This window comes from Leifsonia sp. 563, assembly GCF_040545055.1.
In the GTDB taxonomy this organism is placed as follows: Bacteria; Actinomycetota; Actinomycetes; order Actinomycetales; family Microbacteriaceae; genus Leifsonia.
In genome coordinates this window covers 112,428-168,175 of record NZ_JBEPLE010000001.1, presented here as the reverse complement: position 1 = coordinate 168,175, position 55,748 = coordinate 112,428, and the positions used below count along the sequence as shown (strand labels likewise).

Here is a 55,748-nt window from a genome sequence, read left to right as displayed (position 1 = left end):
GCTTCTGGACCATGCGGCGTCTCGCCCGCGAGTCCCGCGCCTAACCGCTCGCGCCGCTCCACCCCCACCGTCGAGTCCGCAAACTTTGCACGCGACGCGCCGTGAGGGCGTCAAGTTTGTGCGGACTCGACGGTGGGGGATGCGGTGTCAGGAGGTGGGGAGGGTCAGTTCGGCGAGGAGGAGCTCGTCGGCGCCGTCCGTCCACGTTGTGGTACGGGCGATGCGGAAGCCGGCGGCCTCCACGGTGTCGGCGAGGTGCTCGACGGAGTCGAACGGGGCGTGGTCGATGAACGCCTGCGGTGGGGCGGAGCGGTGCTTCGACGGATCGAAGGTGAGGAACGTCGCCGTGACGGCATGCCCGCCGGGGCGGAGGACCCGCGTCCACTCGGCGATGGCGGCGACGGGATGCGGGAACAGCTGGAGTCCGGTGACGCACGTCACGAGGTCGAACGTGCCGTCGCCGAGCGGCAGGCGGGTCGCATCCGCCTCGAGGAGGTCGGCGTCCGGGAGGTGGCGGCGGGCCTCGGCGATCATCCGCGGGGAGAGGTCCACACCGGTGGCGCTTCCCGTGAAGCCGCGGTCGCGGAGGGCGCGGAGCACCAGGCCGGTGCCGGTCGCGACGTCGAGCACCGCCTCCACCCCGGTCAGGTCGACGAAGCCGGCGACGGCAGCGGCGAGGTTGCGGTGCATGGCGCTCTCGTCGTACGTGGGCGCGCGGTCGTCGAAGCGTTCGCGCACGGCCCGGAGGTGTTCGTCATCCGTCACGGCGGCCAGCGTACCGAGGTCCGGAGCGACGAGGGAGGGCCGCGAAAGAATTAGCGACGGCCGGCTCACCCGAAAAAGCCGACCGCCGCGCACCGGGAACGCAGTACAGCTGCCCGCCCCCTGCGGTTCAGCCTGCCATCCGTTGCTTAGTGCACACAGTAAAGGGCTTTCCTGTGTTGTCAACCGGTCTGCAGCTATGAATTCCGGATGTTCATCTCCAGTTCACGCACCGTGCGCGCGACGGCCTCGGGTGCCTCCCACGCGGTGAAGTGGCCGCCGCGCTCCAGGCGCTCGAACGAGCGGATGTCGGTGTAGCTCTTCTCGGCGAGCGACCGCGGGTAGGCGGCTTCGTGCCGCTGGATAACGATCGCGGCCGGAACCTCGATCAGCGGGTGCAGGTCGTCGTCGTCCGGCGACTCGCGGTAGGGGCGGAAGCTCGTGCCGATGGAGCGGGTGACCCAGTACAGGGCGACGTTGGTGAGCACGTCATCCACCTCGAAGTGTTCCAGCCCGTCGCCGTCGCTCCATGCAGCCACCTTCTCGGCGATCCAGGCGAGCAGACCGCTGGGGGAGTCGAGGAGCGCGGCGGCGAGCGTGTCGGGACGCGTGCCCTGGAGGTGCGCGTACCCGGACTCCTCGGGTCGGGCGACCGACCGCAGGAATTCGGTCTCCTCCTCCGTCAGTTCGACGCCCGGCCGGGAACGCCCAGAGAAGGAGGCATGCGTGGCGACGATTCCGGCGACCGACTCGGGATGCGTCCCCGCCAGCCAGTCGCTCACGCCCGCGCCGACATCCTCTCCGTAGGTCAGATAGCGGTCGTATCCCAGCTCGGAGGTCATCAGCGTGTTCCACCGGCGAGCCACGCCCTGGGCGGAGAAGGGCTCGGGCAGCGCCGCCGAGTAGCCGTACCCGGGCAGTGACGGGACGACGACGTCGCGGTCTTCCGCGAGCAGATCGGCGAGGTCGAGCATCGAGGCGAACGAGTACGGCCAACCGTGGGTGAGGACGATCGGGAGGCCGGACGCGCGGCGCGCCGGGAGGCGCACGACGTGAACGTCGGAGCCCTCGACGTGCACTATCCGCTGCTCGTATTCGCTGACCCGCCGCTCGAAGGCGCGCCAGTCGTACCCCGTTCGCCACCGGTCGACCAGCGCCGCCAGCACGCGCGGCGGAATGCCGTTCGACCACTCCGGGCCCGGCGTCGGCTCGGGCAGGATGGTCGCCTCCAGCCGGCGCCGGAGGTCGTCGAGCACGGTCTGCGGCACCTCGATGCGGAACTCCATGGGCCGAACGTAGTCGCTGCCACCGACAGCGCCACCGGCACCGGCGACGGGATGGTCGCAACCCCCGGCGGAGCGTCGGCGGCCGGGCGTAATGTGGATGCATGGGCCGCAACCGCGACGACATCCGTCGCGCGCCTCGGGAGTCCGACCCGCTCGTCGAGGCCGCGCGTTACCGCCTGCGACGAGACGCGGAGGCGCGCGGAGAGCCGGTGGAGGAAGCCAACCCCGGCCAGCCCACGATGGAACAGCGCGCGCAGATCGTGGAGACCTCCATCCAGCAGGCGATGCGCCGCGGCGACTTCGACAACCTGCCCGGCGCGGGCAAGCCGCTGCCCGGGCTCACCGGGACGCACGACCCGGACTGGTGGATCCGCCGCAAGATCGAGCGCGAGCAGCTGACCGGACTCGGGCCGCCGGCGCTGCTGCTGCGCACCGAGGACGCGGAGCTCGACGCCAAACTCGACCGGCTCGCGTCGGAGAGCGCCGTGCGGGAGCACCTCGAGAGCTTCAACCGGCGCGTGATCGAGGCTCGCAGGCAGCTGCAGGGCGGCCCGCCCGTGATTACGCGCACCCGCGATGTCGAGGAGGAGGTCGCCCGGTGGCGGCAGCGACGCGACGAGCGCATCCGCGAGGCCGATGCGAGGCGGCGGGCCGAGCAGGAGGCGTATGCGGCGCTCAGCTGGCGCGAGCGGCGACGGCTGCGGCGCGGGCGCTGAGGCCCGCATCCACTCCCTGCCGTTGACGCAACACGCCGTCGACGGCGACACCCCGACGGCGTGTTGCGTCAGCGGGATAGGTGGGAGCGACGGGGCTATTACTCGGTTAGGTGCTGGTGCGGGTTGGTGAAGTGGATGCTGTCCGCCGTCACCCCGACGAGCCCGAGTGTGACGCGCAGCAGCTGGGGAGGCAGGCCGTCCGCCGGGGGAGGTGTGGCCGCGCCGAGGGTCAGGGTCTTACCGTCGGGGCCGGTCGCGGTCACCGAGTCGAGGTAGACCTGCACATTGCCGCGGAGCGCCATCTGGTCGGCGGTGGTCGCGAGCTTGGGGCCGGTCTCCTTGCGGACGGTCAGGCTGAAGCCGTCGATGGTGATGCTGTCGGCCGAGATCTTGAGCACCGGGACGCGGCTGCCATCGGCGAGCGGGACCGTGACGACGCTGATGCCCTTGAGCCCGGAGAACGACAGCGAGCTGCTGCCGAGTTGCGCGGGCGGCTGGGTGAAGACGGGAGCGGTCGCGTCCGGTCCCGCGGGAGTGGCCGGGGCCGTTGGAGTCGTCGGCGTCGGGGTGGGGGAGCTGGGCGCGGTCGGCGCGCCCGGAGCGCCCGGGATCGGCAGCGTGGGGACGCCCGGGATGCCGGTGCCGGTCGGCGTGGGCGTCGGGGTCGGCGTCGGCGAACTGCACGGCATGATGATCGGGATGCACAGCGCGGCGGGAGCCGCGGTCGGCACGCGTGCGGCGCCGAGGCCCGCGAGGGCGGCGGCGATGCACGCGACGAGGGCACCCGCGACGATGCCGGAGCGGCCCCGCCTCATGCGATCGTGCCTTCGGTGGATGAAGCGGCGGGCGAAGCGGCCGGCGATTCAGCGGCCGAAGAGGCGGCACGCGCGTCGTCGTCCCCCTCGGCGCCCGCCGCATCCACCTCGGCCTTCTTCGGCATCCACGCCACCGTCAGGATGCCGCCGATGCTGCTCAGCAGCATCCCGATGAAGAACCCGCCGAGGTTGACGCCGACCAGCGAGTAGACGGCGACCGCCAGCGCGATCACGCCGTAGAAGATGCCGTGCGCGGGCATCGCGATCACCAGGATGCCCAGCAGCACCAGCAGGATCGGAATGATCGTCGCCTGCAGCCCCTCGATGCCGAGCTGCACGTGGATCTTGCCGATGTCGAGCTGCCCCGAGAAGAACATCTCGACGCCGCCGATCGCGGTCAGCAGACCGCCGACGAAGGGGCGGCGGCGGCGCCACGCGCGGAAGCGCGCGCGGGCGCTCGGCGCGGTCGTCTCCTCGCCGGCCGCGATCGGGCCGTTCGCGTGCGCGCGGGCCACGATCAGAAGCATCCCTTCGAGCCGTCGGTCAGCTCGACGTGCATGCCGCTGAGGGTGAAGACGGAGGCCTGGGTGCTCCACGCGGTCTGCTGGAGGTTCGTGATCGTGACCGTGTCCGCATCCTGCGCGAAGTCGCCTGCAGAGCCCTTTGCCGTGGTGTTCACGGTGGAGGCGTCGACGCCGATGCGGATGTTGTGGAACTCGGAGTCGCCCTTGAGGTCGGTCATGCCGATCTGAAGGTCGGAGGCCGAGGCCGGGTTCCCGCCGCCGCCGGCGGTGATCAGCATCCCGACCTTGCCGAGCGGGGTGTCGGTGACGACGGCCTGGCAGAGGTCGGAGAGCGTGGCGGACTTGATGTTCGCGATGGCGACCTGGTGCTCCTTGCCCGCGGTGTCGGGCGCGACGCCGGCGTACTGCGAGAATCCGGTGCCGTCGAGCTTGGTGGCGCTGATCTGGAACTGGCTGCCGGAGACGGCGAAGGAGACGGGGACGGCGCCCTGGGCGACGCCGGTCATCAGCACGGTGGAGACGAGGGCGACAGGGACGGCGGCGAGCGCGATCCGTCCGGCGTGCGACCCGGCGAGCTTTCGGAACTTCATCGATCCTCCTGTTCGGGGGACTTGACAGCGTCGGCGCAGTCAGGTCCAGATGCGAGCTTAGACGTTATTGACAGGCTGTCAATAGGTGATCCGGCACCTCAGCGTTCGGGAGGCGGCCGATAGTCTCGAAGCATGGACACCGACCGGCGCACACGGCTCACGCCGGACGAGCGTCGGGGGCAGCTCGTCGCGCTCGGGGTGGCGTTCCTCGCCGACAACCCGCTGGACCAGCTCTCCATCGAGGAGCTGTCGGCGCGCGCGGGCGTCTCGCGCGGGCTGCTGTTCCACTACTTCGGGTCGAAGCAGGGGCTCCATCGGGAGGTCGTGCGGACGGCCCGCGACAGCATGCTGCACGCCACGGAGCCGGTCGCCGGCCTCGCGCCGCTGGACCGCCTCCACGACACGCTGGAGCGCATCGTCGCCTTCGTGCGCGAGCACAGCGGGACGTTCTACTCGCTGGTGCGCGGCGTCGCCTCGGGAGATACAGAGGTGCGCCAGGTCGTGGAGGAGGCCCGCGGGGAGCAGGCGGATCGCGTGATCGCGGTGTTCCTCGAACTGGGCGTGCCGGATACCGTCCTACTGCGCATCGCGCTGCGATCGTGGATCGCGTTCGCCGAGGAGACGCTCGTCGAGAGCGCGATCGGCACCGACCTGCCGTCGGAGGAGATCGTCGGCTTCCTCGAGCGAAGTGCCCGCGGAGTGGTGGATGCGCTGGGCTAGATGCCCTCTTCCTCGACGTCGTCTTCGGTCAGCACGCCGTCATCCTCCGGCTCGTCGCCGTGCTCGTCGTAGACCGGCTCGGCCTCGCGCGCCTGGCCTCCGGTGGGGCCGTCGTTGCCGTCGCCCGGTCCCGGCCAGATCGTCTCGCCGGCGACCGCGTCGTTCGTGACGAGCTCGTCGGCGAAGTCGGCCTCGGCTTCGGGGTCATTGAGCGCGTAGTCGACGTCGCCGTCGGCCGGATCGGCCCAGCCGGGCGTCTCGCCCGCATCCGTCTCGCCGACCTCGACGCCCTCGACGCCGTCTTCCGGAATCCGATCCATCGCCTCGTCCCTTCCGCTCTCCAGCCCTGTCGCCCCCGACGCTACACCCCGTCCAAAGCCGACAGCTCCTGAGTTTTTCCGCCCGATCGTGACGATTCGGGCGAAAAACTCAGGAGCTGTCGGATAGAGCTCGCGTTACTTGGCGGTGGGGAAGGTGATGGTCTTGCCCGAGCCGGCGTCCTTCACGGCTGCCTGCGTGAACGCGGCGAACTGCGAGGCGTCGGTGAAGCCGCCCTGGTAGCGCTCGCCGTTGACGAAGACGGTCGGGGTTCCGAAACCGCCGGTCGTCGGGTTCTTCAGCTGCGAGTTGGTCGTCGCGTCCTTCGTCATCGCGGTGACGAAGTCGGCGTACGTCTGGTTGTTCACGCAGTCGGTGACGGCCTTGGAGCTGACGCCCGCATCCTTGAAGATGCTGAGGATCTCGGCGTTCGTGAGCCCGGTGCCGGTCTGCTCGTCCGGCTGCTTCGCGAAGAGCGCGGAGTTGACGTCCCAGAACTTGTTCGGCTGCGAGTTGGCGACGCACGATGCGGCAGCGCCGGCGCGCGTCGAGTAGTTCTTGTTCTGGACGCTGTCGAGGATCGCGACGGGGTGGATCTCGACCGTCGCCGAGCCGTCCGCCATCCACTGCTTGATCTGGTCGTCGTTCGTGGTCTCGAACTGGTCGCAGTAGGGGCACTGGTAGTCGAGCCAGATCTGGATGTGCGCGGTCTTGCCGTCGAGCTCCATCTTGTTCGGCGTCGGCTGGCCGCCCGACGGGATCGCCGGCGTGGTCACGGCCTTGCTCGACGATTCGAGCAGGATGCCGCCGCTGGCCATGTTCTTCGGGTTCGCGGCTCCGGCGCCCCCGGTTCCCACCGTGGTGAAGATGACGACGCCGATGATGGCGAGCACGGCGATGACGCCGGCGATGACCGATCCCTGAACGATGATCTTGCGCCGTTTGGCCTTCTTGGCGGCCTCTTCGCGCATCCTCCTGGCGGTTTCGCGCGCCTCCTCACGGCGGTCGCGTTTGGTAGGACCAGTCGTCCCTCTGCCAGTTGCCATTCAGCTCATCCCATCGAACAGTGGACAGTTCTCACATGATCGTAGGGGGACTTTGCTTTGAAGGCGCTGTACCGGGTGCTCTACCGTGGACGCATGCAGTCGACAGACCGAGCCAGCTGATGCCGTCGGACTCCGAAGGGCACGGAACCGGCGCGGAGCCGAACGAGGGCCGCGACACCGCGGGCGCCGACTACGCGGAGCGCCTTCGTCGCCTGGACACCAGCTGGTGGCGCCGAACGCTGAACGTACAGGCGCCGTACCGCTGGAACATCCGCCGGCTGCACCTCGGACGGGTGCTGGATGTGGGGAGCGGCCTCGGCCGCAACCTTGCGCACCTCGGCAACAACGGCGTCGGCGTCGACCACAACGCGGAGTCGGTGGCGATCGCGCGGGCGCGCGGGCTGACCTCGTTCACGAGTGACGAGTTCCCCTCCACCGAGTACGCGGTGCCCGGTGCGTTCGACTCGCTGTTGCTCGCCCACGTCGTGGAGCACGTCGACCCGGACTTCGCGGTCGAGCTGGTGCAGACGTACCTGCCGTACGTGAAGCCGGGCGGTCACGTCCTCTTCATCACGCCGCAGGAGCGCGGCTACGCGAGTGACGCCACCCATGTCGCGTTCACCGACTTCGACGGCCTCCACCGCCTCGCCGACCGTCTGGGCCTCACAGTCGAGCGGGAGTACTCGTTCCCGCTGCCGCGTTTCGCGGGCAAGGCGTTCACCTACAACGAGTTCGTCGTGCTCACCCGCCTGCCGGGCTGACGCATCCACCCCCTGTTCGCGGGCTATACCGAGGAGTTCTCACTTCTTTAGCCTTCAGGTGTCGCCCGGTTCTCGGGCGATCGACCCGAAGGAGTGGATGTGGCGCGCGTAGGAGCGAAGGGATGGGCGGCGATCGGACTCGGCGCGGCCCTGGTCCTCGGAGTGGGGATCGCGGCGAACGCGGCCAATCATCCCGCGGCGGAGGACGCCGCCGCGACGTCGTCCACCTCGTCGGCATCCGCATCCCCGTCCGCGACGCCGAGCCCGACGCCGAGCGTCGAGGTGCGTACCGAAACGGCGGACGAGGCCATCCCGTTCGCCGCCACGAACGCCGACGACCCCGGGCACGACGTCGGCTGGTCGGCCGTCACCACCGCCGGCGCCAACGGCGTGAAGACGAAGACCTATCGGGTCACGTACGTCGATGGGGTGGAGACCTCCCGCGAGCTGGTCTCCGAAACAGTGACGACGGCGCCCGTGGACCAGGTCACCAGCGTCGGCAGCAGGCAGCCCGCCCCGCCGCCTCCTCCCGCGCCTGCTCCTGCTCCTGCTCCCGCGCCCGGTGGAGGCTGTGATCCCAACTACACCGGAGCCTGCGTGCCGATCGCCTCGGACGTGGACTGTGCGGGCGGCAGTGGAAACGGCCCCGCCTACGTGCAGGGACCGGTGACCGTGGTGGGTTCCGACATCTACGACCTCGACCGCGACGGCGACGGCACCGGCTGCGACGGCTGACGCCCCCCGCAACCGGTCTGGTTGACGCAACACGCCGTGCGGGCGAGTGCGCGCACGGCGTGTTGCGTCAACTCGATGCGGCCGGCGCCCGACCGAGCTCCACGTCCTCCACGCGTGAGCGCGGCATCGCGAGGCCGGCGACGATCGTCAGAACGGCGGCGATCGCGACCGCGACGAAGACGGCGGTCGACGCCTGCTGGATGGTCGCCGCGGCGTGCGCGCCGCCGGCGGACGCCCCGATGATCGCGTTGGCGATGGCACCGAACACGGCAACGCCGACCGCGCTGCCGATGGAGCGCGCGAACATGTTGCTCCCGGTCACCACGCCGCGCTCGTTCCAGGCCACGCTCGACTGGGCGGCGATCAGGGTCGGGGTGGCGATGAGGCCCATCCCGAGACCGACGACGAAGCAGCTGACCGCGACGAACAGGACGGACGGGGTCAGCGAGGTGAGCGCGAGCGAGATCGCACCGACGATGGCGATGCTCATCCCGAGCAGTGCCGTGTTGCGGAACCCGATGCGCAGATAGAAGCGGCCGGAGAGGCTGGCCGCGATCGGCCAGCCGAGAGTCAGGGCGGCGACGGCGAGGCCGGACACGATGGGGGCGACGCCGATGGTGCCCTCGAGGTAGGTGGGCACGTACGACGTGAGGGCGATGAGGATGGCGCCGACGCCGAGCGAGATCAGGGTCGTGGTGACGAGCAGCCTCCGCGAGAACACCCAGAGCGGAAGCACGGGTTCCGCTGCTCTCCGCTCGACGAGGACGAACGCGACCAGCAGGACGCCGCCCAGCGCGAACGAGCCGATGCTCCACACCGAGTCCCACGCCCACGCCTGTCCGCCCTCGAGCACCGCGAGGATGATCAGCGTCATCCCGCCGGTCAGCAGCGCGGCTCCCGCGTAGTCGATGCGGTGCTTCCGCGGCTCGATGCTCTCGTGGAAGCTGCGGATGAGCATCCACGCGGCCAGGATGCAGAGCGGGATGTTGACGAAGAAGATCCAGCGCCACGACAGGAACTGCGAGAACACGCCGCCGAGCGTTGGCCCGACGACCGAGGAGATGGCCCACACGCTCGCCAGGTAGCCCTGCGTCTTGGCGCGCTCGGCGACGGTGTAGATGTCGCCGGCGATCGTCATGGACATCGGCTGGATGGCGCCGGCGCCCAGCCCCTGGAGGGCGCGGAACGCGATCAGCGCGGGCATGCTCCACGCGAACCCGCAGAGCACCGACCCAACCAGGAACAGCGCGATGCCGATGAGCACGATGGGCTTGCGGCCGACGGTGTCGGAGAGCTTCGCATAGACGGGGACGGACACCGCCTGCGCGAGCAGGTAGACGGAGAACAGCCACGGGAACTGCGCGAACCCGCCGAGGTCCTGGACGATCGAGGGCACCGCCGTCGCGAGGATCGTCGAGTCGATGGCCACGAGCCCGGTCGTCAGCATGAGGGCGATCAGGATGGGGCCGCGCTCGGACCGGAATCCGACGCTCGCTCGGGTGGGTTCGTTCATAGAGGTCAACAACGCGGAGGAGCCGGTCGCATTCCCTGCTTGACGTGAAAGAGCATGGGCGGCACAATCTGAAACATGTCTTTCATAACTGGGTCGGAAGGGAACGCCGACGCCGACCGCGCGCGTCCCGAACGGCGCACGACGGTCACCGACCCGCGGGCGCTGCGCGCGCTCGCGCATCCCCTCCGTCTGGCGCTGCTCGACCACCTGATGTCGTTCGGGCCACGCACCGCCAGCGAGTGCGCCGCCGTCGTCGGCTCCACGGCATCCAACTGCAGCTACCACCTCCGGGCGCTGGCCAAAGTCGGGCTGGTGGAGCCGGTGGATGCGGAGGACGGCCGCGAGCGCCCCTACCGGTCGTCGTCGACCGGACTGACCTTCGGCCGCACCGAGGACCCCGAGTTCGCGATCGGCGCGGACACCGTCGAGCGCGCTCTCGCCGATCGGCAGGTCGACGACGAGGCGGCCCTCGTCCACCGCGCCATCGCTCAGCGCGACGAGCAGCCGATCGAGTGGCGCGAGGCGAGCCTGCTGACGGGGTACGCCCTGAAACTGACGCCGGCGGAGCTACGCGAGCTGATGCAGGGGCTGGATGCGCTCATCCGCCCCTACATCGCCCTCACACGAGTGGATGCGCCCGAGGGCAGCGATGTCGTCGCGCTGCACCTGAACGCCTTCCGGCACCCGGACGCGATCGCGGCGGCGCGGGCGGCGGGCGCCTCGGCCGAGCAGCACGACACGGACTCCGAGGGAGGCGCGTCGTGACCGCCACAGCGACCCGCGAGCGTTCGCCGCTGCTCCGCCGCGACTTCGCCCTCGTCTGGACGGCGGGACTGGTCTCCGACACCGGCGACTGGCTGCTCATGATCGCGCTGCCGCTGTTCGCCCTGTCGGCGACCGGGTCGGCGCTCGGCGCATCCACCGTCTTCCTGGTCGAGCTGGTCCCGATGCTCCTCGTCGGCAGCTTTCTCGGCGTGCTGGTCGACCGGTGGGATCACCGCCGCACGATCATCATCGTCGCCCTGTTGCAGGGACTGCTCCTGCTTCCGCTCCTCGCGGCGAGCGCCGACCGGATGGGCATCGTCTACGCGGTCGCCGCCGTCGAGGCGGTGCTCGGCGCGATCATCAACCCCGCGCGGCAGGCGATGATCCCGCAGCTGGTCGGCGCCGACCAGCTGGCTCGCGGCAACGCCCTGATCGCCGTGAGCGACAGCCTCGCGCGGCTCGTCGGCTCCCCGCTCGGCGGTCTCTCGTTCGCGCTGTGGGGGCTGCCGGGTGTCGTGATCGCGGATGCGGCGTCGTACCTCATCACCGCGGGGCTCGTCCTGTTCGTGCGCCCGCAGCGGCGGAAGGCCGATGCCGCACGGGCAGCGGACGGCGAGCCTGCGGCGGTCGCCGAGCGGCGCATCCTGCACGAGTGGGTCGAGGGGCTCGCGCTGATCGCACGCTCCGCCACGCTGCGTACGCTCGCGGGCATCGCCGCGCTCGCCGGCGTCGCCCAGGGTCTCTTCCTCGTGCTGTTCCTCGTCTACGTGACGCAGAACCTCGGCGCAGGCGACACCGGCGCGGGCATCATCCGCGGCGTCCAGGCGATCGGCGGGGTGCTCGGCGGTCTGGTGACCGGCGCCCTGGCGCGACGGCTGGCCCCGCGCTGGATGATCGGCGTCGGCTACCTGGTGTTCGGGACGCTCTCGCTCGTCACCTGGAACCTCGCTCCGTTCACCACCGCCCTGTGGGTCTACGCCGGGCTGTTCATCGCGATGGGCATCCCCGGGGTGACGACGGCGACCGGTGAGATCACGCTCGTCCAGACGACCGTCCCCGCGCGCGCCCTCGGGAGGGTGATCGCCGCGGTCACGACCCTCGACGGTGCCGCCCAGGCGGTCGGGCTGCTCATCGGCGGCCTCCTCGCCGACTCGGGCGGCATCATCCCGGTGCTCGACGTGCAGGCGTCGCTCTACCTGCTCTGCGGGTTGATCGGAGTCGTGGCGTTGCGCGACAGGCGCGGGCTCGCCGGAAGCGACGTGGCTGGCGAGAGGACCCGTCTTACGTAACGGCCCGCGCGGACGCTAGGGTGCTGCCACCGTGGTCCCTCGGAGGTGGATGATGTCGTACCGCACCCTCTCGCGCATCCCGCTGTTCCGCCGCACCGTCGGCGCCGTGGCGCTCGCCGCGGCCCTGACCGGGGGACTGACCGCGTGCGACCTGTTCGCGCCGCAGGACACCCTCGACATCGAGGAGGCCAGCGTCGGATCGAGCGCCACCGTCGGGGATGTGTTCGTCGGCAACGCCGTGCTGGTCACCAGCGACGACGGCGCGACGGCGAACCTGGTCGTCACGCTGGTGAACCAGGGGAACGACACCCAGCAGGTCGAGATCGCGCCGAGCGGCGGGCAGAGCATCACCGTGTCCCTCGACCCGCGCGACACCCAGCAGCTCGGCGACCCGCCGGACGACGAGAGCCTGGTGAGCGACCTGAATTCGGCTCCCGGCTCGCTCACGACCGTGACGGTCACGAGCGGGGGAGACTCGGTCGGCCTGCAGGTGCCGGTCGTGACGGGCGCGCTCCCGCCGTACGGCACGCTCACCCCGGCGCCCTGATCGCGCTCGTCGATCGCGCTGGTGTCGCACTCGTCGGTCGCACGTCGCGACGCGCCGGGTGCGCCTGGAGGCCGGCACCGGTATTCCGGCACATGATATTGACGCGAAACCCGCCCGGGTTCCCGCTGTTTCCGGGGATGTGAACGTAGGGTGTCGGTGTGTGGCGACTGGACAGGAAGACCGAGGATGACGACGCGATGTCGGGCATCCCAGACGATGACGCCCTGAACCCGCGCACGACGACGGCTCCGCACACGCTCAGTCTGGGCGACCCGGCCCTGGTCGCCGGCAACATCGCCGACCCGGTGTGGAAGCGCTGGCGCGACGAGATCGCGGCGGTCGGCGGGGTCTCCCCGCTGCTCCACTTCGAGGACAGCCCGCGAACGCGCATCGAGCTGAGCACGACGCATCCCGGCGGCCTGCCGCAGTTCATCACCGGGCAGAGCACGCTGCTCTCCAGCCTCATCCGCGACGAGCTGGCGCTCCGCACCGCGCGCGCGGCCGCGAACGCGATCACCGCGAAGGGCATCGAGCTGCGCTCCGTGCGCGGCATCGAGTCGGTGCACCTGGCGATCGGCCTGGCGCAGTGGCGGCACGGCTCCGAGGAGTACATGGCGCCGATCCTGCTGCGCCCGCTCGCCATCCGCCGTTACGGCCGCGACTTCGAGCTGAAGCTGAAGGGCCACACCTTCCTCAACCCCGAGCTCGCGCGCGCCCTCAACGAGCAGTTCCAGATCACGCTGGATGCGGACGCCTTCGTCGCGCTCGCCGTCAGCAACGGCGTGTTCAAGCCGCAGCCGGTGATCGACCGCCTGCGCGGCCTGACATCGCACCTGCCGTGGTTCAACGTCCAGCCGCGGCTGGTCGCCTCGTCGTTCGCCGACGTCGCCCCGGCGCTGAGCGAAGAGGCGCGCGACCTCGACACCGTCCTGCTGGATGCGCTGGCCGGCAACCCGACCGCGCGCACGACGGTCGAGAGCGCCTTCAACCCGGTGGAGCCCATCCGCCAGGACGAGCGTCCGCCTGCCACCGACACCCTCCTGCTCGACGCCGACGAGGCGCAGGAGAACGTGGTGGCCCAGATCGCCGCGGGCAACTCGCTCGTCGTCAAGACGCTGCCCGGCACCGGCGGCACCCAGACGATCGTCAACGCGATCGGCGCCCTGGTGGGCCAGCACAAGCGTGTGCTCGTGGTGAGCCCGCGGCGGTCGAGCCTCGACGACATCGCCCAGCGGCTGACGAAGGCCGGTCTGCCCGGTCTCGCGGTGACGCCGCGCACGCTCCGCCGCGACCTCATCCAGTCGATCGCCCGCAACGAGAAGGCCACCCAGCCGAAGGTCACCGACGTCGACGAGGCGCTGGTGCGGCTCCGCAAGGTGCTCGTCGACTACCGCGCCGCGCTGACCCGCCGCGACCCCGTGCTTCGCGTGTCCGTTCTGGATGCGCTGCGCGAGCTCTCACGCCTCTCCCTTCTTCCCGCCCCGCCCTCGACGACGGCCCGTCTCGGCCGCCGGGCGATCGAGGGGCTCGCCCGCGACCGCGCCGCGTCGGCGGACGCGCTGATCCGCGCCGCCCGCCTCGGCGAGTTCCGGTACGGACCCAACGACTCTCCCTGGTACGGCGCCTCCTTCACGACGACGGAGGAGGGGAAGGCCGCGCACGAGCTGGCCAAGAAGCTCAACCGCGCCGAGCTGCCGCGCCTCATCGACCGCGCCCAGGCCCTCATCGGCCAGACGCGGATGCGCCCATTCGCCTCGATCGCCGAGCTCGGCGTCTACCTGCGGCTCCTGCTCGACATCCGCGAGACGCTCGACAAGTTCACGCCCTCCGTCTACGACCGTTCGCTGACCGAGCTGATCGCGGCCACCGCATCCCGTCGCGAGTCGCCGTCGATGTCGAGCGCCAACCGCCGCCGCCTGCGCAAGCACGCCCTGGAGTACGTCCGACCCGGCGTGCACGTCACCGACCTCAACGAGAGCCTGCGGCGCATCCAGCAGCAGCGCATCCTCTGGAACCGGTTCGCCGTCGCCGGCGTCGTGCCCGAGGTCCCGGTCGGGATCGCGGACGTGCAGGTCGCCTACCAGCGCGTGGCGGAAGACCTGGCGCGCCTCGACATCCCGCTCCGCCGCACGGGAACGCCGCAGTCGCTCGCAGCCCTCCCCGTGGAGGAGCTGACCCGCCAGATCGCCGGGCTCGCCGCCGAGTCCGAGGTGCTCGCCAACCTGCAGGAGCGCACTGCGCTGCTCACCCAGCTGCGGGAGCAGGAGCTCGACCCGCTGATCTCCGACCTGTCGATCCGGCACGTTCCCGAGACGCAGGTGAGCGCCGAGCTGGAGCTCGCGTGGTGGCAGTCGGTGCTGGAGTCGCTGCTCGCCTCCGACCGCGCCCTGCTCAACGCCAACACCGGGGTTCTCGATCGGCTCGAGGCCGACTTCCGGCTGGTGGACGAGGCGCACGCCTCCGCGACCGGCAAGCAGCTGGCATGGATGCTCGCCGAGACCTGGAAGATCGGCATCGTCGACTGGCCGGACGAGGCCGCAGCGCTGAAGCGCCTGCTGAAGAGCACGACGCCCACGGCGACCACGCTCAACGAGGCGGCGCCGCACCTCGCGCGCCCGCTCGCGCCGGTCTGGCTGATCTCGCCCTACGAGGTGCCGTCGATCGGCCGCGAGGTCGGTTTCGACGCCGTGCTGCTGGTGGATGCGGGCGCGTCGAGCCTCGCCGAGAACGTCCCCGTCATCCGTCGCGCTAAGCAGGTCGTCGCGTTCGGCGACCCGGTGACGCAGACGCCGTCGCGCTTCGACATCGGCGTGCACGAGTACGGCACGACCGTCGAGGACGTCGACGTGGATGCGCTCCACGCCGACTCCGCGCTCGCGCGTCTCTCCGAGCTGCTCCCGGTCTACACGCTCAGCCGCAGTTACCGCGCCGGCGGCGAAGACCTCGCCGAGCTGGTCAACCGCCGCTTCTACGGCGGGATGATCGACTCGATGCCCTGGGCCGGCACCTACCTCGGCCACGGCAGCCTGTCGCTGCACTACGTCAGCGGCGGTCAGGGCATGCCGGACACCGACACGGGAGCCGTCGAGTCGACCGACGCCGAGGTCGCGAAGGTCGTCGAGCTGGTGCTCGCGCATGCGACCGAGCGCCCGCGCGAGTCCCTCATGGTCATCACCGCGAGCGAGCGGCACGCCGTGCGCGTCAACCAGGCCGTGCTCGCGGCGTTCGCCAAGCGCTCGGAGCTGGCCGACTTCATCCTCGGCGACCGGGCGGAGCCGTTCACCGTCGTCACCCTCGACCAGTCGGTCGGGCAGAGCCGCGACCGCGTCATCTTCTCCATCGGCTACGGCCGCACCCCGCACGGGCGGCTGCTGTCGAACTTCGGCGCCCTCGCCGAGCCGGGTGGCGACCGCCTGCTCGCTGTCGGCATGACCCGCGGTCGCCGCGGAATGGACATCGTCTCCTGCTTCCGGCCGGAGGACATCGACGAGACGCGGATGCGGCACGGCATCGCGGCGCTGGCCCAGGTGCTGGGGGAGGCGGACCAGATCCAGGCCGCCGCTCCGGAGTACCTGAGCCCGGACGCCGACCCGATGGTGCTCGACCTCGCCAAGCGCCTGGCCCGTCGCGGCCTCGACGTGCACCTCGGCTACCGCGGCAAGCTGACCCTCGTCGCCTCGCACGGCGGCCGCGCGGTCGCGGTCGAGACCGACCAGGACGTGTCGAAGGGAAGCCTCCGCGAGTCGCTGCGCCTCCGCCCGGACGTGCTGCGCCGCCTCGGCTGGCACTACCTGCGCGTGCACAGCTTCGAGCTGTTCGCCGACCCGGACGCCGTCGCCGGCCGCATCGCCAAGCTCATCGGCAAGTCGGAGCCGGACGCCGAGACGGCCCCGATCACGCTGCCGCCGCTCGCATAGGGCGCGTCCGTTCTAGGCTGGACGGGATGAGCGAGACACCCGGAAGGCGGCGGCACCGCCGCGTGCAGCGCCCAGGCGCGCCCGGAACCGACCCCGCGCCGCGCGTCGACCCGCGGGAGGGCCCGGTGCTCCCGCCGGCAGCACCCGACTCCGACAACGCCCCCAGTTGGTCGTCGAACGACGAGCAACTGCGCCGCGACGTCCCCCCGCACTGGTAGCCCGCCGCATCCCCTCTCGCCCTCTCGCCTTCTCGCCGAGGTGCACGTAGTTGCGCACCTGCGCGGCGTGTCGCCCGTAACAACGTGCACCTCAGCGGATGACGGCTCGGGGAGACGGCGCGGCCGCGAGCGTTCGAAATCCTCGAAGTGCACGTTGTTGTGGGGTCGCGCGGCGTGTCGACCGCAACAACGTGCACTTCAGCGGTGAAGGCTCCGCGGAACGAAGAGGGAGGGGTTAGGTGAGGGGGTCGGCGTGCTTGCCCGAGGGCTGCGGCGGCGACTGCTGCGCCTGCAGCAGGTCGCGGATCTCGGTGAGGAGGTCGAGCTCCGTGATGGGGGCCTCCGGCTCGACGACGCCCTTCTTGCGCAGGCGCTCTGCGCGCTGCTTGACCTGGTTCAGCGGGTAGACGAAGACGAAGTAGACGACCACGGCGACGATGAGGAAGTTGATCACCGCACCGAGGACCGCGCCGAACTTGATGTCGGAGTTGTTGAGGGTCACGATCATCGCGTTGTCCAGATCGCTTGCCTTGAAGAACGCGCTGATGAGTGGATTGATCAGGTTGTTCACGATGGCGGTGACGACGCCCGTGAACGCGGCGCCGATGACGACCGCGACCGCCAGGTCGATCACATTTCCGCGGAGGATGAACTCCTTGAACCCTTTGAGCATGACCGGAACGAACCCTTCTACGCGGCGGAGCCCGACGACGGAGTCGACGGGGTCGAGGAGGTGGAGGAGCTGGACGAGGTGGAGCCGGAGGAGGACGAGCCGGAGGAGGACGAGCCGGACGAGGAAGACGACGAGCCCGACGAAGACGACGACGAACCCGAGTCAGACTTCTTCGCTCCGCCGCGCGAGTCGGTCCGGTAGAAGCCGGAGCCGTTGAACGTCACGCCGACGGTCCCGAACACCTTGCGGAGCGATCCGCCGCAGTTCGGGCACACCGTGAGGGCGTCGTCGGTGAAGGCCTGCTGGATGTCGAAGGCGTGGCCGCAGTCGCGGCACGAGTAGGAGTAGGTCGGCATTCTTCTTCCGCTGCGCTCGCTGTCGGGGTCGGGGGTCAGGTGAACTGGACGATGCGGGTCGGCGTGACAGCGCCGTCCACCGGCTGGTCGTGACGCTCGCGCGGCACCTCGTCCACCAGTTCGCCGTCGAACAGGACGGCGTACACCGGGGGACATTTTTCCATGCTGCCCAGCGTCTTGTCGAAGTATCCGCGACCCCAGCCCATCCGCATCCCGGTCGCATCGACCGCGGCCGCCGGCACCAGGATGAGGTCGACGTCGTTGATCGCGATCGGCCCGAGCAGCTCGCCGACCGCCTCGGGCAGGCCGAACAGGCCTTCCGTCTCGGTCTCGCCGTCGCCTGTGGTCCAGTCGAGCAGGCCGTCCTCGCGCGAGATCGGCAGCAGGACGCGCAGGCCCTGCGTGTGCGCCCAGTTGAGGAAGGGGCGCGTGTCCGGCTCCACCGGAGTGGAGAGGTACGCCGCCACGGAGCGGGCGGAGAGGTCGGTCGCGAGGTCGACGAGGTTGCGGGTCAGGCCCGCCGTCGCGGTCTGACGCTCGGTCGTCGTGAGGTTCTGCCGGCGCTCGCGGAGCTCCGCACGCAGGGCGCGCTTGCGATGAGCGGCAGTGTCCGAGTCCATACGGCAATCCTAGGAGATGCCATCCTGTGCACCGCCGAAATGCGGATACTGTAGGCGGCATGGCAAATCACGACCGCGTTACGAAAGCAGTGATCCCCGCAGCCGGCCTCGGAACCCGCTTCCTCCCGGCGACGAAAGCGATGCCCAAGGAGATGCTGCCGGTCGTGGACAAGCCCGCCATCCAGTACGTCGTCGAGGAGGCCGTTGATGCGGGCCTGCACGACGTCCTGATGGTCACCGGCCGCAACAAGAACGCCCTCGAGAACCACTTCGACCGCAACGCCGAGCTGGAGGAGACCCTCACCAAGAAGGGCGACACCGACCGGCTCGAGAAGGTCAACTACTCCACCGCCCTCGCCGACATGCACTACGTGCGCCAGGGCGACCCGAAGGGCCTCGGCCACGCCGTCCTGCGGGCCAAGATGCACGTCGGCCGCGAGCCGTTCGCTGTGCTGCTTGGTGACGACATCATCGACGCGCGCGACGACCTGCTGAGCCGGATGCTGACCGTGCAGTCGCAGCGCCACGCCAGCGTCGTCGCCCTCCTCGAGGTCGACCCCGACTCCATCCACCTCTACGGCGCCGCCGCCGTCGAGAAGACCGACGAGGAGGACGTGGTCCGTATCACCGGCCTCGTCGAGAAGCCGGATAAGGAGCACGCCCCCTCGAACTACGCCGTCATCGGCCGCTACGTGCTGCGCCCGGAGGTCTTCGACGTCCTGGAGCGCACCGAGCCGGGTCGCGGCGGAGAGATCCAACTGACCGACGCGCTGCAGTCCATGGCGGAGGCGCCCGACTGGACCGGCGGCGTCTACGGCGTCGTCTTCCGCGGCCGCCGTTACGACACCGGCGACCGCCTCGACTACATCAAGGCGATCGTCCGGCTCGCCGTCGACCGTGAGGACCTCGGTCCCGAGCTGCGTCCGTGGCTCCGCGAGTTCGCCGCGGAGCTCGCGGACGAGCCCGTGGACTTCGTCGAGGAGATGCCCGTCGACCCGACCGGGCCCATCCAGACGCTCTCCGACCGGTCCCGCTGACGGCCGGCCGAAGGAGGACTCCGTTGGCGCTCGTCGTCCCCACCCTCACCGAGGGTCGCGTGGGGTTGCGTCCCATCCGCCTGCGCGACGCGCGGCCGTTGGAGCGTTCGCTGCTCGACAACCGCAGCTGGCTGCGGCAGTGGGAGGCGACGAGCCCGTACGCGCCCGGGTCGTTCGACACCCGGGCGAGCATCCGGTCCCTGCTGGCGAACGCGCGCGCCGGGCACGGCCTGCCGTTCATCGTCGAGTGGGACGGGCGCCTCGCCGGGCAGCTGAACGTCTCGTCCATCGCGTACGGCTCCCTGTCGAGCGCGACGATCGGCTACTGGATCGCCGAGGAGTTCGCCGGCCGCAACATCACCCCGACCGCGGTGGCGCTGGCGACCGACTACTGCTTCTACCAGCTGGGGCTGCACCGGATGGAGATCTGCATCCGGCCCGAGAACGGCCCGAGCCTGCGCGTGGTCGAGAAGCTCGGCTTCCGTTACGAGGGGCTGCGGCGCCGCTACATCCACATCAACGGCGACTGGCGCGACCACTTCTGCTTCGCGCTGGTGTCCGAGGAGCTGACCCAGGGCGTGCTGCGTCGCTGGCTCGACCACAACGTCCCGGAGGACGCCGCGATCATTCCCGCAGAGGACCGCGCGGCGGCGGCCATCCCGCTGCCGATCGCCCGGCATTACTGAGCCGGTTCTCATCCCCGGTCCGTTCAGCCGTGTGCTTCCGGTGGAAATGTGCTGAAAGCGCGCTGGATCGGGTGACACACCCCCGCGGGTGACCGAGGCACGGCCGTCGCTGCCCCTACCGTAGAGGACATGAACGGGGATGTGATGGGCGGTGGGGTCGTCGTCGCGCTCGCGGCCGCTTTGTGGCTCGCCTATCTGGTCCCGGTGTGGTTGCGCCGCCGCGAGTACCTCGCCACGGAGCGGAACGCCGTACGGCTGCAGCAGACGCTGCGCATCCTTGCCGAGACCAGCGAACTCCCCGACGAGGTGCGCCTCGAGGCCACCGCCCGGACGGTCGCCGAGCAGCAGCGCATCCTCCGCAAGTCGGAGCAGAAGACCCTCGCCGCCGCTCGCGCGGAGGCCGCCGCCCACGCGCGCCGCGAGCAGGCGCTCGCGGAGGAGCGCCGCCGCGCGGCAGAGGAGGCGGAGCGGGCCGCCGCGGAGGCGATCGCCCTGGAGCGTGCCGCCCGCGCGGCCGCCGCGCAGCGCGCTCGTGTGCTCGCCACATCCACTTCTCGGCCTGCCCTGTCGCCGCAGCGCCGCCGCCGTCTCCGCCGGGCGCGCGGGCTCTCGACCCTCGTGCTCGTCGCCGGACTGATCGGGCTCGTCTCCGGCACGGTTCTGCTCTTCGAGACCGGAGCGTGGCTGCTCGCCGCCGCCTCGGTCGGCGCGGTCGCGCTGTCCGGGTGGATGCTCGGCCGCCTCGCGCGTCCGGAGCGCGCCACCGGGGTCGCCCAGCCCCTGGTTCGCACGTCCGTCGTCGCGCCGGAGCTCTATGACGACGCTCAGCACGATGACGTCCCGGTGCAGGAGCGCCTGCGTCAGAGCTGGACGCCGCGCCCGCTCCCGAAGCCGCTGCACCTGTCGCCCGGCACCGTCGCGGCCGCCGCGATGGCGTCGGTGGATGCCGCCGCGGAGCTGCGCCGTGCGGCTGCTCGTGCCGAGTTCGAGCGGAAGGCGGCCGAGGTCGCACCGCCCGCGCCGGTGGCCGCGCCCGTCCCTCTGCGGGCCGTGGAGCGGCCGGTCGCGGAGTCGACGGCCCCGCCCGCTGTCGCGTCCGCAGTGGCCCCGGTAGCGGCCTCCGTGGCGGCTTCCGCGCCCGCTGCGGCGACCGTCCCGAGCCGCTACGCGAGCATGGGGATCCTCGACGAGGCGGACACCGGAAGCATGGACCTGGACGCCGTCCTGCGTCGTCGCCGAGCGGCCAGTTGAGCCGTGCTCGATTTCGACGGGACCCGCGAGGGGTGCTATTGTTTCTAAGCAGTTCCCCGGGGCTATGGCGCAGTTGGTAGCGCGCTTCGTTCGCATCGAAGAGGTCAGGAGTTCGAATCTCCTTAGCTCCACCAGAACCGGAAAGGCCGCCCAGTCGGGCGGCCTTTTTGTTTGCCCGCATTCGCCCCCATCCTTGTTTGTTGGTACAGTCGTGCTAGCAAAGAGGGATGCGGGGGCGAGATGATTCTGCTGGCGATCGTGGCATGCGAGATCGGGTTCTGGGTGGCCATCGTCGGCGGCCTGATCGCCCGCTACCCGGCGGGGAAGCCCCGCGTGGGCGCCGCGCTTCTCATCTCCGCTCCACTCATCGATGTCGTGCTGCTGGTGCTGGTCGCCGCCGACCTGATCGGAGGAGCCGCGGCATCCTGGCACCACGGCCTCGCCGCCCTCTACATCGGCATCTCGGTCGCCTACGGGCACCGGATGATCTCCTGGGCCGACGCGAAGTTCGCGCAGCGCTTCCGTGGTGCCGAGCCGCGTCCGAAGCCGACGGGGTGGGCGTACACGGTCGCCTGCTGGAAGGATGCCGCGCGAACGCTGCTCGCATGCGCCGTCGCCGCGGCGATCCTCTGTGCCCTGATCCTCGCGGTCGGCGCTCCCGAGCGCACCGCGGAGCTGCTCGGGTTCTTCCCCCTCCTCGGAGTGATCCTCGGCATCGACGTGCTCTGGGCGGTCAGCTACACGATCTGGCCCAAGAAGACCGCGCAGCCGGCTGCGTCGGGCAGCTGACGATGCCCCGGCTGATCGACCACGAGGAGCGCGACCGCGAGATCGCCGAGGCGGCTCTGCGCGTGCTGGCGCGCGACGGCCTGGCGGGGCTGTCGGTGCGCAATGTGGCGGCCGAAGCGGGCATCGCCACCGCATCCCTCCGACGGGCCTTCCCCGAGCAGGATGCGCTGCGCCGCTTCTGCCTCGAGCACATCCGGCAGAACGCGACACGTCGCATCGAACGGGTTCGCGGCGAGGGCAGGATGGCCGTGCTCGCCGTCCTGGAGGAGCTGCTGCCCCTCGACGAGGAGCGGCGGATCGAGTTGACCGCACACCTGCAGCTCGGGGCGCTGGCGCTCAGCAGCGGGCAGCTCCGACCGGTCCTTCTGGGTTTCAACTCCGCCATCCGCGAGGTGTGCGTCCGCCTGATCGCGGAACTCGAACGGGCGGGGGAGCTTCGGGCGGGAGCGGATGCGCCGGCCGAGGCCGACCGGCTGCACGCCTTGGTCGACGGCGTCGCTCTCCACGTGCTCTGGGAGGACGGACCGGAGGAGCGCAGGCAGGCTGTCGGCGTGTTGGCGGCGCACCTGGACGGGCTCCGTTGAGATGCGCGTGCTGCCGGACTAAACGACCAGCAGGATCGCGAGCACGACCATGAGCACTGCGATCCCGCCGTCCAGGATGCGCCAGGCGATCGGCTTCGCGAACACGGGAGCGGCGAACCGCGCGCCGAAGCCGAGCAGACCGAACCAGAGCAGGCTGGCGGTCGCGGCGCCCGCGCCGAAGATCCAGCGGCCCGGGTCGCCGTGCGAGGCCGAGAGCGAGCCCAGAAGCAGGACGGTGTCGAGATAGACGTGCGGGTTGAGCCACGTGATCGCGAGGCAGGTGCCGACGGCCGCGGCGAGGGATCCGGCCACGGCGCCGGAGGCGGTCAGCGACTCCGGCTTGAGCGCCCGGCGCGCGGCGAAGACGGCGTAGCCGAGAAGGAAGGCGAAGCCGGCCCAGCGGACGATCTCGAGCGCGAGCGGCGCGTTCTTCACCAGGACCCCGATGCCGGCCACGCCCGCCGCGATCAGCAGGGCGTCGCTGATCACGCAGATGAGGACGATCGGCAGGACGTGCTCGCGGCGCAGGCCCTGGCGGAGGACGAAGGCGTTCTGCGCGCCGATGGCCACGATGAGGGATGCGGCCGAGCCGAGGCCGGTGAAGAACGTTGCGAGCACGCCTCGACGCTAGGGCTGTGCGTTGACTAAGTACAGCTCAGGTTTGTGATGATGCATTAGCATCCCTTCATATGGCAAACGTGGAGCACCTGCGGACCCTCGCCGCCGTGGTGGACGGCGGGACCTTCGAGGCGGCCGCCGCTGCGCTCCACATCACCCCCTCGGCGGTCAGCCAGCGCATCAAGGCGCTCGAGGAGCAGAGCGGGCGCGTGCTGGTGCGTCGCAGCAAGCCGGTCGCGCCGACCGAGGCGGGCAGCGTCCTGCTTCGCCTGGCCCGCCAGCTGACCCTGCTGGAGGCGGAGGCCGCGGCCGAGCTGGCGGGCGATGACGACGAGGCGACCGCCACGCCGCTCCCGCTCGTGGTCAACGCCGACTCCCTCGCCACCTGGGTCCTCCCCGCGCTCGCCCGGCTCGACGGCGTCGCGTACGAGCTGGCCATCGACGACCAGGAGCACACCCTCGACCGCCTGCGTGACGGGACGGCGCTGGCGGCGATCGGATCCGACCCGGAGCCCGTGCAAGGGTGCACGTCCCGGGCGCTCGGCTCGATGGTCTACCGCGCCGCGGCGAGCCCGGCGTTCGTCGCGCGCTGGTGCGCCGATGGCTGGAGTCCGGAGGCGGCCGCCGTCGCACCGATGCTGGTGTTCGACCGCAAGGACGCCCTGCAGGACCGCTACCTCGACGCGTTCGCGCCCGGTGCCCGACCGCCGCGCCACTACATCCCGGCGTCCACCCAGTTCGTCGAGGCGGCGGTGCACGGGCTGGGCTGGGGGATGCTGCCCGATCTGCAGGCGGATGCGCTCGTCGCCTCGGGTGCGCTGGTCGTGCTCGACGAGGAGCGAACGGCCGAGGTGCCGTTGTACTGGCACCAGTGGTCGCTGCGGTCGGCCGCGCTCGACGCCGTCGCCGCCGCGATCGGAGAGGAGGCGCGCCGCGTCCTCCGGCCTACAGGGTCGACAGCACGAGGTCGAGCGCGTCAGCGAAACGATCGGCGCTCTCGCGCGTGATGCACAGCGGCGGCTTGATCTTGAGCACGTTCTTGTAGTCGCCGGTCGGCTGCACGATGCAGCCCTCCGCCAGCATGCGGTCGCACACCAGCGCCGCCTCCGCGGTCGCGGGCTGCAGCGTCTCGCGGTCGAGGACAAGCTCCATGCCGAGATAGAGGCCCATGCCGTGGACGGCGCCGACGAGCGGATGACGCTCGCCCAGTTCACGCAGACGCGCGGCAAGGTGGTCGCCGACCGTTGCGGCGTTCTGCTGGAGGCCCTCGTCGCGCATGACGTCGAGCACCGTCAGGCCGACCACCGACGAGACGGGGCTGCCGCCGGCGGAGGAGAAGAAGCTGCCCTCCGCCGCGAACGACTCCGCGATCTCGCGCCGGGTGATGACGGCTCCGAGCGGCTGCCCGTTGCCCATCGCCTTCGCGATCGCGATGACGTCCGGCACGACCCCCTGCTGCTCGGAGCCCCAGAAATAGTGCCCGAGCCGGCCGTAGCCGACCTGGACTTCGTCGGCGATGCAAACGCCGCCGCGCGCGCGGATGCGCTCGTAGACCCCGGCCAGGTAGCCGTCGGGGAGCATGAGGCCGCCCGCATTTCCGAACACCGGCTCGGCGATGTAGCCCGCGACCTCGGTGCCGGTCGCCTCCAGCTCCGCGAGGTCGGCATCGAGGTCAGCCAGGTAGGCGGCCGCGGAGTCGGACCCGCGGTGGCGCCCGCGCAGCGAGTTGGGCGCGGCCACGAGCTTCACCCAATCGGGCCGGGTCTCCAGGGCGCGCGGGTTGTCGCCGAGGGACGACGAGACGCCGTCGGAGCCGATGGTCCAGCCGTGGTAGGCCTCGGTCACCGCCAGGATCGTCCGGCGGCCGGTGTGGATCTGGGCCAGGCGGAGCGCGAGGTCGACCGCCTCGCTGCCGCTGTTCACCAGGAAGACGGTCTCGAGCCCCTCTGGCGCGATCTCCGCCAGGCGCTCGGTGAAGCGGGACAGCTCGTCGTAGTGGAACCGCGAGTTCGTGTTCAGCCGCGCCCACTGGTCTCGGACCGCGTCGACCAGCCGCGGGTGCCCGTGGCCGATCTGCGTGACGTTGTTGACCATGTCGATGTAGCTCTGGGCCAGTGTATCGACGAGGTGGTGCCGCCAGCCGCGTTCGATCAGCGGTGGATGCGCGAAGTAGTGCTCCTGAACCTGCGCGAAGGTCGCGTCCCGTCGAGCCAGGGACGCCTCCGGATCGGGTTCCGCCACCGTGAGATCGACGCCGAACAGCGCCGACGGGTCGGGGGAGACGGCCGTCCAGGACGAGAACGGGAGCGTCGGCGTGACGAGTGACGGCGGGCGGTGGCCGCGAAGCGTGCTGAGCTGCACCGTGAGGCGGATGGCCGTGCCGATCGGCGCGCCGGCCGTAACCGTCGCGGTCGTGAGTGGGCGGGTGAGTCCCTCCAGCCACAGGTCGGCATCTTCTCCGCGCAGCAGCCAGGAGCCGCCCACGAGAGCCAGCTCGCCCGCGAATGGGGCGGTCACCTCGACACCGGTGGGCGCATCCAGTGTCACGGCGAGGGCGACGGTCGCGGAGGGCAGGGCGCGATCGGTCCGGGCGCGGGTCAGCCGCGCTTCGCCGTACCGGGTGACGGCGTGCCCGTGCTCGCGGCACACGCGGGCGAGGACCGCGTCCTCGGCATCCACCGCCAGCCAGGCTCCCGCATCGAGGTCGCGGGCGGTGACGGAGAGGTCGGCGAGGTTCTCGGGAGTGGTGGTGAGTGCGACCAAGCGGCCGAGTCCGGTCGGCGCCCCGGTGACCGCGGACCGGGCGAGCCGGGCGCGGATCAGCGTCTCCAGCTCCGCCGCATCCAGTCGTCGGGCCACGTCGAACGCGACCCACTCGTGCGCACGGTTCTCGGCGGCGTAGACGTTGTCGGCCTCCAGCGCGACCTGCTGTTCGCCGCTGACCACGAGCACGGCGCCGCGGAGGACGACCAGCGGCCACAGCGCGGCGAGGTCGGCGTCGTCGAGCGGCGACTCGGCATGGAACGCCTCGATGACGTCCAGTACGGCGAGCGGCTCGTCCGGAAGGTGGTGCAGGGCGCTCGTGACGGTCGCGGCCAGTTCGGCCACGAGCCAGCCGTCGGACACGTCGCCGAAGTCGATCACGCCGGGTCCGTCGTCGCCGAACACGATGTTGTCGTCGGTCACGTCGCCGTGGACCGCCTGGACGCGCAGCCGGTCGCGGACCGGCTGCAGCCGGGCGAGGGCGGCGTCGGTCGCCTCCCGCACGACGGAGCGCTTCGCAGGCTGGGCGACGTGCTCGATCAGCAGGTCGACCACCTCGCCGCTGACGCGCGCATCCCACTGCGTCGTCCGGTCGAGGCCCGGGTGGCGGAGCGCCGAGAGCCCGGCGGCGACGCGGCCGGCGAGGGTGCCGAGAGTGCGCAGCTGCTCGCGCGTCGGACGGCCGACGTCGGTGAGCGGGTCGCCGTCCAGGTAGCGCAGCACGCGGGCGAGCAGGGTCGTGCCCCGGACGTCGACCTCGATCAGTTCGTCCCCGCCGGTGGTCTCGAGGACCTCCGGGATGCGGATGCCCGACCCCGCGAGCGCGCGGAGGGCCGCGTTCTGAGCCCGCAGTTCGTCGGCGGAGAACACCGGGTTGGCGAGCTTCAGCACGTACCGGTCGGTGCCGGTGTCGATGCGGAAGTTGCGATCCTGGTTGCTGCCGAGCTCGGTGATGCGGCCGTCGAGGCCGAAGTGCGCCGCCGCGATCGCCGCCGCGTCGTCGGCCGTGACATCCGGGCGCGGGAGAGCGGGCTGGGTGAGGAAGTCGAAGTTCGGCAACGGGGCTCCAGAGCTCGGGCGGGGCGGATCTGACGTCAGTCTATTGAGGGGGTATGGACGCCATGTCGACCGTGGACCGAGGTTGTGGACAGGCTGCCGATTGTGGATAACCACCGGTATCAATTCGGCTCCCGTCCAGCGAACGTTCGGGGGTGTCCGCGTAGCCTGGTGCCCGTGAAATCCTGGAGGACCGCGCTCGCGGCATTCGTCATCGACGTGGCCCTCGTGACCCTCTTCGTGCTCATCGGGCGCCGCAGCCACGGGGAGGCGAACTCCGTCCTCGGGATCCTCGACACCCTCTGGCCGTTCCTCGTCGGCCTGGTCGTCGGCTGGCTGGTGACGTGGGCCTGGTACCGCCCGCTCGCGATCATCTGGCCGGGCATCCCCGTCTGGCTGATGACGGTCGCTGTGGGGATGCTCATCCGCACATCCGCGGGCCAGGGCGTCCAGCCGTCGTTCATCGCCGTGGCTGCCGTCGTGCTCGGCGTGTTCCTCGTCGGCTGGCGCCTGATCGCGCTGCCGTTCGCGCGGCGGCGCCGGACCCTCGCCGCCGCGCAGCAGGTCGCTGTCGACCGCGCCGTGCGCTAGAGCCCCTTCTTAGCGCGCCTTTTGAGCGCGCCTCTCCTCAGCCGACCAGGTGCAGCTCCCTGCTGGAGTTGTTCAGCCGGTGCGGGCCGTCTTCCGCCGCGACGACGATGTCCTCGATCCGGACGCCGAATCGGCCGGGCAGGTAGATGCCCGGCTCGATGGAGAAGCACATCCCCGCCTCGATGGGATGCTGCTCGCCCTCGACCATGTACGGCGGTTCGTGCGTGGTCACGCCGATGCCGTGCCCGACCCGGTGGATGAAGAACTCGCCGTATCCCGCCTCGCGGATCACCCGACGGGCGGCCCGGTCGACCTCCTCGCACGGGACGCCGACGGCCACCGCCTCGAAGGCCGTCTGCTGCGCCAACGCGACCACGTCGAACACCTCGCGCTCCTCGTCCGTGGGCTCGCCGACGTGGACGGCCCGGGTCGTGTCGGAGCCGTAGCCGTCAAGCAGGCCGCCGAAGTCGAGGACGACCATGTCGCCCTCGACGATGGTCCGGGAGCCCGGCTCGTGATGGGGATCGGCGCCGTTCGGACCGGAGGCGACGATCGTGAAGTCGACCTGCGCATGACCGTGCTCGCGCAGCAGCCGGTCGAGGTCGGCCGCCACCTGCAGTTCGGTGCGCCCGGCGAACGGAACGCGCAGGATGTCCTCGAAGGTCGCGTCGGCCGCGGCCCCGGCGGCGGCGAGCCGGTCGACCTCGTCGCCGGTCTTGACCGCCCGCAGCATCGGCAAGGCGTTGGAGATGGCTGCGAAGCGCACGTCCGGCAGCTTCTCCTGGAGGCCGAGCAGGTGCATCGCCCAGGTCGCGTCGGAGATCGCGTATCGGCCGTCCGGCCGGAGCAGTGCGGCCGCCGGGACGTACTCGTCCTGACCGTCGGACCAGTCGGTCAGCCGGATCGCCCCAGCCGCGCGGGTCTCGGCGGCACCGCCGTGCTCGAGCGCAGGCACGAGCATCGTCGGCTCGCCGTCGGCCGGGATGACGAGCAGGGTGATCCGTTCGGTCGTGGCGACGGGAAGGTAGTCGGCGAAGTAGGCGAGGTCGGGGCCGGGCGCGATCACCAGGCCGTCGAATCCCGCCGCGCGGGCCTGGGTCGCGCCGCGCTCCAGGCGCTCCGCGAAGTGGCGCGCTGTGATCTCCTGCATGTGCGTCTCCTCTCCCGGTGCCGTCGTGCCCGGTTCAGTCTTCGATCGGCCCGAGCCAGGCGTTCGCGACGGTGTTGTGCGCCGACTCGGCGTCGGAGGGATGGAAGATCCCGGCGAGAACATCGCGGTACAGGCGCCCCAGCTCGTTGCCGGCGAAGAAGGTGGAGCCTCCCGAGACGCGGATGGCCTGATCCACGACCCGCCGCGCGGTCTCGGTGGCCCGGACCTTCAGTCCGACCAGCTTCGGGAACCACAGCCGGCCGTGGTCGGCGAGGGTGTCGACGTCGCCGGCCAGCGCATCCAGCTGCGGGAGCAGAGCATCCTGCTCGATCGCGGCTTCGGCGACGCGCCACCGGATGTCCGGGTCGTTCGCGTAGCTGCGCCCGTCGTTCTTGAGGCTCGTGCGGCGGTGGGCCGCCTCGACCGCGAGATCGAGAGCCCGTGATCCGATGCCCGTGTAGACCGCGGCGAGCAGGATCTCGAAGTTCGCGAAGATGGCGAACACGAGCGGGTCGGGATTCGGACCGGGGTCGAGGCGCCGCACGACGCGGTCGGCAGAGGCCCGAGCGCCGTCGAGCACCGTCGTGTTGCTCTGCGTCGCACGCATGCCGAGCGTGTCCCAGTCTTCCCGGATCTCGAAGCCGCCTCCGGTGCGCTCGATGAAGCCGTACACGATCTTGGGGGCGTCGTCGCTCGTGCTGTCGAGGCCCATCGTGCCCAGTCGGGTCCAGGCGGGGGAGAGGGACGTGAATATCTTCCTGCCGTGGAACCGATACGACCCGTCGGATTCCGGGCGCGCCTCCGTCGTCGAGCCGAACAGCACCAGGTCGTTGCCCGCCTCGCTGAGACCGAAGGCGAAGACTTCGCCCTGACCGGCCTCCCGGAGCACGAACTCCAGAGAGTCGTCGCCACGGTCGCGAAGTGTCTTGGCGATGCCCGTCCAGACCAGGTGCATGTTCACGGCGAGGGCGGTCGCGGGCGCGGCCCCGGCCAGCCGCGCCTGCAGGCGCGCGGTCTGCTGCAGGCTGAGCCCCAGGCCGCCGAACTCGGTCGGCACGAGGGCGCGGAGGTAACCTTCGTCGGCCAGTTCGGCGAAGTCTTCTGTGAAGAACCGGTTGTCGCGGTCGTAGCCGGCGGCTCGCTCCCGGATGCGGGAGAGGAGGTCGTCGGACAGCAGAGTGGTGTCGGGGGAGGTGTCGTGCTCGGTCACGTTCCTCACCCTAGGCGAGCGCGACCGAGCACGGCAGGCCTCCGGCTCTTCTGTGGAAAGCCGGAGGCTGTGGAGGATTACTGGGCGGTGTAGCCGCCGTCGACCAGGTGGTAGCTGCCGGTGATGAAGCTCGCGGCATCCGAGGCGAGGAACGCGACGAGCGCGGCGACCTCCTCCGGCTCGCCCAGGCGGCCGAGCGCGTGCTTGCCCTCGAGGAACTTCAGGGCGTCCCCATCCAGATTCGATGCGACGAGCGGGGTGCGGATGAAGCCGGGGCCGACCGCGACGACGCGCACCTTCTGCCCGGCGTACTCGATCGCGGCGTTCTGCGTGAGGCCCAGCAGGGCGTGCTTCGCGGTGACGTACGCGGAGGAGTTCGCGAATCCGACGCTGCCCAGGATGGACGCCATGTTCACGATGGCGCCGCCGCCGTTGGCCGCGATGGCGTCGAGCTGGGGCTGCATCCCGTAGAAGACGGCGTTGAGGTTGACCTCGATGACCTTCCTCCAGGAGTCGACCGGGTACTCGCCGACGGGCGCGGACGCTCCGCCGATCCCGGCGTTGTTGACGGCGATGCGGAGCGGGGCGAGCTCGTTCGCCGCGGCGACGCTGGCGGTCGCGAACTCCGGGTCTGTCACGTCGCCGGCGAGCGCGCGAGCGGTGCCTCCGGCCGCAGTGATCTCGTCGACGACGGCGTTCGCGTGCTCCTCGTTCAGGTCGGTCACGAGGACCGAAGCGCCACTCGCCGCGAGGGCGAGCGCGATGGCGCGGCCGATGCCCGAGCCGCCTCCGGTCACGATCGCGGACCGGTCGGCGACGTCGTACTGAGCCATGAAAATCTCCTTTCGTTATCCGACAACTGTCGGATAACTCCATTGTACGATCGTCCGGTGGATGCACGCCAGCAGAAGACGCTCGCCCGGCTCAGCGCCACCATCCTCGACCTCGCCAGTCGCGGGCCGGTGAGCGAGGTCACGGTGTCGGCGCTCGCCGCGGCGGCCGGCGTCCACCGCTCGACGGTGTACGAGTACGCGCCGTCACCCGCCGCCCTGCTGGAGAGCGTGCTGCGGTCGGAGCTGGATGCGCTGCGCGCCGAGTACCTCGTCGACGTCGAACCGTCGGATGCCGGAGCCGCCGTCGTCGGCGTCACCCGCGCGGTGCTGCGGCACGTTGACGACCACGACATCATCTACCGGCGCGGGCTGGGGACCGAGAGCGGCGCGGCAAGTCTGCACGCCATGCTCAGCGAGCACTTCCAGGCGTCGATCGACCTGCTCCTCGACCAGCACAGCCTCGTCGTCCCGGCGGACGACGACGGGGAACGCCGAGCGATCGCGCGCTACCTCGCCGACGGCACCATCGGGGCGATCGACGTCTGGCTCGCGCGCCCGCGGCCGCGCGACGTGGATGCGTTCCTCGCTCTCGTCGGGCGGCTCACGCCCGCGTGGTGGCCGGGAAGCGGCGGATCGCAACCCCCGGACACCGCATCCCGCCCGGCATAGGCTGAGGGCATGGAACAGCGCATCCTCGGTGGAACAGGACGGGAGGTGTCGGTCGTCGGGCTCGGCACCTGGCAGCTCGGAGCGGACTGGGGAGACGTGTCGGAAGACGACGCCCTCGGCGTGCTCGAAGCGGCGGCGGAGTCCGGCGTCACCTTCTTCGACACGGCCGACGTCTACGGCGACGGCCGCAGCGAGCAGATCATCGGGCGGTTCGTGACCGAGCACCCAGAACTGCCGCTCACCGTCGCGACCAAGATGGGGCGGCGCGAAGCGCAGGATCCGGCCAACTTCACCCTGCCGAAGTTCCGCGAGTGGACGGACCGCTCGCGCCGCAACCTCGGCGTCGACCGGCTGGACCTGGTGCAGCTGCACTGCCCTCCCACTCCCGTCTTCTCGACGGACGCGGTGTACGACGCGCTCGACACGCTGGTGGAGGAGGGCGCCATCGAGAACTACGGCGTCAGCGTGGAGACCGTGGACGAGGCGCTCGCGGCGATCGCCCGGCCTGGCACGGCGACGGTGCAGATCATCCTGAACGCCTTCCGCCTCAAGCCGCTCGACCGGGTGCTCCCGGCGGCGCGTGAGGCCGGCGTCGGCATCATCGCGCGGGTGCCGCTCGCCTCCGGGCTGCTGACCGGCCGGTACACCGAGCAGACGACGTTCGCGGCGGACGACCACCGCACCTACAACCGCCACGGCGAGGCGTTCGACGTGGGCGAGACCTTCTCGGGCGTGGATTTCGACGAGGGCGTGAAGGCCGCGCGCGAGTTCGCGGAGCTGGTGCCCGAGGGCGCGACGCCCGCGCAGGCGGCCATCGCGTGGATCATCGCGCAGGACGGCGTCACCACCGTCATCCCCGGCGCCCGTTCGCCCGAGCAGGCACGCGCGAACGCGGCCGCGGCCGGTGTGCGCCTCCCCTCCGGCTTCGACGAGGCCGTGCACCGCATCTACGACACCCACTTCCGCGCCTCCGTCCACCCCCGCTGGTAGCTCCGCCTCCCCGCCTCCTCCCCCTCGCCGAGGTGCACCTTGTGGCGGCTATTCCGACGGAATAGCGACCACTACGTGCACCTCGACGATCATTCACCGGGTGCGGAGCAGGTGACGGACCCGCGAAGCGAGGGTGTGCGGCTCGTGGAGGTCCGCCGCGGTCACCCGCACCATGCGCCAACCCAGGTCTTCTACGCGTTCCCGGCGGCCGATGTCCTTCATCCAGGTCGCCCGATCCACGCGGTGGACATCGCCCTCGTACTCGAGCGCGATTCGGGATGCCGGGTAGGCCAGATCTGCACGAGCGACGAAGCGGCCGTCGTCGTCGCAGATATCGACGTTGAGGAGTGGCTCGGGCAAGCCGGCCTCGTGCAACGCGAGGCGCAAACGCGTCTCGCCCGGCGACTCGGAGCCGACGCGAATCTTCTCGAAGGCCGATCGCGCGCGGGCGATGCCTCGCCGACCCGACGCGGCAGTGATCGCTGCGCGCAGGGCGTTCTTGTCGGTCAGTGGATGACGTCCGCCGATCAAGAAGTCGCCGGCGACGACGAGGGCGGACACCGACAGAAGGGAAGCGAGATCGATCCAGGTCTGCTCCGGTGTCGTCGCGGGCAAGCCTCCGACCACGCGCACATCCCAGCAGCGCAGCTTGTGTCCGATGAACCCGCGAATCGACGGCGGTCGTCCGGGGTCGGGCACGCTGACGTGGATGCCTGGCGGGAGTTCCGCCGGTACGGGGATGTCGTACAGCCGGGCCGCCGTCGTGTGGCTGAACGCGAAATCCCGCTCGCGGTGCAGAGCGTATGCGCGTAGGCGGGCTTCGAGACCGTCCGCACGGAGGGGGATGCGGACCCCGCGAATCGGCGTGATCAGGTCGCCGGCGCGCATCCGGGAGCGGGTCACCCCGGTCTCAGCACCCGCTCGCGTGGTGAAGGGGCCGTCGGTGAGCGCGTCGTCCAGTTCGGCGAGATGTCGTCCCATCTGCACATCGTCTCGGCTGCCGCCCCGTGCATCCGGTTATCCACAGCCCCGGCTTTGTCGAGGTGCACGTTGTGGTCGCTAAAACGGTGAAATTGCCGCCACTACGTGCACTTCGGCGAGGGGGGTTAGGGGGGTCGGGGGTCGGAGGTTAGGAGGGTTGGACGGGGACGGGCTCCGTGTCGGGGATGGGGGAGGCGTCGCGACCGCGCAGGTCGGGGTGGATGCGGTGCGCCAGGGCGGGCACGACGAAGCCGACCAGGGCGAAGGCCCCGGCCACCCAGAAGGCGCCGACCGCACCGACGCCGTCGATGAGGAAGCCCGCGACCGCGGAACCGAGGGCGGCACCGATGAGCTGGCCGGTCCCGACCCAGCCGTAGGCCTCCGCGGTGTCCGAGAACTTCACGCTCGCCGACACGATCGCGAACAGCACGGCGAGGGCGGGGGCGATGCCGAGACCGGCGATCAGGAGGGTGAGCGACAGCCCCCACCACGACCACAGCATGAACGTCGAGAGCACGACGCCGACGAAGACGATGAGCATGCGCCGCGCGGTCGCCCACGGCCCGATCGGCACGTGACCGAGGGCGAGGCCCCCGACCAGCGAGCCGAGCGACCAGATGGCGAGCACGATGCCCGCGAGCGGAGACCCCTCTCCGAACGTCGCGACCACACCGGCCTCGACCGCCGAGCAGGAGCCGATGAGCAGGAAGCCGACGACCGTCGCGAGGAGCACGGGCGGCCGCGCCAGCACCGTCCCGAACCGCCGCTTGCTGCGCGGGATGCGCACCCGGCCGACCTCGGGCGACGAGATGAACCAGCAGCCTCCGGCGAGCATGATCGCGACCGACATCAGGATTCCCTCGACGGTTCCGATCTGGGTCGAGACGAAGGTGATGGCGACCGGGCCGGCGATCCAGATGATCTCCTGCGCCGAGGCGTCGAGCGAGAACAGCGGGGTCAGCTGCCGCGAGTTGACCATCTTCGGATAGATCGTGCGGACGGCCGGCTGGATGGGCGGCATGCTGAGGCCGGCGAAGAACGCAACGCCCATGGTCAGGGGGATGGGCATGACGAAGAGGCCGATCGCGGCGACCGCCACCGAGCACAGCGCGAGGGTCGTCCAGAGCACCACACGCATGCCCAGGACGCCCATCAGCCGGCTGGTCATCGGCCCGGCGATGGCCTGTCCGATGCTCATCGCGCCGAGCACCAGACCCGCGGCGCCGTACGAGTCGTGGACGCGCTCGATGTGGAGCAGGAAGGCGAGCGACAGCATGCCGAACGGGAAGCGTGCGGTGAGCTGAGCCGCGATGATGCGGGCGACGCCCGGCGTCTTCAGAAGGCTCGTGTAGGTGCTCACAGCCATCCACACTATCGGTCGCGGAGGCGGTTCTGCGGGAGTATCCACACTGTCCATCCCCCCTTCGTGGGGTGTGGAAACTGTGCATAACTTCTCCCCATCTGTGGACGACACGCCCACTAGATGTGGGGGAGTGGAAATGTCGGACCCCCGCTATATAGTGGTCGAGCACACAGAGCCGGTCAGCCTCCCCCCGATGCGGGAAGGCACGGTTCCGCGGGGATTTCCGCCGCTCACGCGGCTTAGCGAATGAGGGAGAGACAGTGGCTATCACAGTCGTGAAGCGCAACGGCGAGCGCGAGCCGTACGACGCCAACAAGATCAACCTGGCCATCGAGAATGCGGCCCAGGGACTTGACGAGAACATCACGTGGGTGACGCAGATCGCGAGCGAGCTCGAGCTCACGCTCTTCGACGGCATCACGACGCAGCAGCTCGACGAGGCGGTCATCCAGGTCGCCCTCCAGAACGTCAAGGACGACCCGGCGTTCGACACCGTCGCCGCGCGCCTCCTCCTCAAGACGATCTACAAGCGCGTGCTCGGCGACTACGAGAGCCACGACGAGCTCGTGGAGCTCCACACCTCCCGCTTCCGCGGCTACATCGAGCGGGGCGTCGCCGAGACGCTGCTCGACGGCCGTTTCACGACCGCGTTCGACCTCGACCGCCTGGCCGGCTACCTCGACCCCTCGCGCGACGAGCTGCTGAAGTACATCGGCGTCGTCACCCTCAACAACCGCTACGGCATCAAGGCGCGCAACGGCGACTCCCTCGAGGTGCCGCAGTTCTTCTGGATGCGCATCGCGATGGGCCTCTCCCTCAACGAGGCCGACCCCACCAGCCACGCCATCGCGTTCTACGACAAGATGTCGAAGCTCGAGTACCTGGCCGCCGGATCGACCCTGGTCAACGCCGGAACCGCCTACCCGCAGCTCTCCAACTGCTTCGTCATGGAGATGCAGGACGACATCGAGCACATCGCGAAGAGCGTCCGCGACGTCATGTGGCTCACCAAGGGCACCGGCGGCATCGGCCTCTCGGTCACCAAGCTGCGTGCGCAGGGCTCACCCATCCGCTCCAACAACACCACCTCCACCGGTCCGATCCCGTTCATGCACACGATCGACTCGGTGCTGCGCGCGGTCAGCCGCGGCGGCAAGAAGTTCGGCGCCCTGTGCTTCTACATGGAGAACTGGCACATGGACTTCCCGGAGTTCCTCGACCTCCGTCAGAACTCCGGCGACCCGTACCGCCGCACCCGCACCGCCAACACCGCGGTGTGGATCAGCGACGAGTTCATGAAGCGCGTCCAGAACGACGAGGACTGGTACCTCTTCGACCCGCTGGAGGTCGCCGACCTCAACGAGCTGTACGGCAAGGCCTTCTCGGAGCGCTACGCGCACTACGTCGCCGAGGCCGAGGCAGGCAACCTCAAGATGTTCAAGAAGATCAGCGCTCGCGCGCAGTTCAAGGACATCCTGATGAGCCTCCAGACCACCAGCCACCCGTGGCTGACCTGGAAGGACACCATCAACAACCGTGCCCTCAACAACAACACGGGCACCATCCACCTCTCCAACCTGTGCACCGAGATCACGCTGCCGCAGGACCGCGAGAATGTCTCGGTCTGCAACCTCGCGTCGATCAACCTGTCGCGTCACCTGGTCGACGGGAAGATGGACTGGGAGCGCATCGAGGCCAGCGCCCGCCAGGCGGTCCGCCAGCTCGACAACCTCATCGACATCACCGTGTCGAGCGTTCCCGAGGCCGACTTCTCGAACCAGCAGAACCGCGCGATCGGCCTCGGCGTCATGGGCTTCACCGACGTCGTCGAGAAGCTGGGCCTCAGCTACGAGAGCGAAGAGGCCTACGCCCTGATCGACGAGATCATGGAGCACGTCTCGTACGCCGCCATCGACGAGAGCGCCGACCTGGCGCAGGAGCGCGGCGCGTACCCGAACTTCGAGGGTTCCCGCTGGTCGCAGGGTCTCGTGCCTTACGACTCGATCGCCCTCACCGAGGCCGACCGCGGCGTCCCGATCACCGTTGACCGCACCATCCGCCTCGACTGGGACCGTCTCCGCGAGAAGGTCAGGGGCGGCATGCGCAACGCCACCCTCATGGCCATCGCGCCGACCGCGTCGATCGGTCTCGTCGCGGGCACCACGCCCGGCTTCGACCCGCAGTTCTCGCAGATCTTCAGCCGGTCGACCTCCTCGGGCAAGTTCCTCGAGGTCAACCGCAACCTGGTCGAGACGCTGCAGGAGCGTGGCATCTGGCAGGACGTCCGCGAGGCGATCCTGCGGTCGCAGGGCGACATCCAGAACATCGCGGAGATCCCGGACGAGGTGAAGGCTACGTTCAAGACGAGCTTCCAGCTCTCGCCGTACGCCTTCATCGAGGTCGCGGCCCGCGCCCAGAAGTGGATCGACCAGGCGATCAGCCGCAACATGTACCTCGAGACGCGCGACCTCGGCGACATGATGGACATCTACTACGCGGCCTGGGAGAAGGGCGTCAAGACGACGTACTACCTCCACATGAAGCCGCGTCACCAGGCCGAGCAGTCGACCGTCAAGGTCAACAAGGCCGAGGAGATCAGCGGAGGCCGCAAGGGCTTCGCCTCGGTCGGCGCCGGCGCTCCGGCCCCGGCTGCGGCTCCCGCCGTCACGGAGACCGCGCCGGCCTCCGCCCCCGCTCGCCGTGGCTTCGGCTTCGGCGGTCTCGGTTCCTCCACCCCGGCGGGCGGTGAGAACAAGTGAACAGCACCAAGATCGAGGAGTACTACGTGCCGGTCGACCCGATGGACGACCTGCAGTGCGAGTCCTGCCAGTAACCCGCCGACCCACCGAATAACGAAAGAGACGGAACACCATGGGGATTCTGGGAACGGGAATCGAAGAGGGCCTGCTGCTCAAGCCGGTCACGTACCAGTGGGCGATGGACCTCTACGACCAGGCCGTCGCGAACACCTGGTTCCCGAACGAGATCCAGCTCGGTGAGGACATCGCCGACTTCAAGCGGATGACCGACGAGGAGCGCCACGCGGTCACCTTCCTGATGAGCTACTTCAACCCGAACGAGCTGCTCGTCAACAAGGCTCTGGCCTTCGGTGTCTACCCCTACATCAACGCGGCTGAGGCGCACCTCTACCTCGCCAAGCAGATGTGGGAGGAGGCGAACCACTGCATGTCGTTCGAGTACGTCCTCGAGACGTTCCCGATCGACCGCGAGCAGGCCTACAACTCCCACGTCGACGTGCCGTCGATGGCGAAGAAGGAGGAGTTCGAGGTCCGCTTCATCAAGCGGATGACCGAGCAGGCGCTCGACATCACGACGACCGAGGGCAAGCAGGACTTCATCCGCAACCTGGTGGCGTACAACGTCATCCTCGAGGGGATCTGGTTCTACTCGGGCTTCATGGTGGCGCTCTCGTTCCGCCAGCGGAACCTGCTGCGCAACTTCGGTTCGCTCATCGACTGGGTGGTGCGCGACGAGTCGCTGCACCTCAAGTTCGGCATCAACCTCATCCTGACGGTGCTGGAGGAGAACCCGGACCTGCAGACGCCGGAGTTCGCCAACGAGATCCGCCAGATGATTCTGGACGCCGTGGAGATGGAGGAGCAGTACAACCGCGACCTCCTCCCGGGCGGCATCCTGGGCCTGAACGCGAACTACATCAACCAGTACGTGAAGTACCTGGCCGACCGCCGTCTGGAGGAGCTGGGCTTCGAGGCCGAGTACAAGGTCTCCAACCCGGCCAAGTGGATGGCGACCGCCAACGACACGCTGGAGCTGGTGAACTTCTTCGAGTCCACCAACACCTCCTACGAGTCGAACGCCAAGGCCTCCACCGGTCGCTGATATGGCAACGGAGACCTCTCCGCTGATCACCGCCGCCGCGCTGGACGTCGCTCTCGGGGCTGAATCCCTGTGGAGCGGCGCCGGCCGGCGGCGTTCGGCGTGGCGCGTGCTCGACGTCCGCTGGAAATTGGGCGGACCGCCCGGACGCGAGGAGTTCGAGCGCGGGCACATCCCCGGCGCGGTGTACGTCGACCTGGACACCGAGCTGGCCGGGCACGGCGAGCCCACGGATGGTCGCCACCCGCTTCCGTCGCAGGACGCCTTCCAGGAGGCGGCGCGACGCTGGGGCCTCGGCGACGGCGACTCCGTCGTCGTGTACGACGACGCCTCCGGAACGTCGGCCGCTCGGGCGTGGTGGCTGCTGCGCCACGCGGGCGTGCGCGACGTCCGCGTCCTCGACGGCGGAATCGCCGCCTGGCGCGACGCCGGGATGCCGCTCGAGAAGGGGCCCGGAGCTACGCCGATCCCCGGCAGCATCCACGTGCAGTTCGGCGCGCTTCCGACCCTCGACGGCGACGCGGCCGCCGCCCTCGCCGCCGCGGCGGACGCCGTGTTACTGGACGCGCGCGCGGGCGAACGCTTCCGCGGCGAGGTGGAGCCGGTCGATCCGCGACCCGGCCACATCCCGGGTGCCGTCAGCGCACCTACCACGGACAACGTCGACGCCGACGGACGGATGCTTCCCGCCGACGCGCTGGCAGAACGGTTCCGCGGCCTCGGCATCGACGCCGACACGCCCGTCGGCGTGTACTGCGGATCGGGCGTCACGGCCGCCCACGAAGCCCTCGCCATGGTCATCGGCGGTCTTCCGCTGCCCGCTCTGTACGCGGGTTCGTATTCGGCGTGGTCGAACGACCCGGAACGCCCGGTCGTTACGGGAGCGTGACCTCCGGGCGCCACCATGGCGCCTGGGCGCATCCCGCGCGGGTTTCGCCGGGCGTCCACGCACAATTCCACGGATTTCGCTGCCGGAATCGACGAAACCTTCCGGAAACATCCGTGAAAAACGCCGTTCCCTGCGCGAATTAGTGTTGAAGCGCGGCGACGCCGCTGGGGTATCCTCCCCTTACCCTTGCAATACGCATCAGGCACATTCCTGTACAGGAAGAAGGACAACGACAATCATGCGCATTCGTACCGTGGCTCCCATCGCCGCAGTCGCCGCCGTTGCAGCGCTCGCGCTCAGCGGTTGCGTCGACAACAGCACCCCGTCCGGCAGCTCAACGACGAGCTCGGTCTCGGACGTGAAGAAGGACGACACCCTCGCCGGGCAGCTGCCCCAGAAGGTCAAGGACGCCGGCAAGCTGGTGGTCGGCATGGACAACACGTACCCGCCGAACGAGTTCAAGGACGACAACTCCCAGCCGGTCGGCTGGGAGGTCGACCTCGCCAAGGCCATCGGCGACAAGCTGGGGGTGAAGACGGAGTTCGCGATCGCGAAGTTCGACAACATCATCCCGAGCGTCGCCGGCGGCAAGGACGACTACGGAATGTCGTCGTTCACCGACACCACCGAGCGCGAGCAGCAGGTCGACTTCGTCAACTACTACTCGGCCGGCATCCTCTGGGCCTCCCAGAAGGGCAAGGACATCGACCCGGACAACGCCTGCGGCCTGAAGGTCGCCGTCCAGTCGACGACCTACGAGGACACCGACGAGGTCCCCGCCAAGTCGAAGAAGTGCACGGATGAGGGCAAGCCCGCCATCCAGGCCCTCCGCTACGACACCCAGGACGACGCGACGAACGCGGTCATCCTCGGCAAGGCGGACGCCCTCAGCGCCGACTCGCCCGTCACGCTGTACGCCATCTCCAAGTCGAACGGCAAGCTCCAGGAGGCCGGCAAGACCTTCGACGAGGCGCCGTACGGCCTCCCCGTCAAGAAGGACTCGGAGCTCACCCCCGTGCTGCAGAAGGCCGTCCAGGCCCTCATCGACGACGGCACCTACAAGAAGATCCTCGACAAGTGGGGCGTCGCCGACGGCGCCGTCGAGTCGGCCGAGGTCAACGCGGCCTCGAAGGGCTGACCTTCATGTCACAGAGCAACACCGCCCGGCCGGCGACGGGATCCGTCCCGTCGCCGGGCGGGACCCGTCCCGAGCCGATCAAGGCGATCAAGCTCCGGCACCCCTGGCGCATCGTCATCGCGGCGATCCTCATCCTCCTGCTGGTCTGGTTCATCGTGGACGCCTCCCAGCGCGAGGCCTACGGCTGGCAGTACGTCGGCAAGTACGTCTTCGACAAGCGCATCAGTGCTGCTGCGCTCGTCACCCTCCAGCTGACGATCTACTCGATGATCATCGGCGTCGTGCTCGGCCTCATCCTTGCGGTGATGCGCCTCTCGCCGAACCCGGTCGTGAAGTCGGTCGCCTGGCTCTACCTGTGGATCTTCCGCGGCACCCCGGTCTACGTGCAGCTGGTCTTCTGGGGCCTGTTCTCGCTGATCTACCCGCAGATCTTCCTCGGCGTGCCGTGGACGAACATCGGCGTGGATCTGAACCTCGGCTTCATGCAGAACGCCTTCATCATCGCCATCATCGGCCTCGCGCTGAACGAGGCCGCGTACATGGCGGAGATCGTCCGCGCCGGCCTGCTCTCGGTCGACGAGGGCCAGGAGGAGGCGGCGACCGCGCTCGGAATGTCGTGGTGGCAGACGATGACCCGGATCGTTATCCCGCAGGCCATGCGCGTCATCATCCCGCCGACCGGCAACGAGGTGATCTCGATGCTGAAGACCACCTCGCTGGTGGCGGCGATCCCGCTGACGACCGACCTGTACGGCGTCGCGCGCGACATCTCGGCGGTCACCTACACGCCCATCCCGCTGCTCATCGTGGCGTCGCTCTGGTACCTGCTCTTCACCTCCTTGCTGATGGTCGGGCAGTACTTCCTGGAGAAGCGGTTCTCCCGCGGCGTCAACGCGCGCCGCCCGGACCGCAACGACCCGGCCCTCGCGACCGGCGCGCTCCCCGCGGCCGGCGCACCGGACGGCAACGACCTCGGAGGCAAGGGATGACCGACACGAAGACCCCCATGGTGCTGGCCGAGGGCGTCTCGAAGAGCTTCGGCTCGAACGAGGTGCTCAAGAGCATCGACCTCAAGGTGAACCCGGGCGAGGTGCTGTGCATCATCGGCCCGTCGGGCTCCGGCAAGTCGACGTTCCTCCGCTGCATCAACCATCTGGAGCGCGTCGACGCCGGCCGTCTCTCGGTCGACGGCGAGGTGGTCGGCTACCGCCAGCACGGCGACAAGCTGTACGAGCTGAAGCCGAAGGAGGCCGCCCGGCAGCGTCGCGAGATCGGGATGGTGTTCCAGCGGTTCAACCTCTTCCCGCACATGACCGCCCTGGAGAACATCATCGAGGCGCCCATCCGCGTGAAGGGCCTCTCGAAGGCGAAGGCCGTGGAGCGCGCGACCGAGCTGCTCGCCCGCGTCGGACTGAGCGACAAGGGCGACCACTACCCGTCGCAGCTGTCCGGCGGTCAGCAGCAGCGCGTCGCGATCGCGCGTGCGCTCGCGATGGACCCCAAGTTGATGCTGTTCGACGAGCCCACCTCGGCGCTCGACCCGGAGCTCGTCGGCGAAGTGCTGGATGTCATGAAGGGCTTGGCCGCGAGCGGTATGACCATGGTGGTCGTGACGCACGAGATGGGCTTCGCCCGCGAGGTCGCGGACGAGCTGGTGTTCATGGACGGCGGCGTCGTCGTCGAGTCCGGCGACCCGCGCGAAGTGCTCAGCAACCCGCAGCACCAGCGGACGCAGGCGTTCCTCTCGAAGGTGCTCTAGCCTCCCCTCATCGGCTCCGGAGTTTTTCGGCCTCGACATGGCGTGTCGAGGCGAAAAACTCCGGAGCCGATAGCATCTCGGGGTGGATGCGAAGCGGCCTGTGGTGTTCGTGACCGGTGCGAGCCGACGGGGGTCGATCGGCGATGCGATCGCCCGGAACCTCGCGTCCATCGGGTTCGATGTCGCGTTCGGGTACTGGGACGGGTACGACTCGGAGATGCCGTGGGGTGCGCATCCGACCGAGCACGAGGCGCTCGCGGAGGAGCTGCGCGGGATGGGCGCTCGCGCGTTGCCCCTGCCGGTCGACCTGGCGGACACGGAGGCTCCGGCCGCCGCGATGGCGCGGGTGCGCGACGAGCTGGGACCGGTGCAGGCGCTCGTGATGAGCCACGCGCACTCGGTCGACAGCGGCATCCTCGACACCTCGGTTGAGGCGTTCGACCGGCATTTCGCCGTGAACACGCGCGGCTCGTGGCTGCTCATCAGGGCGTTCGCCGAGCAGTTCCCGTCCGGCGCATCCGGTCTCGGACGGATCGTCGCGCTGACCAGCGACCACACCGCGCACAATCTGCCGTACGGCGCGAGCAAGGGCGCCCTCGACCGGATCGTGAAGGCGGCCGCGGTCGAGCTTGCGCACCTCGGCATTACGGCCAACCTCATCAATCCCGGACCGATCGACACCGGGTGGATGACGCCCGAACTGGTCGAGCAGCTGACGGCGGAGACCGCGCTCGGCCGCCTGGGACGCCCGCACGACACCGCCGACCTCGTCGCCTTCCTCCTCTCCGTGAGCGGAGGCTGGATCACCGGCCAGCTCCTCCACTCCAACGGCGGCTTCCACCTCGGCGTCTGACCCCGCACCCCTCGTCAGCCGCCGGCCGTCGAGTCCGCAAACTTTGCACGCCACACGCGGTCGGAGTGTGCAAAGTTTGCGGACTCGACGGTGGGAGGCGCGAGGGTCAGGAGGCGAGGACTTTGCGGATGCGCTGCAGGGAGACGGTCTCGGCGGTGCCGAGCGACTGGGCGAAGAGCGAGACGCGGAACTCCTCCAGCATCCACCGCGCGTGCACCAGCGACGGCGGCGAACCGGGCGCGAGCGGGATGCGGCCTCCCGCGTCCGTGTACAGCGCGACCGCCGTCTCCACCTGCGTCTGCCAGGCCCGGTCGCGGCCGGGGTTCGTGGGCAGCGCCTGCATGCGCTGCGTGATCCCGGCGAGGTACCGCGGCAGATGCCGCAGCTGCTCGAGCCCGGTCGCCGACACGAATCCGACGCCCTTCCCGGCCCAGACCAGTCCGGAGAGCTGCCCCTTCGCGTCGTTCAGCGCCGCCAGGTAGGTCAGCGCCGTCACGCCCGCGATCGCCTTCTCGGCTGTGCGGGCGGCGGTGAGGATGCGGGTGACGAGCGCGACCGTCTCGAACATCGAGTCCATCACGATGCCGGACACCCGATCCCGCACCGCCTCGAATTCGGCGCGCATGAACACCTGGCCGTCGGGCTTCATCCGGTACAGCACCGAGTCGATCACGGCGAGCAGGCAGTCGTCGAACAGCGCCTTGGTGTTGGGGTAGGGGCTCGCCGCGAGCGTGAGCTTCTCGTTGGCCGTGAGGTGCTGCTGCACGTAGGCGACGGGCGAGGGGATGCTGGCGAGCAGCAGTCGCCGCACACCGCCCGGCATCGCCCGGGCCTGCTCGGCGGGCGTTCCCATCAGGCGGATGCTGACGGAGTCGCCGTCGTCGACGAGTGCCGGGTAGGCGCGGATCACGTTCTTCGTGCCGCCCGGCCCGGTGTGCGTGGAGTCGACGAAGCGGGGGAGCTCGTCGAGATCCCAGGTCGTCAGCCCGGTCCGTTCGATCGCGTTGGGCGTTCGCGCCTCCGCGACGGCGGCGACCGAGTCGCGGGCCCGCGATCGCAGCCGCTCCTGCAGCGCGCCGAGGTCCTTCCCGCTGGCGAGCGTGCGTCCGCGCTCTCCGACGACCTGGAAGGTCGGCCGGAGGTGCGCGGGGAGGCGGTCGAGGTCGAAGTCCGAGCCGCTGACGCGGGATCCGGTCAGCCGCGAGATCGTCGCCGCGAGCGTGTCGGCGAGGGAGGCCGCGGGCCGCTCACCCTCGTGGGCGCGCATCCCGGCTGTTCCGGACAGCTCGCCGAGCAGCCGCTGCGCCCAGTCGGCGGCCGGGACCACCTGCCGCCGGATCGCCTTCGGCAGCGACTTGATGAGCGCGGTCACGAGTTCGTGGCGGAGCCCGGGCACCTGCCAGTCGAAGCCGTCGGGGAGCAGCCCGGCGAGCAGCGGGAGCGGCACCTGCACGGTCACCCCGTCGTCCTCCGCGCCCGGCTCGAACCGGTACCGCAGGGTCAGCTGCTGGTCGCCCTGGCGCCAGACCGGCGGGAAGGCGTCCTCGTCGACCTCGGCCGCCTCCTCGTCGAGCAGCGCCTCCGGCGTCATCGTGAGGAGGTCGGGCGTCTCCTGCCTTGCCTTCTTCCACCAGCCCTCGAACGAGCGGGTGGACACCACGTCGGCGGGGATGCGCTTGTCGTAGAACTCGAAGACCGCCTCGTCGTCGTTGAGGATGTCGCGGCGCCGGGTGCGCTCCTCCAGCTCGCGCAACTCCGCTCGGAGCTTCTTGTTGGCGCGGTCGAACGCCTGGTGCGAGTCCCATTCGCCGTCGACGAGGGCGTGCCGGATGAAGAGCTCGCGTGACAGCTCCCGGTCGATCCGCGCATACTGCACGCGCCGGCGCGGGATGATCGGGACGCCGAACAGCGTCACGCGCTCGTGGGCGACGACGGACCCCTGGTTCTTCTCCCAGTGCGGCTCGCTGTACTGGCGCTTGCAGAGGTCTCCCGCGATGGGCTCGGCCCACGCCGGGTCGATGGCCGCATTCATCCGCGCGAACAGCCGGGATGTCTCCACCAGCTCGGCGCTCATCACCGCGTTCGGCTGCTTCTTGGCCAGGGTGGATCCGGGGAAGATCACGAACCGGGTCTGGCGGGCGCCGAGATACTCGGCCTGCCTGCTGCGCGGGGCCTTGCCCGCACCCTTCGGCGCAGGACCGCTCTCGCGCACATCCTTCAGCCCGATGTGCGAGAGCAGCCCGGCGAGCAGCGAGCGGTGGATGCCGTCGGGGTTCACGGACGGCTCGCCGATGGTCAGCCCGAGCGGCTTGGCGAGCTGCCGCAGCTGGCGGTAGACGTCCTGCCACTCGCGGACCCGCAGGAAGTTCAGGAAATCGGCCTTGCAGAGCCGCCGGAAGGCGCTGGACGAGAGCTCCTTCTGCTGCTCTTCGAGGTAGTTCCAAAGGTTGAGGAGGGTGAGGAAGTCGCTGGTCGGGTCGGCGAACCGGGCGTGCTTCTCGTCGGCGCTGCCGCGGCGCTCGACGGGACGCTCGCGCGGGTCCTGGATGGTGAGTCCGGCGACGATGGCCATCACCTCGCGCGAGGTGCCGTGGCGTTTCGACTCGACGACCATGCGGGCGAACCGCGGGTCGATCGGGAGCTGTGCGAGCTGACGTCCCACCGGCGTGAGCTTCGTGCCCTCCTTCGCCGTCGCGATCGCGCCGAGCTCGGTGAGCAGGTCGAGGCCGTCCTTGATGCCGCGCGAGTCGGGCGGCGTGAGGAACGGGAATGCCGCGATGTCGCCGAGGCCGAGCGAGATCATCTGCAGGATCACCGCGGCGAGGTTGGTGCGGAGGATCTCGGGCTCGGTGAATTCGGGCCGCTTGGCGAAGTCCTCCTCGGAGTACAGCCGGATGGCGATGCCGTCGCTGGTGCGGCCGGAGCGGCCCGACCGCTGGTTGGCGCTCGCCTGCGAGATCGCCTCGATCGGGAGCCGCTGCACCTTCGCCCGCGTGCTGTACCGGCTGATCCGGGCCGTGCCCGCATCCACCACGTACTTGATGCCGGGGACGGTGAGGCTGGTCTCGGCGACGTTCGTGGCGAGGACGACGCGGCGCCGGACGCCGGGGAGCGTCGACGGCTGGAAGACGCGGTGCTGCTCGGCGGAGGAGAGGCGGCCGTAGAGCGGCAGAACCTCGGTTCCGGGTAGATTGCGGCCACGGATCGCGTCGGCCGCATCCCGGATCTCGTTCTCGCCGGAGAGGAAGACGAGCACGTCGCCTGCGGCCTCACGCGCCAGCTCGTCGAGCGCGTCGTTGATGCCCTGAAGGTAGTCGCGGTCGGCCGACGGCACCGGGTCCGGATCGTCGTCGTCCTCGTCCAGCGCTTCGGCGACCAGCGGACGGTAGCGGATCTCGACCGGATAGGTGCGACCGGAGACCTCGACGATCGGCGCCGGCGTGCCGTTCGCGGAGGCGAAGTGCTGCGCGAAGCTCTCCGGGTCGATGGTCGCCGACGTGATGATGAGCTTGAGGTCGGGACGCTGCGGCAGCAGCTGCTTGAGGTACCCCAGCAGGAAGTCGATGTTGAGACTGCGCTCGTGCGCCTCGTCGATGATGATCGTGTCGTACGCCCGCAGCATGCGGTCGCGGCGCAGCTCGTTGAGCAGGATGCCGTCGGTCATCAATTTGATCTTGGTCGCCTTGGACACCTTGTCGGTGAAGCGGACCTGGTAGCCGACCAGCTCGCCGACGGACTGGCCCAGCTCCTCCGCGATCCGCTCCGCGATGGTGCGGGCGGCGAGGCGCCGGGGCTGCGTGTGACCGATGCTGGTGCGGCCGAGCTCCAGCGCGATCTTCGGCAGCTGTGTGGTCTTGCCCGACCCGGTCGCGCCGGCGACGATGACGACCTGGTTGTCGCGGATGGCGCGCGCGATGTCCTCCCGCTTCCGGCTGACCGGCAGCTCGGGCGGGAAGACGATGCGGGGGAGGGTCGCGGTCGAAGACATGAGCCCTCCAGTCTACCGGCGTGGCGCGCGGTGGCCTCACATCTCCTGCTCTCGGAGGTGGACGAAGAACGACACGATGGTGTCCAGGCCGAGATCGAGGAACTCGGCCAGCTGATCATCGCTGACTCCGTGTTCGAGGAACACCGACACGGTGGCCTGCACCCGGATCGACCCCGAGTCGTCGGGCACCACGAACGCCTTCGGCCACGGTCTCCAGCGGTGGTAGTCGTCGATCAGCAGCACGAGGTCCGTCCTCATGTCAGACGGAAACGTGCGGTCGTAGATGCCGCGCACCGTGAGGACATAGCGTTCGGGCCCGTCGCGGTAGAACGCGATGGAGTTGTCCTCCCAATTCACCCGGTAGCCGTCCTCCATAGGAACCGATTCGTAGTCACGCGTGGCCAGCCACGCGGCTATCCGTCCCGTCGTGAGCGGTGCAAGGGCAGGCTGGCGGCGGAAGACGCGCATGGATTCCTCTCTGGAGAACGTCGGCCACCTTATCGCCCCACCCCGCCCGGGCGTTGCCCCGCGCCCGCCGCTGACGTAGGTTCGCATCACACCCGGAACGGGTCCGGCGTCAATGGAGACGAGGAGAACCCATGAGTCACGGCTATGCGACCATGTCTGTCGCGAGCATCCTGGCGGAGACGGCGCATCGGATGCCCGATAACGTCGCCCTGATCTTCGCGGGGCAGGAGATCCGCTACAGCGAGCTGTGGGATCAGACCCGCGCCTACGCCGGAGCGCTGAAAGGGCTCGGTGTCGGGCCGGGCGACAAGGTGGCGCTGATGCTGCCGAACGTGCCCGACTTCCCGCGGTCGTACTACGCCGTCCTCGCCCTCGGTGCGGTCGTCGTGCCGGTGCACGCGCTGCTCAAGGCCGACGAGATCGCGTACGTGCTGCGCGACTCCGGGGCGTCGCTGCTGATCTGCGCCGCGCCGCTGCTGGCGGAGGGGGCGCGTGGGGCCGCGCTCGCCGCTGTCCCGATCGTGTCGGTGCTGGTGCCGGACGAGATGTACGAACAGGCGCCGTTCCCGCGCCTGGAGGAGCTCGCGGCCGACGCCGAACCCGTCGACACGTACGTGCCGCGCGACCCGTTCGACACCGCGACGATCCTCTACACGAGCGGGACGACCGGCAAGCCCAAGGGCGCGGAGGGATGCCACTTCTCGCTGGTCGAGCAGGTGAACGTGCTGCTCTCCGGCACGCTCGACCTGGAGCCGGAGGATCGCATCCTCGGCTGCCTGCCGCTGTTCCACACGTTCGGGCAGACCTGCGTGATGAACATGGGATTCCGGGCGGGAGCGGCCGTCGTGCTCGTGCCGAAGTTCGACGGCGCCACCGCCCTGCAGCTGATGAACCAGCACGCCTGCACCGTCACGACCGGCGTCCCGACGATGTACATCGCGCTGTTGGAGGCAGCGAAGGCCAACCCCGACCGTCCGCCGCTCCGCTACGGGATGAGCGGCGGCGCGGCCATCCCCGTCGCCGTGATCGAGCGCATGAAGGAGGTGTACGGCATCGACGTGCACGAAGGCTACGGCCTCACCGAGACGTCGCCGGTCGCCTCCTTCAACCACCGCGGCCGGCCGACCCGGGTGGGCACGGTCGGAACGCCCATCTGGGGTGTGGATGTGGAGATCGCCGACGCGGAGGTGGATGACCGCATCCAGCTGCTCCCGCGCGGTGAGCTCGGCGAGATCGTGGTGCGCGGCCACAACCTGATGAAGGGGTACCTCAACCTCCCGGAGGCGAATGCAGAGGCGGTCGTCGACGGCTGGTTCCGCACCGGCGACCTCGGCAGGAAGAGCGAGGACGACTACATCACCATCGTCGATCGCAAGAAGGACATGATCGTCCGCAACGGCTACAACGTGTACCCGCGCGAGGTCGAGGAGGTGCTGTCCGCGCATCCGGCTGTCGCTATGGTGGCCGTTTTCGGGGTGACGCACGAGACGCACGGGCAGGAGATCATGGCGGCGGTGACGCTGATGCCCGGCGGCGAGGTGGAGGTCGACGAGCTGCTCGTGTTCGCGCGCGAGCGGGTGGCGGCGTACAAATATCCGCGGCGCGTGGAGATCCTCGACGCGCTGCCGCTCGGGCCGAGCGGCAAAGTGCTGAAGCGCGAGCTGGTAGCGCGGTTCGAGGGGGAGGGGATCGTCGTCGGCGAGGCGGAGGAGGAGTCGCGGCCGGTGGGATGACAGCCGCCGGCATCCTGGTACCGTGGCGGATATGGTTGCAAACGCAAATACTCCGCTCCTGACCCTGAACAATGGGACGACCATCCCGCAGCTCGGCTTCGGCGTATTCAAGGTCGATCCGGATGAGACCACCCGGATCGTGACCGACGCCCTCGAGGTCGGCTACCGCCACATCGACACCGCCGCCATCTACGGCAACGAGGAGGGCGTCGGCCAGGCGATCGCGTCCTCCGGCATCCCGCGCGACGAGCTCTTCGTCACCACCAAGCTGTGGAACGACCGCCAGACCGACGCGGAGGCAGCCTTCGACGAGTCGCTCGGCAAGCTCGGGCTCGACTACGTCGACCTGTACCTCATTCACTGGCCGACGCCGCAGAAGGACACCTTCGTGCAGGCGTGGAAGTCGCTCGAGAAGATCTACGCGTCGGGCCGCGCGAAGGCGATCGGCGTGTCCAACTTCCTGGTACCGCACCTGGAGAAGCTGCTCGCCAACACGGACGTGGTCCCGGCCGTCAACCAGATCGAGCTGCACCCGGCGCACCAGCAGCCGGAGGTGACCGCCTTCTCCCGCGAGCACGGCATCGCGATCGAGGCGTGGGGTCCGCTCGGCCAGGGCAAGTACCCGCTGTTCGAGACGCCCGAGGTGTCGCAGGCCGCCGAGGCGCACGGCAAGACGCCGGCGCAGGTCGTCATCCGCTGGCACCTGCAGACCGGGAACATCGTCTTCCCGAAGTCGAACCGCCGAGAGCGCATGGCCGAGAACTTCGACGTGTTCGACTTCGAGCTGAGCTCCGACGAGGTCGCCGCGATCAGCTCGCTCGAGCGCGAGGGACGCGTCAGCGCGCACCCGGACGAGGTCAACTGATCGACCGGCCGGGAGCGTGCGGCCCATCCGTGTCGGCGCTCCCGGCTAGGCTCGACGGGTGAGGATCACGTCGGTCACGGGGAAGATCGCCTACATCGTCGGCGTCTTCGCGTTCATCCTGCTGGTGAACGGGTTCATCATCGCGAACCTCGTCAACGCCACGCTCGACGTGCTGATCGTCGCCGCCTTGAACGTGGCGTACGTCATCGTCGGGGTGCGCTGCTTCCGCGGCGCCGGCGAGAACCGCACCGACCCGCGGCCCTGGTGGCGCGCGACCGCGCGGCCGGCGGCCGGATTCTGGATCGGCGGAGCGCTGGTGATCCTGGCGTTCATCTCCGGCGTCGGCGCGCTGGCCAGCCGCCCGGAGGGGGCCTTCATCCCGGCCGTCTCCTGCCTGACCTACGCGGTGCTCGCCGCGTTCTACCTCAACTCGTCGGTGCGGCTGCACGGGATGGATCGGCCGGCCTGACCGCATCCGTACGGCTCCGGCCTGGCGGCGTCGAGGGCTTCCGTTCCCGCGCCCGGGTCGTAGGGTGAGCCCATGGTGAATCGGCTCGCGGACGCGGTCAGCCCCTACCTGCGCGCTCACGCGTCCAACCCGGTCGACTGGTTCCCGTGGGGCGCCGAGGCGTTCGCGGAGGCGCGGCGGCGGGATGTGCCCGTGCTGATCTCCATCGGATACGCGACCTGCCACTGGTGCCACGTCATGGCACGCGAGAGCTTCAGCGATCCGATCGCCGCCGGCGAACTGAACGCGCGGTACGTGGCGATCAAGGTCGACCGGGAGGAGCATCCCGAGGTGGATGCGGCCTACCTCTCCGCCGCGAGCGCCTTCACTGACAACCTGGGCTGGCCGCTGACGGTGTTCGCCACCCCGGAAGGCCGCGCGTTCTTCGCGGGGACCTACTTCCCGCCCGAGCCGATCGGCGGCCGCGCGTCGTTCCGTCAGGTGCTCGACGCCGTCGCCGACGCGTGGATGAACCGCCGGGACGCCGTGGAGTCGGACGCCGCGCGGGTCGGCGAGGCGATGACCGCTGCGGCCGCAGCCGCGACGGCGGTCGCCGACCTGCCCGACGACCGAGCCCTGGACGCGGCTATCGAGCGGCTCGCGCAGGCGGAGGACCCGCAGTACGGCGGCTTCGGGACGGCGCCGAAGTTCCCCGTCGCGCCGGTCCTGGGCTTTCTGCTCGCCCGGCCGTCCGGGCGCGAGCTGGGGCACCGGACCCTGGAGCGCATGGCCGCCTCCCCACTCCGCGACCCGGTCGACGGCGGCTTCTTCCGGTACGCCACCCGCCGCGACTGGAGCGACCCGCACTACGAACGGATGCTCTACGACAATGCGCTGCTGCTCGACGCGTACGCCACCGCGTGGCAGCAGGGCGGCGCCGCCTGGGCGGAGCGGACGGCCGACGGGGTCGCCGCGTTCCTGCTGGCGGTGCTGCGGCGACCGGCCGGAGGCTTCGCCTCGGCGCAGGACTCCGAGAGCGTCATCGACGGCGCGCGGGTCGAGGGCACCTACTACACGGTCCCGCCGGAGGAGCGCGCCAGTCTGGAACCGCCGGCCGTTGACGGCAAGGTGCTGACCGGGTGGAACGGCTTCGCGATCGGCGCCCTCGCGCGAGCCGGTCGCATCCTCGACAGACCGGCCTGGATCGCCGCGGCGGGGGAGGCGGCCCACATGCTGCTGACCCGCCACCGGCGGCCGGACGGGCTGCTGCTCCGTGCCTCCCTCGGCGGCCGGGCCAGCGACGCGGAGGCGACCCTCGAGGACTACGGCGGGCTCGCCGGCGGCCTGCTGGAGCTGGCGCTCGCCGGCGGCGGAGCGCGCTACGCGGCGGCGGCGCGCGACCTGGTGGACCTGTGCCTGGATGCGGCAGGCGAGGGGACGTGCCCGTTCGAGACCCCGGGCGGAGGCGACCCGGTGCTGGCCGCGACCGGGCTGGCCGTGCGCGTCGACCCCAGCGAGGGAGCGTATCCCTCGGGCCTGAGCGCGACCGCCGCGGCGGCGCACACGCTCTACCTGCTGTCGGGGGAGCGGAAGTACGAGCGGGCTGCACGGGAGGCGATGCGGATGGTCGCCGCGCAGGCGCCGCAGGTGCCGAGCGGCTTCGGGGCGTCGCTCACGCTGATGTCCCGCCTGGGGGAGGAGCCGGAGCAGCTCGTCGTGGTGCGGCCGGAGACGGGCGGTGCGGGCGTCGGCGCAGGATCGGTGGGCGCGGATTCGAGAGGGCTCGTGCAGGCCGCGCGGCGGCATCCGGCACCGCTGATCGCACTGGTGACCGAACAGGATGCGGTCGACCTGGCCGCGGACGGGTTCGAGCTGTTCGAGGGGCGCGTCACTCGCGACGGCCTGCCGACCGCGTATCTCTGCCGCGACTTCGTCTGCCGGCTGCCCGTGACGGACGCGGCGGCGTTGTAGCAGCCGGCGCACAACCGGGAACCTCCGACCGGACGGGGTCATTGCGGTGCGATGCCCTGGGCGTACCCGAAGACGCCGTTCGGGTCGTAGGCGGACTTGACCGCTCGCAGCCGTGCGTAGTTGCGCCCGTAATAGGCCTGCTGCGGATCTCGCAGATACGGGTCCGGGAAGTTCTGGTAGGCGCGCGTCGACGGAACGAGGGCGGTCAGGCCGTCCAGCCACTCCCGGTGCACCCGCAGACTCGACGCTGGATCGCGCTCCGACCAGTTGACGTTGAACTGCGCGATGAACAGGGCATCGCGGTGGACGTATGCCGTCGCTTCCGCGGCGACGTCGTTCACGGCGCCGCCCAGCGCGAAGAGGGCGATGTCGACGCCGTCCGGGTTGGAACTGCCCGGCCAGGTCAGCAGGTGGTCGCGGACGGCGGCTATCCGTTCGCCGGGAAGCGGCTCGGTCAGCACGGCCGATGCTCCCGTGAACGGAGCGGGCGCGACATCCTCGTTGAGCAGTTCGCTCGCCTCGGCCAGGGTGACGTCGCGGATGCTCGCCGCGTTGGCCGCCTGCTCCGACGGCGTGCCGAGGCGCAGCGCGGAGGCGAGCAGATCGCGCAACTCACGGGCGCTGCCATAGAACTGCCCGATGGCCGTCACCGAAGCGTTGGCGCGAACCTGTTGGGCTGACGTGCCGGACGTTCCCAGGCCGATGCGCATGTGCAGCCGTGGGTCGCGGAAGGCGTCGGCGCACGCGCGCTGGAGCGCGACCGCTGCATCCACCGCCGTGTCGATGCTCCAGCTGAAGCGGTAGAAGGCGACCGTCCCGTGGTATTTGTCGTAGTCGAGGGTGAAATCGAAATGGATGCCGAAGTTGTCGCCCGCTCCACCGCGCACCGCCCAGAAGAGGTCGGCGTTCTCCTTCTCGCTGCACGTGATCCACTCGCCGTCGGCCCCGATCAGCCGGGTCTCCACCAGCCGGTCGCAGGTGAGCCCCGCCATCTTGTCGCTGAATCCGATGCCTCCGCCGAGCACGAGCCCGGCGACCCCGACACTGCTGCATCGACCGGTCGGGAGGACGATGTTGCCCCGTTCCAGCAGGGGATGCAGCATGCCGTTGGTGACACCGGCCTCCACCAGCAGGGTCCCCGCTTTCTTCGTCATCGCGCCCGTCGAGTAGCCGACGACCGGCGCGGACGCGTGGGCGTCATCCTGCCAGACCACATCCGTCATCAGCGAGAGCACCAGCAACAGACCGCCGGTGGTCGAGAACCCGGCGTAGTTGTGGCCGAGCCCGCTGCGCGGCGTGATCGGCACGCCGTTGCGCACGGCCCAGCGGACGCACGCCGCGATGTCGGCAGGACTGCGCGGCGTGACGATCGCCAACGGGCGGACGGAGGCGAACTGGCGGTTGAACGGAGGCGCGAGCTGCTCGTACCGCGGCTGGCCGGGGATCAGCAGGTAGTCGGGCCGGGAGAGGGCACGACGGAGCTCCTCGAGATCGGGGCCGTCACCACCGAAGGCCGCCGCCTCCGGCACCGAGTGCGCCATCGTCGTGGGCGAGAGGCCCAGCCCCGCGCCGATCGCCGCACCGAATCCGGTGCGGAGCAGTGTTCTCCGGTCCATGTCGACTCCATCCCTCGCCTTAACCGACGGAGACGGACGCGCGAACATGACCGGATCGGGCGTTTAGACCCGGATGGGTGCGAGCGGCATCGCCCGGTGGGCACCCTCTCAGCGACGCACGCGATAGGTGAGGTGCGCGACCTCCGGGGTCACCCGCTCGCGCAGCAGCTCCAACTCGAGTGAGGGCACACGGTCGAAGACGCGCTCGCCCGCGCCGAGGGTGACGGGAGCGATGTGCAGCCGCAGCTCGTCGACGATCCCCGCCCACAGCGCCTGATTGAGGGTCTCGGCGCCGCCGGCGATGGCGACGTCCGCATCCCCGGCGATCTCTCGCGCCTGCTCGACCGCCGAGTGGATGCCGTCGGTGACGAACCGGAACGTGGTCCCGGTCAGCTCCAGCGGGTCGCGGGCGTAGTGCGTGAGCACGAACACCGGCGCGTGATACGGCGGCTCCTCGCCCCACCACCCGATCCAGTCGCCGAGCGGCTCGTCCGGGGCGGGCCACTCGTTCCGCACGGGGCCGAACATCTTGCGTCCCATCACGTAGGCGCCCGCCGCGGTGATGGCGTCGATCTCCTCCGCGTGCGCGTCGGCGTACTCGAACATCCACGCGTGCAGGCGGTTGGCCGCTCCACCGCCCAGAGGCTGCTCCAGCGACTGGTCGGGGCCGGCCGCGAAGCCGTCGAGCGAGATGGCGATGTCGGCGGTGACGATTCCCATGCGGGAAGAGTAGTCAGGCGCGCTCGACCTTGTCGAGCATCCCCCAGACCGCTTCGCTGAGTTCGGGATGCTCCAGGGCGATCCGGCGCAGCACCCCGTACTCGAAGCGGGCGAACACATCGCGGCCAGCCGAGGGATGGTGTGCGCGGGACTGCTCGTCGGCGAGGTCGAACGCCTCGATCGCGGTGGCGCGGAGGCCGATGACGACCTGCTCGTCGACACTCGGCAGATCGGGGATGAACTGCCACGGATCTTCCCCGGCACGGCAGCGGTGCTCGATGATCGCGGACAGCTCGTCGCGCGCCTGCTGGCGGAGCAGCTCGATGCTGCGCGGCACCGGTTCGGTCATCTCGCACCCTCCTTCCCCGGGTCGTGGACGGGTCGTTCGCCCGCCGCGCCGGCCCCATCGCCCGCGCAGTGGGAACAGCCTAGGCGGTGCCGGCGACACCACGCCAATCGGGGTGCAACGAAGGGTCTACGTGTCGCGCGATGTCACTCGGTGCGAGCGAGGAGGTAGGCGTTCAGCTCAGCGGTGAGGGCCGCATCCACCGGGTACTCGCGCTCGTCCAGGTGCGTGACGGGCGCCGCTTGGCGGACGCTCGACACCAGCCAGAGGGCGTCGGCGGCGGTCACGTCGTCGAGGGTCAGGGGAGCGAACTCCGTCCGCAGACCGCGGCTCCCGAAGAAGTCGAAGACGGCC

54 protein-coding genes and 1 tRNA gene (2 of these 55 cut by a window edge) are annotated in these 55,748 nt (G+C 70.1%); 31 read left to right on the top strand and 24 right to left on the bottom strand.

The window, feature by feature from the left end:
* Nucleotides 1-44, top strand: partial view of a hypothetical protein gene (locus ABIC47_RS00790; protein ID WP_354476427.1) — the 3' portion only. The gene continues 601 nt to the left of window position 1, outside the view; only the last 44 of its 645 coding nucleotides appear in the window; its start codon lies beyond the left edge, outside the window; its stop codon occupies nt 42-44.
* 103 nt (nt 45-147) lie between these two features.
* Here ABIC47_RS00790 and ABIC47_RS00785 read toward each other — a convergent pair whose 3' ends face one another.
* Nucleotides 148-765 (bottom strand): class I SAM-dependent methyltransferase, encoded by a 618-nt coding sequence (locus ABIC47_RS00785; protein ID WP_354476425.1) that lies wholly within the window; start codon nt 763-765, stop codon nt 148-150.
* Between the two features lie 194 nt (nt 766-959).
* Nucleotides 960-2,048, bottom strand: a complete 1,089-nt coding sequence (locus tag ABIC47_RS00780; protein ID WP_354476423.1) for an epoxide hydrolase family protein — start codon at nt 2,046-2,048, stop codon at nt 960-962.
* 101 nt (nt 2,049-2,149) lie between these two features.
* Between ABIC47_RS00780 and ABIC47_RS00775 the strand changes: the two genes are divergently transcribed.
* The gene (locus ABIC47_RS00775) at nt 2,150-2,764 is read left to right on the top strand and encodes a DnaJ family domain-containing protein (protein ID WP_354476421.1); all 615 of its coding nucleotides are present in this window, start codon (nt 2,150-2,152) and stop codon (nt 2,762-2,764) included.
* A gap of 98 nt (nt 2,765-2,862) precedes the next feature.
* Here ABIC47_RS00775 and ABIC47_RS00770 read toward each other — a convergent pair whose 3' ends face one another.
* From ABIC47_RS00770 to ABIC47_RS00760, 3 genes are read right to left on the bottom strand one after another with little or no spacing between them, the layout of a single operon-like run.
* Nucleotides 2,863-3,579: a hypothetical protein gene (locus tag ABIC47_RS00770; protein WP_354476419.1), complete on the bottom strand. Its 717-nt coding sequence runs from the start codon at nt 3,577-3,579 to the stop codon at nt 2,863-2,865.
* Nucleotides 3,576-4,106: a DUF6114 domain-containing protein gene (locus ABIC47_RS00765; RefSeq protein WP_354476417.1), complete on the bottom strand. Its 531-nt coding sequence runs from the start codon at nt 4,104-4,106 to the stop codon at nt 3,576-3,578. Before ABIC47_RS00765 ends, ABIC47_RS00770 begins: the two co-directional genes overlap by 4 nt.
* Nucleotides 4,097-4,693 (bottom strand): DUF6230 family protein, encoded by a 597-nt coding sequence (locus tag ABIC47_RS00760; protein ID WP_354476415.1) that lies wholly within the window; start codon nt 4,691-4,693, stop codon nt 4,097-4,099. The genes ABIC47_RS00765 and ABIC47_RS00760 overlap by 10 nt, the downstream gene beginning before the upstream one ends.
* Before the next feature lie 132 nt (nt 4,694-4,825).
* Here ABIC47_RS00760 and ABIC47_RS00755 point away from each other — a divergent pair, with 132 nt between their 5' ends.
* On the top strand, nt 4,826-5,413 hold the full coding sequence (locus ABIC47_RS00755) for a TetR/AcrR family transcriptional regulator (protein ID WP_354476413.1): 588 nt from the start codon (nt 4,826-4,828) through the stop codon (nt 5,411-5,413).
* On the opposite strand, the gene ABIC47_RS00750 is transcribed toward ABIC47_RS00755, so the two are convergent.
* Together ABIC47_RS00750 and ABIC47_RS00745 are read right to left on the bottom strand one after the other, a co-directional pair.
* Entirely contained in the window at nt 5,410-5,733 is a 324-nt protein-coding gene (locus ABIC47_RS00750) for a hypothetical protein (RefSeq protein WP_354476411.1), read from the bottom strand. The genes ABIC47_RS00755 and ABIC47_RS00750 overlap by 4 nt on opposite strands.
* Nucleotides 5,734-5,868: 135 nt before the next feature.
* A complete protein-coding gene (locus ABIC47_RS00745) occupies nt 5,869-6,777 on the bottom strand; it encodes a DsbA family protein (RefSeq protein ID WP_354476409.1) in 909 nt (302 codons plus the stop codon).
* Between the two features lie 119 nt (nt 6,778-6,896).
* On the opposite strand from ABIC47_RS00745, the gene ABIC47_RS00740 reads away from it, so the two are divergent.
* Both ABIC47_RS00740 and ABIC47_RS00735 read left to right on the top strand, forming a co-directional pair.
* A complete protein-coding gene (locus ABIC47_RS00740; protein ID WP_018191707.1) occupies nt 6,897-7,538 on the top strand; it encodes a class I SAM-dependent methyltransferase in 642 nt (213 codons plus the stop codon).
* Between the two features lie 99 nt (nt 7,539-7,637).
* Nucleotides 7,638-8,273, top strand: coding sequence for a G5 domain-containing protein (locus tag ABIC47_RS00735; protein WP_354476407.1), 636 nt, complete (start codon nt 7,638-7,640; stop codon nt 8,271-8,273).
* A gap of 67 nt (nt 8,274-8,340) precedes the next feature.
* On the opposite strand, the gene ABIC47_RS00730 is transcribed toward ABIC47_RS00735, so the two are convergent.
* Nucleotides 8,341-9,786, bottom strand: a complete 1,446-nt coding sequence (locus ABIC47_RS00730; protein ID WP_354476405.1) for an MDR family MFS transporter — start codon at nt 9,784-9,786, stop codon at nt 8,341-8,343.
* A 75-nt stretch (nt 9,787-9,861) separates the two neighbouring features.
* On the opposite strand from ABIC47_RS00730, the gene ABIC47_RS00725 reads away from it, so the two are divergent.
* From ABIC47_RS00725 to ABIC47_RS00705, 5 genes are all read left to right on the top strand, one after another.
* On the top strand, nt 9,862-10,551 hold the full coding sequence (locus ABIC47_RS00725; protein WP_354476403.1) for an ArsR/SmtB family transcription factor: 690 nt from the start codon (nt 9,862-9,864) through the stop codon (nt 10,549-10,551).
* Nucleotides 10,548-11,840 carry an MFS transporter gene (locus tag ABIC47_RS00720; RefSeq protein WP_354476401.1) on the top strand — a complete coding sequence of 431 codons (1,293 nt, stop codon included), beginning with the start codon at nt 10,548-10,550 and terminating at the stop codon, nt 11,838-11,840. Before ABIC47_RS00725 ends, ABIC47_RS00720 begins: the two co-directional genes overlap by 4 nt.
* 52 nt (nt 11,841-11,892) lie before the next feature.
* Entirely contained in the window at nt 11,893-12,387 is a 495-nt protein-coding gene (locus ABIC47_RS00715) for a hypothetical protein (RefSeq protein WP_354476399.1), read from the top strand.
* A gap of 197 nt (nt 12,388-12,584) precedes the next feature.
* Complete coding sequence (locus tag ABIC47_RS00710) at nt 12,585-16,304, top strand: AAA family ATPase (protein ID WP_354476397.1); 3,720 nt, start codon at nt 12,585-12,587, stop codon at nt 16,302-16,304.
* Nucleotides 16,305-16,330: 26 nt separating this feature from the next.
* Nucleotides 16,331-16,522 (top strand): hypothetical protein, encoded by a 192-nt coding sequence (locus ABIC47_RS00705; protein WP_354476395.1) that lies wholly within the window; start codon nt 16,331-16,333, stop codon nt 16,520-16,522.
* A 235-nt stretch (nt 16,523-16,757) separates the two neighbouring features.
* Here ABIC47_RS00705 and mscL read toward each other — a convergent pair whose 3' ends face one another.
* The 3 genes from mscL to ABIC47_RS00690 are packed head-to-tail and all read right to left on the bottom strand — an operon-like array spanning nt 16,758 to nt 18,171.
* Nucleotides 16,758-17,195, bottom strand: coding sequence for a large-conductance mechanosensitive channel protein MscL (mscL, locus tag ABIC47_RS00700; RefSeq protein ID WP_354476393.1), 438 nt, complete (start codon nt 17,193-17,195; stop codon nt 16,758-16,760).
* Between the two features lie 17 nt (nt 17,196-17,212).
* Nucleotides 17,213-17,551, bottom strand: a complete 339-nt coding sequence (locus ABIC47_RS00695; RefSeq protein ID WP_354476391.1) for an FmdB family zinc ribbon protein — start codon at nt 17,549-17,551, stop codon at nt 17,213-17,215.
* Between the two features lie 35 nt (nt 17,552-17,586).
* The gene (locus ABIC47_RS00690; RefSeq protein WP_018191698.1) at nt 17,587-18,171 is read right to left on the bottom strand and encodes a 5-formyltetrahydrofolate cyclo-ligase; all 585 of its coding nucleotides are present in this window, start codon (nt 18,169-18,171) and stop codon (nt 17,587-17,589) included.
* A gap of 59 nt (nt 18,172-18,230) precedes the next feature.
* Here ABIC47_RS00690 and galU point away from each other — a divergent pair, with 59 nt between their 5' ends.
* From galU to ABIC47_RS00660, 6 genes are all read left to right on the top strand, one after another.
* Nucleotides 18,231-19,208, top strand: a complete 978-nt coding sequence (gene galU / locus ABIC47_RS00685) for a UTP--glucose-1-phosphate uridylyltransferase GalU (RefSeq protein ID WP_354476389.1) — start codon at nt 18,231-18,233, stop codon at nt 19,206-19,208.
* 23 nt (nt 19,209-19,231) lie between these two features.
* Nucleotides 19,232-19,894: a GNAT family N-acetyltransferase gene (locus ABIC47_RS00680; protein ID WP_018191696.1), complete on the top strand. Its 663-nt coding sequence runs from the start codon at nt 19,232-19,234 to the stop codon at nt 19,892-19,894.
* A 129-nt stretch (nt 19,895-20,023) separates the two neighbouring features.
* A complete protein-coding gene (locus ABIC47_RS00675) occupies nt 20,024-21,145 on the top strand; it encodes a hypothetical protein (protein WP_354476387.1) in 1,122 nt (373 codons plus the stop codon).
* Between the two features lie 58 nt (nt 21,146-21,203).
* Nucleotides 21,204-21,279, top strand: a tRNA-Ala gene (locus tag ABIC47_RS00670).
* 106 nt (nt 21,280-21,385) lie between these two features.
* Complete coding sequence (locus tag ABIC47_RS00665) at nt 21,386-21,934, top strand: hypothetical protein (RefSeq protein ID WP_354476385.1); 549 nt, start codon at nt 21,386-21,388, stop codon at nt 21,932-21,934.
* Nucleotides 21,935-21,936: 2 nt separating this feature from the next.
* Nucleotides 21,937-22,518 (top strand): TetR/AcrR family transcriptional regulator, encoded by a 582-nt coding sequence (locus ABIC47_RS00660; RefSeq protein ID WP_354476384.1) that lies wholly within the window; start codon nt 21,937-21,939, stop codon nt 22,516-22,518.
* A gap of 18 nt (nt 22,519-22,536) precedes the next feature.
* Here ABIC47_RS00660 and ABIC47_RS00655 read toward each other — a convergent pair whose 3' ends face one another.
* Nucleotides 22,537-23,136: a LysE/ArgO family amino acid transporter gene (locus ABIC47_RS00655; protein WP_354476382.1), complete on the bottom strand. Its 600-nt coding sequence runs from the start codon at nt 23,134-23,136 to the stop codon at nt 22,537-22,539.
* Nucleotides 23,137-23,207: 71 nt separating this feature from the next.
* Between ABIC47_RS00655 and ABIC47_RS00650 the strand changes: the two genes are divergently transcribed.
* Complete coding sequence (locus ABIC47_RS00650; RefSeq protein WP_354476380.1) at nt 23,208-24,143, top strand: LysR family transcriptional regulator ArgP; 936 nt, start codon at nt 23,208-23,210, stop codon at nt 24,141-24,143.
* On the opposite strand, the gene ABIC47_RS00645 is transcribed toward ABIC47_RS00650, so the two are convergent.
* Complete coding sequence (locus tag ABIC47_RS00645) at nt 24,082-26,958, bottom strand: aminotransferase (protein WP_354476378.1); 2,877 nt, start codon at nt 26,956-26,958, stop codon at nt 24,082-24,084. The two genes, ABIC47_RS00650 and ABIC47_RS00645, sit on opposite strands and share 62 nt — an antisense overlap.
* Before the next feature lie 174 nt (nt 26,959-27,132).
* On the opposite strand from ABIC47_RS00645, the gene ABIC47_RS00640 reads away from it, so the two are divergent.
* Nucleotides 27,133-27,546: a DUF3054 domain-containing protein gene (locus ABIC47_RS00640; protein ID WP_502685490.1), complete on the top strand. Its 414-nt coding sequence runs from the start codon at nt 27,133-27,135 to the stop codon at nt 27,544-27,546.
* Nucleotides 27,547-27,583: 37 nt separating this feature from the next.
* Here ABIC47_RS00640 and ABIC47_RS00635 read toward each other — a convergent pair whose 3' ends face one another.
* From ABIC47_RS00635 to ABIC47_RS00625, 3 genes are all read right to left on the bottom strand, one after another.
* Nucleotides 27,584-28,696 carry an aminopeptidase P family protein gene (locus ABIC47_RS00635; protein WP_354476376.1) on the bottom strand — a complete coding sequence of 371 codons (1,113 nt, stop codon included), beginning with the start codon at nt 28,694-28,696 and terminating at the stop codon, nt 27,584-27,586.
* Nucleotides 28,697-28,730: 34 nt separating this feature from the next.
* Nucleotides 28,731-29,906, bottom strand: a complete 1,176-nt coding sequence (locus ABIC47_RS00630; RefSeq protein ID WP_354476374.1) for an acyl-CoA dehydrogenase family protein — start codon at nt 29,904-29,906, stop codon at nt 28,731-28,733.
* A 77-nt stretch (nt 29,907-29,983) separates the two neighbouring features.
* Nucleotides 29,984-30,739, bottom strand: coding sequence for an SDR family NAD(P)-dependent oxidoreductase (locus ABIC47_RS00625; protein ID WP_354476372.1), 756 nt, complete (start codon nt 30,737-30,739; stop codon nt 29,984-29,986).
* A 57-nt stretch (nt 30,740-30,796) separates the two neighbouring features.
* Here ABIC47_RS00625 and ABIC47_RS00620 point away from each other — a divergent pair, with 57 nt between their 5' ends.
* Both ABIC47_RS00620 and ABIC47_RS00615 read left to right on the top strand, forming a co-directional pair.
* Entirely contained in the window at nt 30,797-31,408 is a 612-nt protein-coding gene (locus ABIC47_RS00620) for a TetR/AcrR family transcriptional regulator (protein ID WP_354476370.1), read from the top strand.
* A gap of 9 nt (nt 31,409-31,417) precedes the next feature.
* Nucleotides 31,418-32,398 (top strand): aldo/keto reductase, encoded by a 981-nt coding sequence (locus ABIC47_RS00615; protein WP_354476368.1) that lies wholly within the window; start codon nt 31,418-31,420, stop codon nt 32,396-32,398.
* 93 nt (nt 32,399-32,491) lie between these two features.
* Here the strand turns inward: ABIC47_RS00615 and ABIC47_RS00610 are convergent, their stop codons facing one another.
* Together ABIC47_RS00610 and ABIC47_RS00605 are read right to left on the bottom strand one after the other, a co-directional pair.
* On the bottom strand, nt 32,492-33,379 hold the full coding sequence (locus tag ABIC47_RS00610) for a hypothetical protein (protein ID WP_354476366.1): 888 nt from the start codon (nt 33,377-33,379) through the stop codon (nt 32,492-32,494).
* Nucleotides 33,380-33,527: 148 nt separating this feature from the next.
* A complete protein-coding gene (locus ABIC47_RS00605; RefSeq protein ID WP_502910204.1) occupies nt 33,528-34,745 on the bottom strand; it encodes an MFS transporter in 1,218 nt (405 codons plus the stop codon).
* Nucleotides 34,746-35,002: 257 nt separating this feature from the next.
* On the opposite strand from ABIC47_RS00605, the gene ABIC47_RS00600 reads away from it, so the two are divergent.
* From ABIC47_RS00600 to ABIC47_RS00570, 7 genes are all read left to right on the top strand, one after another.
* Nucleotides 35,003-37,501, top strand: a complete 2,499-nt coding sequence (locus ABIC47_RS00600; RefSeq protein WP_354476362.1) for a ribonucleoside-diphosphate reductase subunit alpha — start codon at nt 35,003-35,005, stop codon at nt 37,499-37,501.
* A gap of 112 nt (nt 37,502-37,613) precedes the next feature.
* Nucleotides 37,614-38,603, top strand: coding sequence for a ribonucleotide-diphosphate reductase subunit beta (locus ABIC47_RS00595; RefSeq protein ID WP_018191680.1), 990 nt, complete (start codon nt 37,614-37,616; stop codon nt 38,601-38,603).
* 1 nt (nt 38,604) lies between these two features.
* Complete coding sequence (locus ABIC47_RS00590) at nt 38,605-39,489, top strand: sulfurtransferase (RefSeq protein WP_354476360.1); 885 nt, start codon at nt 38,605-38,607, stop codon at nt 39,487-39,489.
* 238 nt (nt 39,490-39,727) lie between these two features.
* On the top strand, nt 39,728-40,627 hold the full coding sequence (locus tag ABIC47_RS00585) for an ABC transporter substrate-binding protein (RefSeq protein WP_354476358.1): 900 nt from the start codon (nt 39,728-39,730) through the stop codon (nt 40,625-40,627).
* A gap of 5 nt (nt 40,628-40,632) precedes the next feature.
* Nucleotides 40,633-41,616 carry an amino acid ABC transporter permease gene (locus tag ABIC47_RS00580; protein ID WP_020077133.1) on the top strand — a complete coding sequence of 328 codons (984 nt, stop codon included), beginning with the start codon at nt 40,633-40,635 and terminating at the stop codon, nt 41,614-41,616.
* Nucleotides 41,613-42,386, top strand: a complete 774-nt coding sequence (locus ABIC47_RS00575; RefSeq protein ID WP_018191676.1) for an amino acid ABC transporter ATP-binding protein — start codon at nt 41,613-41,615, stop codon at nt 42,384-42,386. The genes ABIC47_RS00580 and ABIC47_RS00575 overlap by 4 nt, the downstream gene beginning before the upstream one ends.
* Nucleotides 42,387-42,468: 82 nt before the next feature.
* Entirely contained in the window at nt 42,469-43,239 is a 771-nt protein-coding gene (locus ABIC47_RS00570; protein ID WP_354476356.1) for an SDR family oxidoreductase, read from the top strand.
* A 106-nt stretch (nt 43,240-43,345) separates the two neighbouring features.
* On the opposite strand, the gene hrpA is transcribed toward ABIC47_RS00570, so the two are convergent.
* Together hrpA and ABIC47_RS00560 are read right to left on the bottom strand one after the other, a co-directional pair.
* Nucleotides 43,346-47,227, bottom strand: a complete 3,882-nt coding sequence (hrpA, locus tag ABIC47_RS00565) for an ATP-dependent RNA helicase HrpA (protein ID WP_354476354.1) — start codon at nt 47,225-47,227, stop codon at nt 43,346-43,348.
* A 36-nt stretch (nt 47,228-47,263) separates the two neighbouring features.
* Nucleotides 47,264-47,695, bottom strand: a complete 432-nt coding sequence (locus tag ABIC47_RS00560) for a YbjN domain-containing protein (RefSeq protein WP_354476352.1) — start codon at nt 47,693-47,695, stop codon at nt 47,264-47,266.
* Nucleotides 47,696-47,826: 131 nt separating this feature from the next.
* On the opposite strand from ABIC47_RS00560, the gene ABIC47_RS00555 reads away from it, so the two are divergent.
* The 4 genes from ABIC47_RS00555 to ABIC47_RS00540 all read left to right on the top strand — a co-directional run bounded on the left by ABIC47_RS00555 (nt 47,827) and on the right by ABIC47_RS00540 (nt 52,712).
* Complete coding sequence (locus ABIC47_RS00555) at nt 47,827-49,428, top strand: long-chain-fatty-acid--CoA ligase (protein ID WP_354476350.1); 1,602 nt, start codon at nt 47,827-47,829, stop codon at nt 49,426-49,428.
* A gap of 31 nt (nt 49,429-49,459) precedes the next feature.
* Entirely contained in the window at nt 49,460-50,293 is an 834-nt protein-coding gene (locus tag ABIC47_RS00550) for an aldo/keto reductase (RefSeq protein ID WP_354476348.1), read from the top strand.
* Nucleotides 50,294-50,351: 58 nt separating this feature from the next.
* On the top strand, nt 50,352-50,762 hold the full coding sequence (locus tag ABIC47_RS00545) for a hypothetical protein (protein ID WP_354476346.1): 411 nt from the start codon (nt 50,352-50,354) through the stop codon (nt 50,760-50,762).
* 72 nt (nt 50,763-50,834) lie between these two features.
* Nucleotides 50,835-52,712, top strand: coding sequence for a thioredoxin domain-containing protein (locus ABIC47_RS00540; protein WP_354476344.1), 1,878 nt, complete (start codon nt 50,835-50,837; stop codon nt 52,710-52,712).
* Nucleotides 52,713-52,750: 38 nt separating this feature from the next.
* On the opposite strand, the gene ABIC47_RS00535 is transcribed toward ABIC47_RS00540, so the two are convergent.
* The 4 genes from ABIC47_RS00535 to ABIC47_RS00520 form a co-directional block, all read right to left on the bottom strand.
* The gene (locus ABIC47_RS00535; RefSeq protein ID WP_354476342.1) at nt 52,751-54,328 is read right to left on the bottom strand and encodes an FAD-binding oxidoreductase; all 1,578 of its coding nucleotides are present in this window, start codon (nt 54,326-54,328) and stop codon (nt 52,751-52,753) included.
* A gap of 108 nt (nt 54,329-54,436) precedes the next feature.
* On the bottom strand, nt 54,437-55,048 hold the full coding sequence (locus tag ABIC47_RS00530; protein WP_354476340.1) for a dihydrofolate reductase family protein: 612 nt from the start codon (nt 55,046-55,048) through the stop codon (nt 54,437-54,439).
* 13 nt (nt 55,049-55,061) lie between these two features.
* Entirely contained in the window at nt 55,062-55,397 is a 336-nt protein-coding gene (locus ABIC47_RS00525) for a hypothetical protein (protein ID WP_018191664.1), read from the bottom strand.
* A 143-nt stretch (nt 55,398-55,540) separates the two neighbouring features.
* On the bottom strand, nt 55,541-55,748 hold the 3' portion of the coding sequence (locus tag ABIC47_RS00520) for an aminodeoxychorismate lyase (protein ID WP_354476338.1). It continues 686 nt past the right edge of the window; only the last 208 of its 894 coding nucleotides appear in the window; its start codon lies beyond the right edge, outside the window; it ends in the stop codon at nt 55,541-55,543.

Excerpts from the sequence above, each read along its gene's own strand:
- ABIC47_RS00780 (WP_354476423.1), bottom strand. The coding sequence starts at position 2,048 with ATGGAGTTCCGCATCGAGGTGCCGCAGACCGTGCTCGACGACCTCCGG.
- ABIC47_RS00775 (WP_354476421.1), top strand. The coding sequence starts at position 2,150 with ATGGGCCGCAACCGCGACGACATCCGTCGCGCGCCTCGGGAGTCCGAC.
- ABIC47_RS00770 (WP_354476419.1), bottom strand. The coding sequence starts at position 3,579 with ATGAGGCGGGGCCGCTCCGGCATCGTCGCGGGTGCCCTCGTCGCGTGC.
- ABIC47_RS00765 (WP_354476417.1), bottom strand. The coding sequence starts at position 4,106 with ATGCTTCTGATCGTGGCCCGCGCGCACGCGAACGGCCCGATCGCGGCC.
- ABIC47_RS00760 (WP_354476415.1), bottom strand. The coding sequence starts at position 4,693 with ATGAAGTTCCGAAAGCTCGCCGGGTCGCACGCCGGACGGATCGCGCTC.
- ABIC47_RS00755 (WP_354476413.1), top strand. The coding sequence starts at position 4,826 with ATGGACACCGACCGGCGCACACGGCTCACGCCGGACGAGCGTCGGGGG.
- ABIC47_RS00750 (WP_354476411.1), bottom strand. The coding sequence starts at position 5,733 with ATGGATCGGATTCCGGAAGACGGCGTCGAGGGCGTCGAGGTCGGCGAG.
- ABIC47_RS00745 (WP_354476409.1), bottom strand. The coding sequence starts at position 6,777 with ATGGCAACTGGCAGAGGGACGACTGGTCCTACCAAACGCGACCGCCGT.
- ABIC47_RS00740 (WP_018191707.1), top strand. The coding sequence starts at position 6,897 with ATGCCGTCGGACTCCGAAGGGCACGGAACCGGCGCGGAGCCGAACGAG.
- ABIC47_RS00730 (WP_354476405.1), bottom strand. The coding sequence starts at position 9,786 with ATGAACGAACCCACCCGAGCGAGCGTCGGATTCCGGTCCGAGCGCGGC.
- ABIC47_RS00725 (WP_354476403.1), top strand. The coding sequence starts at position 9,862 with ATGTCTTTCATAACTGGGTCGGAAGGGAACGCCGACGCCGACCGCGCG.
- ABIC47_RS00715 (WP_354476399.1), top strand. The coding sequence starts at position 11,893 with ATGTCGTACCGCACCCTCTCGCGCATCCCGCTGTTCCGCCGCACCGTC.
- ABIC47_RS00710 (WP_354476397.1), top strand. The coding sequence starts at position 12,585 with ATGTCGGGCATCCCAGACGATGACGCCCTGAACCCGCGCACGACGACG.
- ABIC47_RS00705 (WP_354476395.1), top strand. The coding sequence starts at position 16,331 with ATGAGCGAGACACCCGGAAGGCGGCGGCACCGCCGCGTGCAGCGCCCA.
- mscL (WP_354476393.1), bottom strand. The coding sequence starts at position 17,195 with ATGCTCAAAGGGTTCAAGGAGTTCATCCTCCGCGGAAATGTGATCGAC.
- ABIC47_RS00695 (WP_354476391.1), bottom strand. The coding sequence starts at position 17,551 with ATGCCGACCTACTCCTACTCGTGCCGCGACTGCGGCCACGCCTTCGAC.
- ABIC47_RS00690 (WP_018191698.1), bottom strand. The coding sequence starts at position 18,171 with ATGGACTCGGACACTGCCGCTCATCGCAAGCGCGCCCTGCGTGCGGAG.
- galU (WP_354476389.1), top strand. The coding sequence starts at position 18,231 with ATGGCAAATCACGACCGCGTTACGAAAGCAGTGATCCCCGCAGCCGGC.
- ABIC47_RS00675 (WP_354476387.1), top strand. The coding sequence starts at position 20,024 with ATGAACGGGGATGTGATGGGCGGTGGGGTCGTCGTCGCGCTCGCGGCC.
- ABIC47_RS00665 (WP_354476385.1), top strand. The coding sequence starts at position 21,386 with ATGATTCTGCTGGCGATCGTGGCATGCGAGATCGGGTTCTGGGTGGCC.
- ABIC47_RS00660 (WP_354476384.1), top strand. The coding sequence starts at position 21,937 with ATGCCCCGGCTGATCGACCACGAGGAGCGCGACCGCGAGATCGCCGAG.
- ABIC47_RS00650 (WP_354476380.1), top strand. The coding sequence starts at position 23,208 with ATGGCAAACGTGGAGCACCTGCGGACCCTCGCCGCCGTGGTGGACGGC.
- ABIC47_RS00635 (WP_354476376.1), bottom strand. The coding sequence starts at position 28,696 with ATGCAGGAGATCACAGCGCGCCACTTCGCGGAGCGCCTGGAGCGCGGC.
- ABIC47_RS00625 (WP_354476372.1), bottom strand. The coding sequence starts at position 30,739 with ATGGCTCAGTACGACGTCGCCGACCGGTCCGCGATCGTGACCGGAGGC.
- ABIC47_RS00615 (WP_354476368.1), top strand. The coding sequence starts at position 31,418 with ATGGAACAGCGCATCCTCGGTGGAACAGGACGGGAGGTGTCGGTCGTC.
- ABIC47_RS00610 (WP_354476366.1), bottom strand. The coding sequence starts at position 33,379 with ATGGGACGACATCTCGCCGAACTGGACGACGCGCTCACCGACGGCCCC.
- ABIC47_RS00605 (WP_502910204.1), bottom strand. The coding sequence starts at position 34,745 with ATGGCTGTGAGCACCTACACGAGCCTTCTGAAGACGCCGGGCGTCGCC.
- ABIC47_RS00595 (WP_018191680.1), top strand. The coding sequence starts at position 37,614 with ATGGGGATTCTGGGAACGGGAATCGAAGAGGGCCTGCTGCTCAAGCCG.
- ABIC47_RS00590 (WP_354476360.1), top strand. The coding sequence starts at position 38,605 with ATGGCAACGGAGACCTCTCCGCTGATCACCGCCGCCGCGCTGGACGTC.
- ABIC47_RS00585 (WP_354476358.1), top strand. The coding sequence starts at position 39,728 with ATGCGCATTCGTACCGTGGCTCCCATCGCCGCAGTCGCCGCCGTTGCA.
- ABIC47_RS00580 (WP_020077133.1), top strand. The coding sequence starts at position 40,633 with ATGTCACAGAGCAACACCGCCCGGCCGGCGACGGGATCCGTCCCGTCG.
- ABIC47_RS00575 (WP_018191676.1), top strand. The coding sequence starts at position 41,613 with ATGACCGACACGAAGACCCCCATGGTGCTGGCCGAGGGCGTCTCGAAG.
- hrpA (WP_354476354.1), bottom strand. The coding sequence starts at position 47,227 with ATGTCTTCGACCGCGACCCTCCCCCGCATCGTCTTCCCGCCCGAGCTG.
- ABIC47_RS00560 (WP_354476352.1), bottom strand. The coding sequence starts at position 47,695 with ATGCGCGTCTTCCGCCGCCAGCCTGCCCTTGCACCGCTCACGACGGGA.
- ABIC47_RS00555 (WP_354476350.1), top strand. The coding sequence starts at position 47,827 with ATGAGTCACGGCTATGCGACCATGTCTGTCGCGAGCATCCTGGCGGAG.
- ABIC47_RS00550 (WP_354476348.1), top strand. The coding sequence starts at position 49,460 with ATGGTTGCAAACGCAAATACTCCGCTCCTGACCCTGAACAATGGGACG.
- ABIC47_RS00540 (WP_354476344.1), top strand. The coding sequence starts at position 50,835 with ATGGTGAATCGGCTCGCGGACGCGGTCAGCCCCTACCTGCGCGCTCAC.
- ABIC47_RS00535 (WP_354476342.1), bottom strand. The coding sequence starts at position 54,328 with ATGGACCGGAGAACACTGCTCCGCACCGGATTCGGTGCGGCGATCGGC.
- ABIC47_RS00530 (WP_354476340.1), bottom strand. The coding sequence starts at position 55,048 with ATGGGAATCGTCACCGCCGACATCGCCATCTCGCTCGACGGCTTCGCG.
- ABIC47_RS00525 (WP_018191664.1), bottom strand. The coding sequence starts at position 55,397 with ATGACCGAACCGGTGCCGCGCAGCATCGAGCTGCTCCGCCAGCAGGCG.